The organism is Staphylococcus sp. SUC_1.2, assembly GCF_026222585.1.
This window is the reverse complement of record NZ_JANJPM010000009.1, coordinates 1-57,671: the sequence shown is the minus strand read 5'-3', so window position 1 is coordinate 57,671 and position 57,671 is coordinate 1. Positions and strand designations below refer to the sequence as shown.

Below are 57,671 nucleotides of genomic sequence, written 5' to 3'. Positions count from 1 at the left end.
ATAAATATGACTATTACCTTGATATCCTTTATAAAAACCAAAACGATGGCCATTTTTTAAAAGTGCATCCTTACCACATCTTAGTAATGTCGTATCATCTTCTAGTAATAAAGTTGTTGAGTCATAAATAATGAGTGCTTTCGAAATATAATATGTACCGCTAGGTATAAGTACAGTGTGTTCACCATATCTTGCTTTATTCAGTGCTCGTTGTATTGCTTTAGTGTCTTTGCGTTTATTACATCCTTTTAATCCATAATCTTGAGCATTTATTAACATAACGTATCCCCTATCTAAACTTTCAAACCTATTTTATTGCTATATACCATTTTAGAATGGGATTAGCTATAATATATATAATGATTAATGAGGTAATAATTTAATCGTTTCTATATAATTATACAATTTTTAAATAGCTCAAACATTTAATAGAGAGGAAGATTGATTATGACTAGAAAAGCACTAATAGTAGTAGATTATTCTTATGACTTCATTGCAGATGATGGTCGATTAACATGTGGTAAACCTGGGCAAGATATTGAATCTTTTATACTGAAACGTTTAGAGACATATCAGTCTGAAGGCCAAGATATTTTCTTTATGATGGATTTACATTATGAGAACGATATGTTCCATCCTGAGACAAAGTTATTCCCTCCTCACAATATTGAGGGCACAGCAGGACGTGAATTATATGGTAAGATTAAAGCCTTTTATAATAACATTAGTGGAAACAGTAATATTCATTATTTAAATAAGCGTCGTTATGATTCATTCTATGGTACACCTCTAGATAGTCTATTGAGAGAGAGAAATATAAAAGATATTGAAATTGTGGGTGTTTGTACAGATATTTGTATTTTACACACTGCTGTTTCAGCCTATAATTTGGGGTATAACATTACTATTCCGAAAGATGGTGTTGCTTCATTCAATGAGAGTGGTCATAAATGGGCTTTAGGACATTTTGTAAACTCATTAGGCGCAGAGGTAGATGTAGCTAAATGAAACATGATAAAATAAGATGAAAAATTAAATGATAAGGGTGGATAATAACAATGGCAAAAACTTATATTTTTGGACATCAAAATCCAGACACAGATGCAATAGCATCAGCTATCATCATGGCTGATTTTGAACAATTAACTGGTAACTCTGAAGCGACGCCATATCGTTTAGGAGATATTAATCCTGAAACTAAATTTGCTTTAGATCATTTTGAAGTTAAAGCACCAGAATTATTAAGTGATAATTTAGATGGTCAAGAAGTAATCTTAGTCGATCACAATGAGTTCCAACAAAGTGCTGAAACAATTTCTGACGCAGAGATTAAACACGTTGTGGATCATCATAGAATCGCTAATTTCGAAACTGCTTCACCGCTTTGGTACCGCGCAGAACCAGTTGGTTGTACTGCTACTATTCTTTACAAAATGTACAAAGAACGTGGCTTTGAAATTAAACCGCATATCGCAGGTTTGATGATTTCAGCAATTATTTCTGATAGCTTATTATTCAAATCTCCTACTTGTACTGATGAGGATATAAATGCTGCTAAAGATTTAAAAGATTTAGCAAATGTTGATTTAGATGAATATGGCTTAGAAATGTTAAAAGCTGGTGCATCAACTACTGATAAATCTGCAGAGGAATTATTAGACATGGATGCTAAATCATTTAATATGGGCGACTATGTTACACGCATTGCCCAAGTAAATACTGTCGACATTGATGAAGTATTAAATCGTAAAGAAGATCTTGAAAAAGCAATGTTAGAAACAAGTGCTAATGAAAAGTATGATTTATTTGTATTAGTAGTTACTGACATTATTAATAGTGATTCTAAAATCTTAGTAGTAGGTGCTGAAAAAGATAAAGTCGGCGAGGCATTTAAAGTTCAATTAGATGATGGCATGGCATTCTTATCAGGCGTTGTATCACGTAAAAAACAAGTGGTACCTCAAATCACAGATGCTCTAATTAAATAAAACATATTGGCAATTTAGTTATCGCCTTTATATACGCAGTTGAATGAATCTTTTCATTCAACTGTTTTTTATTGAAAAATATTTAGGGTATAGATATGATGAATTACATCATTTATTTTAATTTAATTCTTTAATATAGATTTTACTATTTAGGAGGTATCACACATTGCCAAGCATTGAGCAACAATTTGAAGAAAGTAAAGCTTTTTTCAAAACACATAAAACGAAAGATTTAAAATTTCGAAAACATCAATTAAAACTTCTAAGTAAAAGTATTAAAAATCATGAAAATGATTTACTAGATGCTCTAAAGACTGATTTGGGAAAAAGTCCTGTTGAAGCATATGCCACAGAAATTGGTATCACACTAAAAAGTATTAAAACTGCGAGAAAAGAACTTAAAAATTGGTCTAAAACAAAACAAGTTGATACACCTCTATTTATGTTTCCGGCAAAAAGTTATATCAAACAAGAACCATATGGCACAGTATTAATCATTGGTCCATTTAATTATCCTGTACAGTTACTATTTGAACCTTTAATTGGGGCTATTGCAGCTGGAAATACTGCTATTATAAAACCATCTGAATTAACACCTCACGTTGCCACGGTCATTCGTCAAATTATTGAAGACGTATTTACTACTGATTATATAGGTGTTATCGAGGGTGGTATAGAAGAAACACAAACATTAATTAATCTGCCATTTGACTACATATTCTTTACAGGTAGTGACAAGGTTGGTCAAATCGTGTATGAAGCAGCAAGCAAAAATTTAGTTCCTGTTACCCTTGAATTAGGCGGTAAATCTCCAGTTATTGTAGATGATACTGCTAATATTAAAGTTGCTAGTGATCGTATTAGTTTCGGTAAATTTACTAATGCAGGACAAACATGTGTGGCTCCGGATTATATATTAGTTAATAAGAAGGTCAAAAACGAATTGATTGAAGCACTTAAACAAAGTATTCAAGAATTTTATGGTACTAACATAGAGGAAAGTCCAGATTTTGGTCGCATAGTTAATGATAAACACTTTAATCGCTTAAATGAATTACTTAACGTGCACCAAAACCATGTTATTTTCGGTGGTAATGCAAATGCTACAACACGCTATATAGAACCAACTATTTTAGATAGTATTACGTCAAGTTCTAAAATCATGCAAGATGAAATCTTTGGACCTATATTACCTATTATTACTTATGATGATTTTAATGAGGCAGTAGATATTATTCAGAGTAAAGCTAAACCGTTAAGTTTATATTTATTTAGTGAAGATGAGAATACTACACACCGTGTATTAAACGAATTATCTTTCGGTGGCGGTGCAATTAATGATACTTTAATGCATCTTGCTAATCCTAATTTACCATTTGGTGGTGTCGGAATGTCTGGCATTGGACAATATCATGGTAAATATACTTTCCAAACCTTTAGCCATAGCAAGTCATACATCTTTAGGTCTACGCGATTAGATTCAAGTGTTATGTATCCGCCTTATAAAGGTAAATTTAAATATATTAGAACATTTTTTAAAAACTTATAAAAATTTGCAAAAAGCCACGACATTTTACACTGCCGTGGCTTAGTATTTTACTTAAATAAAACTAACATGTACACCTTCAGGTGCAATTTGTTGATTATCTGTTGGCGTTAATTTACCAGTATTTGTGTCTCTTTTAAAAACTGTAATTTCATAATTACCCTCTTGATGGGCACAAACTAGATAGTCATCTGATTCAGTAATATTAAAATCTCTTGGGAATTGGTCCCCACTTTTAACGATTTCTACAGGGTTTAGTCCCGCGCCATTCTCTGTAATCGTGAATACCGCAATACTATCATGACCACGGTTACTAATATATAAAGTTTGTTGATCATGCGATAAGCGAACAGCCGCTAATTTAGTGTCATCATTAAAATCTTCAGGAACAGTTAAATGACGTTCTAGTTCTTCAAATTGACCATCTTTATATTTAGCTACGCTAACATAATTAGATAATTCATGAACAATGTAGGCATATTCACCATTATTGTGAAATGCAATATGTCTTGGACCATCTTGATCTTTAAATTTAGAAACTTTGTATTCTTTAAGACCTTCATTACTGAATTCATAAGTTACAACTCTGTCTGTACCTAAATCAGTAGCTACAACATATTTGCAATCGGGTGTTTCATTTATATAGTGGACATGTGAATGCTCTTGACGTTCATGACTTCCAAGTGGATAGTCGTGATTTAATTCTTGAATTAACTTAATGATCTCACCTGTATCTTTATTCAATTGATATATTCTAGCGATACCAGCGCCGTACACTGCTTCAAATAAAAAATTGTGGTCAGATGATACCGATATATAGCAACCTGTACCCTCTACAGATTCTAAGCATTTATTAATTAATGTTAACGAACCAGAAGCTTCTTTTTTAAAAGCAGCTACCCCGCAGTGTTCACCTTCTTTAGTGATTGCGTATAAATAATCATCTGTTTGAGCAAGATAAGTAGATGCTTCAATCTCATAACCAGTATTAACAGAACTAATTTGTCCACTATCTTCATTTAATTCGAATAAGTAAATACCTTTACCTTCTTTTTTTGTGTATGAACCAATATAACCCTTCGTCGTCATCAGAATACCTCCTATTGTCTAATTACCTTTATTTTATTAAAAGATTGGTGTCTATGACAATTATTATTAATCATTGTTTGAATTTATTGAAATAAAAAACCAGTAACTTCAAAACTGAAGTCACTGGTTAAATTACTATTATTACGCGTTATTACTTTCGATATCTGAAACGATTTCTTTAGTTTTTCTTTCGATATCTTCAAAGTCTTTCTTGAAGATGTAAGCAAATGCTACAACACCTACACCAACTACTACTGATGTAATAACTACTAAGCTTAATAAGAATTTGAATAAACCTTTAATTAAATCCCACATGTATGTTTCACCTCTAAATAGATATAAGTATGTTTACAATATTATATATTATCATACTTACTGTTATGGTTAAATAGATACCTTTTTTCGTCTTATAATAATAACTATAAAATAAATTTCAAAATTCAAAAACTTCATAAATTTTCAATTGTAAATTAGTTTAATACAACCACCAAGCTTTTACTTTGTTATATACTTTTAAATAAGCGTCTTGAAACATAGTACCCCTCCTTGTTTTTTAAATTTTTCTTGCTATCATGTTCAGTATAATAATAATTATATTAGTTTTCAATTAATGCTATTTTACAATATTTAGAATTTTCAGGAGGCCTTCTCATGCAACAAGTGAAATCAGATATAATGACGTTTAGAGGATCGCATTATGATTTAGGGGTCATAACAGCGCTATGGCTAAAACAAACACCCTTATTGCAAAATCGTGAACGTGAATGGAAAAAACGTATGCCCCGATTTGATATAGATGTTAACGAAACGTATCAAGTATTTCAAACATACGCGCCAGAAATATGGGAAGAGTTAATGGGTATGCAAGAAGTACTGAACTTACCTACAAAACAAATGATATTAAATTTTGCACATTATCGTTTCACAGATTTAAAAGAAAGTGGATGTACTGTATTTCAAGGTAAGGATTTTATGGTGCGCAATTATGATTATCATCCTGCCACATACGATGGGAGATATTTATTATTCCAACCTAATGACGGAGGGCTAGCGCAAATTGGGCCTACGTCTAGAGTAACAGGTCGTATGGATGGTATGAATGAAGCTGGTTTGACGATGGGCTATAACTTTATGCATCGTAAACACCCTGCTAATGGCTTTGTATGTTATATGATTGGTCGTCTTGTTTTAGAATATTGTAAAGACGTTGATGAAGCCGTTAGATTCTTGAAAGAACTCCCTCATAGAAGCTCTTTCAGTTATATTTTAATGGATAGAAAGCTTAATCACGCAATCGTTGAGGTTACACCACGTTCTTTTGATGTCAGATATGATAAAGTATGTACAAATCATTTCGAAATCTTAACGCATGAAAACCGAAATTACACAAAAGAATCACGTGAACGTCTAGAACGTACTGTCTCACAAACTTCACAAAGCCTAGATAAACATACAGCTTTTAAATTATTTAATGATCCAAAATTCGAAATATATAGCAAATTATTTAAAAGTTGGTCAGGTACGATACACACTTCAATGTATGAACCGCAAAACTTAACCGCTTGGATGACACTAGGTGAAAATCAATCACCCACATCAATAAATTTTCAATCTTGGTTAGATGGAAATGAGTTAACTATCCAACAATTTAATGGTCTAATTGATACCGATTTAACATTCGCAAATTATTAAAAAATAGACGAACTTTAAAATCGTTCGTCGACTTATATAAGTGATTGCCTCTTATTGTGTAGGCAATCATTTTACTTTATTGTGATATCTTCTTTTACCGTGTAAAATTCAATTACATTATTACTATTTCCTACCTTACCTTTATTAAAAGCTTTATTTTCAACTTTTGCCTCTCCTGTACCTGGGTGTAATTTTAATAAAGTATTTTTAGGTTCATCTTTATAGTCCAAATGAATATAATCAAGCTTACTTGAGCCTTTTACATCTGTTTCACTATTCATGTTTGTGAAATTAAGATAACCAAGTTCACTTACAAATAACGATTTTTTTAACTTTGAATTATTTACTTCGACGTTACCTACCCCTGTCTTAAATTCACTATTAAAGATATCACTGTTTTTAATTTTTACTCCACCAGCATCGCTCTTGAAGGAAAGATTATCAAATTTTGAATTTTGAATTTTTAAATATTTATTGTCTTGATAAATCGAACCTTTCTTCGCGTTAATGCCATCAAGATTCACATTTCCAAATCCTGAATATACATCTAAATTATTAATGTTTTTATTTGGAAGTGTAACTTCAATTTTTGATTTACTTTGATTAAAAGGATTAATATTAACGCTATAACCCCTCTTATCAGATTTATGCTCTTTTATATATAATGTATCTTTTGTGCGATATACCTTAACATCATTATCACCATAATATTTAACACCACAATGTTCTCCTTGCTTAATTGTGAGTTCTGAATTATAGCTGTCAATATTTAAATTATTCATTTTCACATTACTGTATGCTCTATCATATTTTAGCTTTTTATATTCATCTTTATCATGCACAAACCAGACTAAAGTTGCTGCTAAGAAAAATCCTACAAATATTACTATGCCTGTTATCATTGCCTTCTTCATTGTTTAATTCTTCCTTTAACCGTTTGGATATACCAAGTTAAATATTTTAATACAAGTCGATATAAATTTTGTGTAATTTTCATGGTAACTACAAATAAGACGATACCTAATCCGGCATATGAAATGCTAAATAAGAAATTGCTAAACGAATCAACAATCCCTTTAATGATACTCATTGATATTATTATTAATGGAAGAGAAATTAAAAAAACAGAGAATATAAACACTACAATCAATAATGCTATAAATATTACAATAGGGATGATGATGAAGAAAAAAGAAAGCACGCCAAGACTTAATGAAGCCATTATAGCCCTAATAATATTACGTAGGTTAGGTGTTACTTTAGCATAGGATATTGCTTCTTTGGCTTTAACTTCTTTACCTATATCATGTGGTTCTCTTAAATCCGATATAATATCTTTTTCTGATTTCCCTTTCGATTCTTGTTCATAGAAATGATTTTCATAATCATCCATGAGTTTATCTTTTTCTTTTCTTGGTAATTCATCAAGTTCTAATTCAAGTTCATTTAAAAAGGTAATCTTATCCATTATTTCACTTACTTTCTTAATTGAATTATCTCTATCTTATCGAAAAGTAGCTTATTTTGAAGTGCATTGTAAAAGTATCACTTTTTAACGACTAAAAAATTCTATTCGTTTAACCACATTATCCTTATATAAAATGGATAGCTTCATATGGTGCTCTTTATCAACATAAATTAACGCATCATATCCCTTACCTACTTTATCTTTACGATAATTATCACCTAAATAATTGATTGCATGATCCACTCTATCTCCAATTTTAACACCAAAGTTTGTTGTTACATCATGATCATTAATCAATACGATCCCTTTTACTGTTTGGTGTTTATTTTTTACTTTTACAGTTAAATCTTTATGTTTTTTATCATTATAGAATTTGTATCTATCCAACTTTATGTGATGATTTATCTCATAATCATTTTCATTAAATGGTTCATTTAATTGAATATCATTTATCTTCACTTCAGTAAGATTAATTGTTTTTTCATTTTTATAGATTGTAAGACACGTAACCACTATAAAAGCTATTATTGTAAAAATACTAAAGATTATCCATCGATTTTGAATGCGCAACCGTACCACCACTTCTATTCTTATTAACTTAAATATATCATAACCACTTACTGAGAAACATCTAAACCACTACAATCATTTCTTACAGAATTGTAACGTTGTTTTAACGTTCTTATTAATTGTGATAAAACTAATATATTTTAAGTTTTATAATTATTCATTCTTAGTAAAAATTGTTATAATGATATAAATTTAACGGGGAGGTTTTATTTATGGCTAATTTAGAAACATATTTTAATAATAGTCAGCCACTTGATGAATATATCGATAGCATGACTGTGAATAAAGATAATGTACTAACAATTTACAATGCATTCACACTACCTTCGTCTGACGATAGAATCAATCAACTTAAAGATAGTTCTTATTCTAAAGTCTTGGTTATAAGTGAAGATTGGTGCGGCGACGCTATGATGAACTTACCTATATTAAAGCGTATAAGTGAATCACTACAGCTAGAAGTACGCGTATTCCATAGAGATGAAGACACAAATCTCATTGATCAATATTTAACAAATGGTACAGCACGCTCGATTCCAATCTTTATCTTTATGAATGATCAATTTGAACAGGTGAGTGTTTGGGGCCCTAGAGCTCGTGAAGCCCAAGAATTTGTTACTCAACTTAGAGCTGAAAAACTACCACCTAAAGATGCACACAATTATGAGGATAAAGAAAAAGAAGTACATCATGAAATCACTTCTAAATATAAATCAGATACTGACTTATGGAATCAAGTTTATGACTCTATAATCAGTAAGTTAATGCTATAAAAGTATATATAGTAAGAGGGTAATAAAACAAAATTTGTTTTACTACCCTCTTTTTTGGATATCAATTTCTTGGCATATATTATATATCCCTTTTAGCTGCATAAGCAATATTCGCAATGAATAAAATAACAATTGATGCTAAAGAAATAAACCATTGCCAATTTGAAAATTTAATACTATCCGTTTGAGATTTCTCAGTTAAATAACTAAACGGAATATACTTTAATGATTTTTGAATTTTTTCTCCCCAGTCAGGAATCAAACCAATAAAAGGTTGAATAAATGGAACTATAAATACTAAGAATATACCTAGTGTAAAGATTACTGCCGGTTTTTGAACAATTAATGTAACTAAGAATAAGAGTAAACCAAAGAACAGTAAGAAGATAAGATAGAACCAAATGTTCGTTAAGAACTTATCTCCGTCTAAATTTTTTCCTTCTGTAAATGCTTGTACTAACATTAATGTGATATATGTGATGAATGCAAAAATGAATGAAAATAAAATAATTGAAATTGTTTTAGCAATAATATACCCAATTCTATTTTTCACTTTATTCATATAAAGTTGAATCGTACCTTGTGAATAATCGCGTGTAATTGTCTTAATCACTACTAACAAGCCAAAGAATAAGAACATCCAATTTGCCATAGATAAAATAGATGAATAATTTACTTGATCATTATTTCGTGCCATTAAGAACGTTATTAATCCTAATACTAACCAGATTAAAATTAGTGCTATATATGTTAAATAGCTTTTACAAAAACTCAATATATCATATTTAACTAATTGTAAACTTCTCATTTATTTGTCACCTCTTTGATTAATATTAAAGTACGTATCACGAAGCGAACTTTTTCTTGTTTCAATATACTTAGGATATAAATCTTTTTGTGCTAAAGATTTGAGTAATTGTTTATAATCTTTTTGTGCTTTAATCATTATTTCTCCACTATCTTTGTGTGATTGAAGCACGTTAAAATGTTCTGTTAAATAATCTAGTGCTGTATTAAATTCACTAACTTCAAATTTAATCGATGTATGATCTTGCGCACTACCATCTTTCATATTGACATCTTGTACAAAGTTTCCATCACGTAGAAAGACAGCTCTATCACAAATCAATTCAATATCTTCCAATTTATGACTTGAAATTAGAATTTTCATTTCTAAATCATTCACTAATGATTGAATTGTCTCTAATACATCAATTGAGCCATCTGGATCCATACCGTTTGTCGGTTCATCAAGAATTAGATATTTGGGTTTGTTCATTAATGAAACTGCAATCGCAAGTTTTTGTTTCATACCCATTGAATACTTTTTCACTTTTTTCTTAATGTAAGGTCTCATGCCAAATGCGTCTATGATTTTATCTGTATATTCCTTGTCGAAACCTTTGCCTAGAACTTGAGCAAATAATTTCAAGTTATTTAATCCTGTTTTATTATCATATAATTTCGGATGTTCAATAAGATAGCCAACGTTCTCGTTATCATTTAATTGAACTTTTCCTTTAAAATTAATAATATTGCCATTCATGACTTTCATTAATGTTGTTTTACCAACACCATTTTTACCAATTAAACCTACAATTTTGCTATTTCCAAAATCAAAATTGATATTATCTAAAACATTGTTATCTCCATATGTTTTTGTAATATTTTCTAATTTCATATAGGCCCTCCTTTATTTTCACGCTGAATTATACGTTTTAATTGAATCAAATAATTTAAAATCATCCAAACAATACTTAAGCTTAATAAACCATAATTGTAATATATGCCAAAGATATTATAAGAAATATGATGATGAAAAACGAATGCATTAATTAGTGTAAAAACTATTGTAATAGCAAATGGAATAACTAACATCATTATCAAGATATAAGGTGCATATGATATCCCTTCGCGTTTCTTTTCAGTATTCCTACTAAATGCAATTGGAATACTTAAAAAATTTACAAATATAAAAGCAATCGCAGTTGAGTATCTTAAATCCCCAAAATCAATATTAGAAGATTGAAAATTGTACAAAGCGATAATAAAACCACCAAAAAGTGTTAATACGATGCAGGTAATGTAATTCGCATTAAGCATGTCTTTTTTAGAGACAGGTAAACTTTCGTAAAACAAATATGAACTTTTACCTCCTAATCTTCTATGTAGTCTAAACAAGTGTCCAGAGTCTAATATGCTAACCGCCATTAATGTGATTGCAATCGGTGCATAGAATAAAAAATAAAGTTCTGTTTTAGAAAATACGAAAGCATATAACGGATTTAATAGAAGTAATAAGATATAAATGGCAATCGTTATACTCCTACATTTAAAATTTCTAATTAGTAATTGCTTCATTTTATCAACCTACTTTGCTGAAAATCTATTTGATTGTCATTACTTTTAGACTTTTCGATGTAGATCATAAGTTCTTCAATCGTAGGTTGTTTAATATTAACTTTTTTTCCGAACAATTCTTTAAACACTTGGGCCTGTTTAGTAAAACCAACAAAACCTGTCGACTTCACTTCTTTATAAAGGAACAAGCGATTTAATTCCTCGTCTAAATCTTGATTATCACCTTGTACAATTGAGTATTGTTCTTGAAGTTGATGACGAAAACCTTGCATAATAACTTCTCCATCTTTTATATGTACAAGATAGTCAGCAATTTTCTCTAAATCCGAAATAATATGGGTTGAAATAAATAAAGTCTTATGTTCGTCGAGTAATTCACTTTGTAAGATTTCTAACACTTCATTACGTACAATAGGGTCTAACCCCGCAGTCGGTTCGTCTAATATAAACAATTCAGCATGGTGACTCAAAGCTAGTGCTAAAGACAATTTCATTTTCATACCAGTAGAAAAATTTTTTATTTTTTCATCGAAAGGTAAATTGAATTTTTCTAAATAATTTTTAAATGCTTGTGAGTCCCAATCGGTATAAAATGGTGAAACCATTTTTTCAAGTTTTTTTGCAGTCCATTGTTGGTTAAAATAAACTTCTGAATAAACAAAACCTATTTTATTTTTTATCCATTTCGGTTTGTTTGCTATTGGTTCACCAAATATTGATATATGACCATGATTAGGTTCTATAATATCCATTATCATACGAATTATCGTTGTTTTCCCTGCCCCATTAGCCCCAATGAATCCAGTTACAAATCCTTGAGGAATACTGAATGAAAGATTGTTTATTGAAAATGCACTACTTTGAAACGACATATCTTTTACTTCAATGACATTCATTCTTCTTCCTCCTCATAAATTAAAGCTAGTATTTCTTTTAATTCCTTGAGAGGCATATCTATTGTTTTAGCTTCTTTAATCATTAATCGAGCAAGATTTTCAATTACAAAGAATTGCTTTTCTTTTAATATGGAACTATCTTGTTCTTTAACAAATGTACCTTTTCCTCGGACAGTTGTTACGAATCCCTCTTTCTCAAGATCTTCATAAGCTCTTTTAGTTGTAATTAAACTCACCTGTAAATCTTTTGCAAGCTCACGCATCGAAGGTAAGTGGCTACCAGCTTCAACATACCCCTTTAAAATATTCTCTTTTATTTGTTGTTTGATTTGTTCATAAATGGGTTGTTCACTGGTGTTCTTCAATATAATTTTCATTGATGTCCCCCTTTAATAACTGTATATAAATAGTATACACACTATATATACTTTTGTAAAGGTAATTTTGCAAATACTTGTATTTGATGGTATTAAAGCTACAAACTGTATATACATTATAGATACAATTCTATTTAAAAAATAAAACTCTATATCTAACGTCAAACGCTAATATAGAGTCTAAAATGTTATTTTCTGTTTTTCTTTCTATCATTATTACGATTAATAAAAGCACATATGATAAACATAATTGCTGCTAATAATAATTTAACACCTTGATTCTCGTGTCCTGTAGCCTGTAAATAATATCCAATAACAAATAAGATAATTGCCAAACTAACGAAAATCTTAGTTAAATGTTTCATCATAATCAACACCTCAATACATGTATTATAACAAATTAAAATTATAAATTTGCTTACTAAATACATTTAAAATTGAAAATATTAATCCATGTGTTACAATTTAATTGTATCCACGAATTACATTACACAACCCCTAACTTGTGACGGCAAGTTAGGGGTTTTTGTGTATGGTCATCTATTTATCTTTCCACTTAGATTCTAACCAAACACGAAATATAACGAGTATACCACCCGAAATTAATGTCACCATACCATCTAATAGCCACGACATTACACTACACCTCCAAATGAAAAGTGTCATATCTTATGATGACCTGACATTATTCTAACATAAAAAAACGAACAAATGTTCGCTTTTTATAAACCTAATTAGCAATTCTTTGTAATCATTATAGGAACACTTTATCTTTAAGGCATTTAAAGATAATATATTATTAAACACTAAAATAAAGTGAGGTTAAATAAATGAACCCATTAGCACAAAATTTAAATAATCAACTTGTTGATCATTGTCCAGAAATATTAAGTATGTTATCAAATCTAGGTCAATCAATGTATTATCCAAAAGGCATTTTATCTCAATCTGCTGATGCTAAAAAAACTAAATATAACGCTACAATTGGAATGGCTACTAATAAAAACGGGAAAATGTATGCTGATACTTTATTTGATGTCTATAATCATTTATCTCCAGATGAAGTCTTTCCATACGCCCCACCTCAAGGATTAGAAGCTTTAAGGGATTTATGGCAAGACAAAATGCTAAAAGAAAACCCTGATTTATCGAAAGAGACAATTACTAGACCTATTGTCACTAATGCGTTAACTCACGGGTTATCTTTAATAGCTGATTTATTTGTAGAGAGTGGAGATACTGTTTTAGTACCAACACATAATTGGGGTAACTACAAACTAATTTATGAAACACGTCATTCTGCAAATATTGAGACATATTCAATCTTTAACCAAGAAGGACATTACACAACAAATGATTTAGTTACTACTTTAGAAAATTTCAATCAAGACAAAGTCATTTTAATTTTAAATTATCCAAACAATCCTACCGGCTATACACCGAACAACGATGAAGTTACAACTATAGTTTCAGCGGTTCGTTCACTAGCTGAAAAAGGAACAAAAGTTATAGCTGTAGTAGACGATGCATATTATGGTTTATTCTATGAAGATGTTTATCGTCAGTCTATTTTTACTGCACTAAATCAAATTGAATCAAGCAATATTTTACCAATTCGTTTAGATGGTGCTACTAAAGAATTCTTTGCGTGGGGGCTACGTGTTGGTTTTCTTACATTTGGATTAAATAATAATGTTGCTAAAGAAGTGTTAGAAGCGAAAGTTAAAGGTTTAATAAGAAGTAATATTTCAAGTGGACCAATGCCTTCTCAAAGTGCTATTAAATACGTTTTAGTAAATCATGATGAATTTGATAAAGAAATTCAACAAAATATAGATACATTACAAGAAAGATATGAAGTTACAAAATCTGTTGTTTATGACGATAAATATAAAAATCATTGGCAAGCCTATGATTTTAATTCTGGTTATTTCATGGCAGTCAAAGTCAATGGCGTAAATCCTGAAGAACTACGTACCCATTTAATTAACGAATATTCAATCGGTATTATAGCGTTAAATGACTCAGATATCCGTATTGCTTTTAGTTGCATTGAAAAAGATGACATTCCACATGTTTTTGAATCAATCGCAAAAGCAATCGATGATTTAAAGTAAGCGATTGATATAAATAAAAAGAGTAATTAGGATGACATTGAAGAAGTATTTATATTCGATTTATTCATTCTATCGAAATTAAAAATAACTCGAAAGCTGTGATCTAAATGGTAATTATTTTTTCAATATTGCTTATTATTACATTAATCTCCACTTCGTATTATTTGTATCTTTACGCTTTTACTTCGAAAGGACATGTATCCAAAAATTTATATTTGTTCATAGGATTACTCATTCTATTTATCTTATTTGGAGCATGGTTATTAGATTTATTATAAATTTTCGGATTATAGTTCTTAATTAAAAGACGAGTCTTGGATATAATTCCTAGACTCGTTTTTATTTTTAGATAATATGGTTTTTCATATTGTTATAATCTTTCGAAAGTTAAGTTATCTTTATATTTCTGTTTTCTTCCATTTTCTAATTTTAGTTCTAAATGACTTAAATGGTGCTACGGTGTTAATGTGAATCCATTTCCAAACTGGCCATTTGGAAGGCGTTGATGAAGCCCATTGCCTTTTTCCACTCTCAAATAATGTTTCATTATCTAAACTTTTAATTAACTCAATAATGCTATCTACTTCCTTATTGAACTGATTAATAAGTTGTTCTAATGTGTAGTTTGAGTAAGTTTTATAAAATTCTTGATATAATCCTCCTAAATTATTCCACTTATAGTCAGTACTGGGAGTTACAACTGGTATATTATTTTTATTATCATTCTCCCACGATTGAATTAAATTTAACCATCCAAGCTGGTATGCGATCATCTGTGCAGGTGTTCTATTGACACCAATTTTATATACATCCTTATCTGATTCTGATACATCACTAAATTCATTAATAAAAAGTTCAGCCCTCTTACTAATTTCAAATATTAAATCATCTTTATTTGAATAAGTCTGCATGTTATCACCGCCTAGCATTTATATATTTATTATATATTGTAATGCACATTTACTCAGTTTAAATAAACATTTATATTAAGATTTCCCATTAAAAAAGACGCTTTTCGAATGTGATTATTTTTCGAAAAGCGTCTAAATTAATTAATTTAGTTAAGTTTGTATGACTTACATCATGCCTGGCATTAAGTACACCTAAAAATACTATAAAATAACTCTTAACAATCCCTATTTAAAGCCGTTTCCGTAATTTTATTATACCATATTTTTTAGTTTTTCCAATCCGTTATGTCATAATTATGTCATGACATAAACTCTAAGTAAAAGATGTCGCTGCCCTTAACTACCACAGTTGTTTTACCAACAAATACATAATTTGCACCGTCAGAAACTATTAAATCATATGTATGTTATCTACTTTAACATTTGTTACTCTTTCAGAATGTGGATATGCATATTTAACTTCTTTAGTATCAATATATCCTTTTTAAGGTGTACCGATCAATGAAAGATTGTTATGTATATTTTGTCTTGGACTAACTGACTTATATCTGATGTTAGTTAAAAGTTTTCATCATTCTTTAAATTGTAAATATTTATCTATATTTGAATAATTTAGTTATATGCATTCACTATACTAAACCTTTTGTGATTAAGTTATCCGTCTTTGCATTTCTCAATGCAACACAGAGCTTCTATCAGCGTCTTAAAATAATTAATAACTTAATATTTTATATACGTTATACATTTTAAATTAGTAAAATGATAGAATTATTTATATATTCGATATGGCAAATACGTTATTCAGTTTGAGCCATTGAGAGTTTTTAAATTGCATAGAGTGGATTAGTGTTATGGTAATTGTTTAATTAAAATATTTAATCAGAAAGGATTTGATTCTATGTTTGAAAACATTCTTGCTTCTATTGGAATAAACTCTGTGAAGGTTGAAACTTTAGTAAAAAACAAAAGTATTCATAGTAATGATACTTTGGAAGGAATTGTAAGAATAGAGGGTGGTAGTTCTGCTCAAACTATTAACAAAATTTCATTAACTTTAGTAGAAAGATATGAAAATCCTGATAAAAATAGTCAATTTCCTGTTTTAGAAAATGAATTACAAACATTTACATTACACACAAATGTTGAATTAAAAGAACACCAAACAATAACAGAAGAATTCAAATTTAATATTTATGAATATGAATTTAAAAGCGAACCAAAACATTTAATATTAAAAACACATGCATATGTAGGTTATTCAGTTGATGCTTATGATGAAGATAAAATTGTTTTCAAATAAGAAATTGATGTTTTTATAAAATCTTATTATTAAAAACAAACCAAAGGGGATATATATTATGAAAAAATTCTTAGCATTAATTTTCGCAAGCACATTAATTTTAGGAGCATGTGGCACTAAAGATGTAGAAGAGAGCGCAAAGAAAAGGAAAGATCCTAAAACTGAAGTAGATGATAAAGGTAGAGTTAAGGGAGAAAAGATTGAAAAAGAGCTAAAATAACATTTACACAAATTAATTATTTTACTATACCAATGGTGGGATAAAAGAGAAATGAAAATTCAGAAGTAGAAACAGAACCAGAAGCAACAAATGCTTCTAATCAACATAGTCAACACACTAGTAATATAAGTTTGAACTATAACGATTTAAATGACGTTCCAAAGAAGAAGCTCAAAAATATGATTATTCCACTCGGTATGGTAAATATGTTATTCAGTTTGAACCGTTACGAGTGTTTGAATATAAAAATATTAAATAAAGGGAGAAATTTAGAATGAAAAGGGTTTTGTTTTTAATTTTCTCAAGTTTATTAATATTAGACGCATGTGGACAAGTCGGGGATAACTCGATTAAAAATGATAATAAGAAGTCAAACGCTCCGAAGAGAAATAAGGACTCAGATGCTAAATCAGAAAATCAATCTAGTAAAAAACAAAGCCGTACGTATACCGCTCAACAATATAACGCGTTAGTAGATGATTATAATACTATGATAAACAAACCAGAAAGTAAATCAAAAGTATCAAATAGTGTTTCTCAGTCTAAATATAACACTTTGCTTAAAGAATATAACGCACTTGTTGATGAAGCGTATGAAGAAAACGGATATTAATATTTCATTGCGAGTATTTAGGTTATATAAGGTGTATTAAATTTATCTATTTTAAGGAGACAATGGATGATAATTTTAAATTGCAAAATAAAATTAAATGAAATTGTTTACGAAGTTAAAACGAATAAAAATAATTGCTTCACCTATTCTTTACCTAAAGATATCACATCTTATAAAGTAAGAAAGGTGCTTAAAATTATTGAGAGCAAAGTAGATGAAGACGAAGATTAATATTCCAGGGTAGCAGGTTTACCCTTATTCATTACGGTAATACGCTATTACGTTTGAGTCTTTACGAGTGTTTGAATATAAAGATATATGAATATTACATATTTAAAGGCGGTGGTGCTATAAACAAATGGACAATGCACCTTAGAATACAAATGAATATAAAGACTTAATCTACATATAGGAGAAAAATCATGGAAGAAAAATTTAATAACGAACAAGAAGAAAGACAATTTAGACAATTTCAAGAATACCAAAAACAACAAGAAGAAGAGAAAAAGAAAAAACGTAAAAAAAGTTGGCTATTCGGCTGCGGTGGTTGTTTAGTTTTATTAATATTAATTATTATTGGCGTAACTGCGTGTACTGGATCCTTCGTGAATGAGGTCGATAAAGAAATAAATGAAGAAGGTAAGCTTGACAAAGATAAGGATACAAAAATTAAATCTGTAGGTGAAACTACTGAAATAGATGGAGTGTCATTCACATTAGACAGTGCTTCTTATACAGATGAAAGAAATGAATTTGCAGAAGTTCAAGCTGATAAAGTCTTAAAAGTAGACATGACTATTAAAAACAACTCTAAAGAAGAAATTCCAGTGGGCGGAGATGTAAAAGTTTATGTAGATGGAAAACAAGCTAAATCTTACCCTATCACTGACGGATTGATGGATTCATTATCACCTAATAGAGAAATTAGCGGTTCTGAAGGTTTTGCAATCAATGGCAACCCAGAAAAAATCGAGTTAGAGTTCCAACCTTTAACGTCATTTTCTAACAAACGTTATATTTATGATGTTAAACCAGAATAATTGAGGGCATTCACTTGCCCTATTTTTCCCTCCAATCTGGGACGATTTGGTATAAAAAAACGCCTACATAAGTAGACGTTAAAATTTACCATTTTTAATTGCATTTGCCCATAAAGATGATTGCTGTTTATTCTTGTTATCTAATTTTCTTTGGTTGTTGAGGTCTTTCATTCTTTTATCATTTTCTTCACTGAATTTACGATAACAATAATCGACTTCATTTGAAAATTGTTTGAATTCAATATCGTCTTTAATTTTCATTTTTTTTAAAGTTTTAAACATACAATCACCACCTAAGGAGGAATCTTATTGAAACATTATCTATATACCGACAAAGAATTTATATATTCTTATTTAAGTCAACACGGAAAAGGTTTAAATCTATCTTACAGTCAAATGAACAAAAACACAAGTACAGAGAGCGAAAGTAAAAGCACTGCTAACACAAAATCAAAAGATAAAATTGATGGAAATTCAACAGGAGAGTTTGGTTTAGAAATAAGTGCGGGTATTGCAAAAGGCTCATTTTCAGATGGTACTAATTATAAACTAAAAATCAATAAAAATTCTTTGAGAGAAACTTTAAATTTTATTGATTCGAAAAGTGAAGCTCAATCAGAATTGTATAAAATTGAATTGCACGATTATCTTTATGAAATATTTGAAAATACCGCTATGGGTAAAGGTGATAAAATTTCTTTATATCCAGACAAAAAATTAACAATTGCTGAATTGGATGGCAATCATTTCAAGTTTTTAGAACAATTAATGGATATTTATATAAAATCTGAAACATCAAGTTTTATTGGTATCGATAAAAACACCCGAGAAGAATTCACAGGTATGAAAAAAGATTTGAAACCCTTAGAAAAAATGAGCGCGATTATAGATAAATTGGTTCCTGGAGATTATAAAATAATACTCGATCACGACAAACAATCTTTAATCGGTTCACTTTACAAAGAAAATTTAAACGTGCCATTTAAAGAGCTAAAATACTTTTATGCTCAAAGTAAATTAAACGTTGTCGGAATAAAAGCTAGCAAAATCGAATTCAATAAATTTGAATATGAAAATGTGTTTGAAGTTATACAATTAGACGTTTCATTACAAGGACCATTATTAAATGAATTGTTACCGAATGAATCAATATATTATTTCAAACCTATTTTAATTTACAGTAACATTTAATGAATTTCGGGGTAGTCCGCCTACCCTTATTATTTTTTACCTTTCTAATTATCAAAAAAACGCCACTTTAAAAGTGACGTTTGAAATGAGATATTTAACTTGCTTGCATGCTAACTATAAATTACTAAAATGTAATTAAGTTATTAATATATTTATCATAAACTATTTTCTTTATTATCGAGTAATGGAGAAAAATAATACAATTTAATAAATAAACAGAAATTAAGAACATATAATACATTAAGAAAAATTGTTTGAAAACAAAGGAAATAATAAAAAATACTAGATTAAAAATAAATTAATTTTTTAAATTTTAGTTTTATATAGAATTTAAGATACTTTCTAAATAAAAAAGACCCTTAAAGGGCCTTTTGTGCACTGATTATCGGGCTCATTACACAAAGCCTTTGTGTATCCCAAACCATAAGTAAAGGACGTATTTCAAATATATATTATCATTACAGACAACTAATGACAAGTAAAATATTTATTAGGTTGGATCATATATCAAAGGATTACTTCTTATTTTACCTATTACAGCAGAATCATTTATTACAAATGCTGTTAAAAATTCTGCCTTATCTTCACCAGTCATACGTATCACCACGACATATCCATCTGGTGTTAATAAAGAAACTCTTCTACTCTTATCGCTTTTTTTGGTTTTACTATTATGTCCCTGATAAATTGGTATATTATTATCTTGTAAAACTTGTTTTATCCATAATATTCTTTGTGCTCTATTTGAGTCAAATACATCTTTCTTATTACTTCTTCTATTACTTCTACTAAAAAAGCATGGTCAAAATGTCTAGCATAGAATTTAACGACAATATTATGACAAGTTATAATTTCTTTTTGACAATATTCTCTTTCAAATAAATTTCGATATTTTTCTTCGTTTTTTAAGTAAGTAAGTTCGCTATACATTTTCATTCAACCTTATTTGAAATACATTAAACTTTTTTTCACTCGAAGGACTAGATTTAATACTCTCACCAATATGTTCCTCTAATCTTTTTTTAAATTCATATTTCGTATTATCTTTTACATCATTATTATTAAAATGAAAGCTAACAACACCACTTAACAAATCTGCTAATTGAATAAAAACTGATTCTTCTGAACGGATTGGTAAAACATCTATTATTTCTCCTTCAGACACATAATTCAAAATTTCTTTTAACTTTGGTAGTCTATTATTATCTTTATTACTTTTATAATCTAAGTAAATATAATAATTGTCATTACTCATACACCATTTATCCAGTAAATTGAAATAAAATTTATAAAAACCTAATTCATTATCAGAATTATGATATTTCTCTGTGTTAACTTTTTTTGTATTTACTACAATACATCTAAATCTAATCTTCCTATTGCCAAAAAAGTAGTCTAAGATTTCAAAATAGAATTGCTTTCTGGAATATGAAACTTTATTCCATTTAAATTCTCCACCTATTGAATGTTTTCGCTTTAAATGGTCAATTTCTTTTTTTACTATCTTATGATCTTTTTTATCTAACCATATACCACCAATTACTATATATCCACTTTTATTATCTTTAAATAAATTTTCTAAACTGCTTTCATCACAATAAACTTCAAGATTCCTACTAACCATAATTTTCACCACTTTAATATAAATCTTTTAAATATTATATCAAGTATAATAAAAATAATAAATATAACTAAACCTTATTTAGCAATTTCTATCATTTTCTTACTCACTTTAATCATATTTTTTAAACTTTTATTTAAATAATTGTTGTAAATATGTATTGTCAAATAAAAGATGTTTTAATTTTGATATAACCATTATGTTATTTTGTTAACTCCTTTTCATTTATTTAGTACTATTTCATATAAATTTGATGAGTTTTAGAACCTTATTTATGAGTTCTTCCTACTATGTTATATCGTTCTTTACTTTTAACCTAAATATTTAATAACGTAAATAATATGAGTTGTTCGTTAATAAATGTAGTCCCAGTTCAGAGCTACATCTTTTTTTGTGAATATCGAAGCGGTTGCTATATTCATTTACCTAACGTCGCAAGTTGCGACATATGAGGAAAGTTTCATTTACATATCTGTGGGGTATTCTTTTTGTTTTTATCAAACTACTTCCCTATTTTAAGGTACTGCTTACAAGAGTACTTTTAAGTCCGTTTGTAACTTTATGAAATATAAAGTTTTGACAAGTTATAAATTAAAAAAACTGCACCCAAAGGATACAGTCAATTTATTAAAGGATACTCATTTTGAATAGTAAATTTTAGTAGCTATATAAATTATCTTATAAATGGCTCCAAATGCAAATAGCAAACGCTTACTTTTTATAAGTAAAAATTTTTCACGTCATACTTACATTATTTTTCAACTTTGCATTATTTCTATATAGTATCAAGATAAGAAGAAACTCGTTTCAAATTCGCTTAAATATTATGTCCTAACTGAATCACATACGCATAATGGTAACTATTATGATTTTTCAGTTAATGATTTGAAATATCATCTTGAAGATGAAAAAAACACAACCTATTATGGTCGTGTCCCTCTAGATGCTGAAGATAGTCAACGAATTAAACTATTGATATATAACTATCTAAATACAAAATATGATATTTTAAAGTCGCAATTAAACGCTTTATATAATAGTGAAACTATAAGTGAAGACAAGTACAATAAGATACTTGATGAGATAGAAACTATTAAGCGATATATTAAGTAGGTGTTCCTATGGCAAGTTACGATCAGATATCTAAAAACAATTGGCGTTATCGTATTTCACTTGGTAAAAATGCAGAAACTGGCAAATATGAATACATCTCTAAGACTGGCTTTAAACGTAAATCAGACGCTAAACATCAAGCTGAGATGATAGGGCGTCAATTAAGAAATGGTGACTATATTGCCCCTTCTTCTAGCACGTTTAAACAAGTAGCTGATGATTGGCTTAAACAGTATGCTAATGATGTAAAAGTAAGTAGTGTGAGAGCACGTGAGAAAGCCATACAACACGCCATAGAGCGTTTTAATACTAAACCAATACAAACTATCAAGAAACATGATTATCAACGCTTTGTAGACGATATAAGCGCACAGTATAGCAAGAATTATGTTGATAGTATTGTGGCTTCTACAAATATGATATTTAAGTATGCGTATGATACGAGATTAATAAAAGCTATGCCTAGTGAGGGTATTAAACGACCTAAAAAGAAAGTAAGCGTGGAAGAATTAGAAGATATTGAGATACACAAAAAGTTTCTTGAAAAAGATGAGTTATTTCAATTCCTGAAGGTTGCTAAGTATCACCATTCACCACAAAATAGCTTTGAAGTATTTACCACATTGGCATATACAGGCATGAGAGCAGGCGAATTATTAGCGTTAAAATGGTCTGATATAGACTTTGAGAACAACACGATTAGCATTACTAAGACTTATTACAATCCGAATAATAATAAAAAGCATTATCAGATACTTACACGGAAAACTGAAAGCTCAATCGGTAAAATCACAGTCGATCCCCACGTGATTCAATTACTCAAAGATTATAAGGTAAACGTCCAGGACACATGGAAAAATGAGCTTTATGTAGATAATAATTTTGTGTTTACTGATGTGAATGGTTATCCACTTGTGATTAAAAAACTGCAATTATGGATAAAAGCTATACTTAAAAAGACTGACATAACCAACAAACAAATAAGTACGCATTCATTCCGTCATACACATTGCGCCCTACTTATAGAGGCAGGCGTACATATTAAGGAAATACAAGAAAGACTACGCCACAAAGATATAAATACCACAATGAACATCTACGCTAAAATTACCAACTCATACAAAAAAGACGCTTCCCACAAGTTTAGTAAACTCATGGAAAACGTCAGCAAAGAATTATTTTAAGATTTTTATGTCATTATTATGTCATTCAGATTGACTAAACGCCTTTAAACCAACGTTTATTGGCGTTTTTACATCATGCCTGGCATGCCACCCATACCTGGATTATCATTATTATCTGGTTCAGGGATAGTTGCAACTACTGCTTCTGTAGTTAAGAACATCGCAGCAACACTTGCCGCATGTTGTAAAGCTGAACGTGTAACTTTAGTTGGGTCTACAATACCTTCTTCAAGCATGTTTACCCATTCATTTGTCGCAGCGTTAAATCCAACACCTGCATCTGCATGTTTTAATCTTTCAACAATAACTGAACCTTCTAGCCCAGCATTTTCAGCGATTTGACGTACAGGAGCAGATAAAGCTTTTAGTACGATGTTAACACCTGTTGCAACGTCACCTTCAGCTTCGATTTCATCTACTTTATTATAAATATTTACTAATGCAGTACCACCGCCAGCAACTATACCTTCTTCAACTGCAGCACGTGTAGAGTTTAAGGCATCTTCAATACGTAATTTACGTTCTTTCAATTCAGTTTCAGATGCAGCACCTACTTTAATGACTGCAACGCCACCAGCTAATTTAGCTAAACGTTCTTGTAATTTCTCTCTGTCAAAATCAGAATCAGTTTCTTCAATTTGAGCTTTAATTTGACTCACACGTGCATCAATACTATTGTCATCTCCATCACCATCGACAACTGTAGTATTATCTTTTGTTACTTCAACTTTATTAGCACTACCTAACATATCAATTGAAGCATCTTTTAATTCTAAACCTAAATCATCTGTAATAACTGTAGCTCCAGTTAAAATAGCTAAGTCTTCTAACATTGCTTTACGTCTATCACCGAATCCAGGTGCTTTTACTGCAACTGCAGTAAATGTTCCACGCATACGGTTTAATACGATATTTGTTAAAGCGTCTCCTTCAACTTCGTCTGCTACAATTAAGATTGGACGACTAGATTGAACAACTTGTTCTAATAAAGGTAAGATATCTTGGAATGAAGAGATTTTTTTATCTGTTACTAAAATATATGGTCTTTCTAACTCAGCAATCATTTTATCTGAATCTGTAACCATGTATGGTGATTGATACCCTCTATCAAATTGCATACCTTCAACAACTTCTAATTCTGTATCTAGTCCATTTGATTCTTCAATGGTAATAACACCATCATTACCAACTTTATCCATTGCTTCAGAAATGTATTTACCAATTTCTTCATCTGCTGCAGAAATTGCACCTACTTGTGCGATTTCATTTTTATTTTCAACTTTTTGAGAAATATCGTGTAGAGCTTGTACAGCTACTCTTACTGCTTTATCAATACCCTCACGTAATCCTACTGGGTTAGCACCACTTGTTACGTTCTTCAATCCTTCTTGAATCATTGCTTGTGCTAATACAGTTGCAGTTGTTGTACCATCACCAGCAATTTCGTTTGTTTTATTAGCAACTTCTTGAACTAATTTAGCTCCCATATTTTCATAGGGATCTTCTAATTCAATCTCTTTAGCAATTGTGACACCATCATTTGTAATTAATGGTGCTACATATTCTTTATCTAATACAACGTTACGTCCTTTAGGTCCGATTGTAACTTTAACGGCGTTAGCTAATTTATCGACACCACGTAACATAGCTTGTCTTGCATCTTCAGAAAACTTAAGGTCTTTAGCCATTGATTATACCTCCATTGTTTAAAATAGTTTATTATTACTTATTAATTATTATTTATAAATTTTAGTCTTCAATTATAGCAAGTAAATCTTCAACATTTAAAATTAAGTATGTTTCATCTCCACGTTTAACTTCTGAGCCAGCGTATTCCTGGAATACAACTCGATCTCCTTCTTTAACCTCTGGAGCAACCTTTTCACCATTGTCTAAAACTCGTCCAGTTCCAACAGCTACTACTATACCTTCGTTAGACTTTTCTTTTGCACTGTCAGTAAGTACAATACCACTTTTAGTTGTTTGTTCTTGTTCTTTGCGTTCAATAATCACACGATTTCCTAATGGTTTAAGCATGATCGTTCCTCCTTAACAGGTTCCTTTTTAGCACTTAAATATAATGAGTGCTAATCTATATTTTATATTAATCAAATTTGGTCAATTTTTCAAGCGAAAAGGTTATCTATATTTTGTATAACATACAAATTTACGATAAACTAACTAATGTTGATTATTATTTTTGGAGGAATAGAATGAAGAGAATTTGGGTAGCATTTCTTACCATTGTTATTTATGCATTAGCACAGTTCTTACCCTTACTTGCACAGCAATTACCTTTCTTTAAAGATTTAAAAGGGATGGAACTTGCAAAAGCTGGCGTATACACTCAGGTTATTTTATTTGTAATAGCAGCATTATTAATAATTTGGTTAAATAGTATTATAAAAAATCCAACAGCACTGGAGCGAGGTTATAAAGAACCTAAACGCTACATTTTACCTTGGGCTTTATTAGGATTTGTTGTCGTGATGATTTATCAAATGGTAGCTAGTCTAATCACTATGTGGTTAGTTGGACAACCACAACAAAGTCCAAATACTGAAAGAATTATGGCAATTGCAAAACAGCTTCCAGTTTTCATATTATTAATCTCAATAGTTGGCCCAATTCTAGAGGAATACATATTTAGAAAAGTTATATTTGGTGAAATCTATAATAAAATTAAAGGAAATCGAATTGTTGCGTTCTTAATCGCTTCAATAGTAAGTTCAATTTTATTTGCGATAGCACATAACGATATTAAATTTTTCTTCATATATTTTGGTATGGGTATGTTATTCTCTCTTGCCTATGTTTTAACTAGACGTATTGCGGTTCCAATTATCATTCATATGTTACAAAATGGTTTTGTAGTGGCAGTCCAATTTTTCTTTGGTGACACAGTTAAACATTTACAAGAACAAAGTAATTTTATAATTCATTTTCTATTTTAATAAATGAACGCATCTATTAATCTCATCATTTCAAATGACAATAATAGATGCGTTTTCTATTTTAGTTTTTAATTTTCCTATAAATAAACCTACCTGTAACACCTACGAAAATCATAATTATAGATGTAATTAAAGCAATATTTATGTTTTTATATTTGGCTTTATTTTCCGCTTCTTTACTTTTTTCATTGGTATCTATAATTTTATCATCATCATGGCTCTGAAAATCTGCATCCTCTTTTTTTTCTCTATCACTTGGCTTTTTCAATTCAGGCATAGATCCGATTTCTCCAGTTATAAGTGCCAATACTTGCTCATCTAAATTTTTATAATACTTTTTCGAATTTAAAGGGTTAAAATATTCAAATCTGAAATAGTTAGAGCCTTTTTGTAAATAATCTAAGTATTCATTATTAAATGATTGTTTTCGGAAAAGCCTGTAAAAATCTTGATTCGAGATATACTCATTATTATTTCCCAACCGGTTTACCTGATTTATAATATATGGATTGTATTTATATGAACCAGTTGCTAAACTATTTAGTCTATTTAATAGCATTGACTTGCTATAAAACGGAACTTCACTTCGCATATTGTCATTATTTGAATAAGTTTCAATATGACTTTGTCGATGATTTTGTTGTAAGTTATCGCCATAGTGCCATTGATTAGTATTAGACCCACTCATAATTGATTGATTTTGATTTCTGTTAGAATGAGATGTCGAGTTGCCATTATTTTTATGTGGGTAAATTTGATGAATTATAGAATCAGATACACTGTTGTTGTGGTGATTAGAACCAGTTGAATGGTTTCCGTTTGTTGAACCATTATTATTATTAAAAACGGGTTTATTAGGTTTTACTGTATCATTGGTACTTGAGTGTCCTGAATGATTGCCAGGATAATTACTATTATTATTTGAATTGCTATTGGAATTATTTTGCGAACCATTATTTGATCCATTTGATCCAGAATTTGAATGATGATCACCTTGATTCGAACGAGAATTCCCATCATGTTTAGGTGGTTGTTGATGATTACCACTGTCTCCTAGTTTATTTCCTCCATCATCTTGCTCGCCTGAGTCATTATTCCCTGGATTGTTTCCATTGTCGGGTTTGCCTGAATCATTATCTCCAGGTTGTTCTCCGCCATCTGGATTGCTTGATGAATCATTGTCTCCTGGTTGTTCTCCGTCATCCGGTTTTCCTGAATCATTATCTCCTGGTTGCTCTCCGTCATCTGGATTGCTTGATGAATCATTATCTCCTGGCTGTTCTCCATCATCTGGGTTGCCTGAATCATTGTCTCCTGGTTGTTCTCCATCATCAGGATTACTTGATGAATCATTATCTCCTGGTTGTTCTCCGTTATCCGGATTGCTTGTATCGTTGTCTCCAGAATTATTTGTGTCATCACCATTATTTAAATCAGTATTACTGCCTGAGTTACTATTATCAGATGAGTCACTTTGATCCACAGTATTATCACTATTTTCATTAGCATCATTCTCATTATTTGATGATGAATTGCTTTCACCGCTATTTTGATTATTATTATTTTTTCCTAATTCAGTTGAATCTTGGGTATCAGATTGATGATTTTCATTGATGTTATTACTACTATTTTGACGTTCTTGGGTATCCGTATCAGAACTAACATTACTACTATCAACTTCATTCGTAGCTTGTTGATTACTTTCTGCAGCTTTTACGATGCTCTCATGCCCTAGCATAGATGTGCCTATAGCTAAAATGAGACCTGTATGAGCTATTTTCTTTTTCATCAATCTTCCACCTCCTTGTTTTATAACACTTACAGTATAAAGAATATTTACATATAATGCATTGAAATAAGGTTAATGATAAAAAATATTAATATATTTGACATTTTTTGTTAAAAAACATTTTACATATTTAAGTATAATATTTATACTAGAGATATAACTTATATAAACAAAGGAGATTTAATATGGGCTTATTTAGCAAATCAAAAACAAAACCATTTTTACAAGAAATCGAAGATAGACGTACTATCTATAGCACTGAAACAACAATTTCAATTAGTGATAAAGAACTAGAAGATATGATAGAACATATTATTAAATACACACCTTCAGCTTTTAATTCTCAATCTACTAGAATCGTATTGTTATTAAATGACCAACATCACAAATTCTGGGACAATACTAAAACAGTATTAAAAGATGTTATGGTACCTGACCGTGATTTCACTCCAACTGAACAACGTATCGACGGATTTAAACATGCATATGGCACAATTCTTTATTTCGAAGACGAAGATGTTATTAAAGGTTTACAAGAACAAATGCCAAATTATGCTGATAACTTTGCTAATTGGTCAGTTCAAACAAACGCAATGCATCAATTTGCAATTTGGACTGCATTAAGTTCAAAAGGAATTGGCGCTTCATTACAACATTACAATCCTTTAGTAGATCAAATCACTACACAAGAATTTGACATCCCTGCTTCATGGAAACTTGTTGCTCAAATGCCATTTGGTGACATCCGTGAAAAAGCTGGTGAAAAAGAAATACAACCAACTAACAATAGATTAATAGTTAAAAAATAATCTACATTAATTGATATCGATTAGATCAACAATTCAAGACTCAGTTTCTATAGGATTCATTTCTATGTTGAAATTGGGTCCTTTTTATATTTATTTTCAAAAATAAAGCATTTTAATCATGACTTTCAAATTTTGATTTTCTTATTCTATTTTAGTAAATTAGAGATAATCATGGGATGAGGAGATTTTTAAATGAAAATACAATTATTTCAATTTTATGTATCATACGGCAATGTAGAAAAAAATGAAAATAAAATAAAAAATTGGTTCGAAAATAAGTTGGAGGAAGATACAGAGGTTGTTGTTCTTCCTGAAATGTGGAATAACGGATATGCATTAGATGAATTAAATGAGAAAGCAGATAGAGAACTTAGTAGAAGCTTTCCCTTTATTCAATCCTTAGCTAAACAATATAACGTCGATATTGTAGCTGGATCTGTATCAAATATTAGAAATAGCAAAGTTTATAATACTGCATTTACCGTTTCTAAAAACGGACATAGAATAAATAAGTACGATAAAGTTCACTTAGTCCCTATGCTAGATGAGCCGACATATTTAGAAGATGGCAAAGCGGTACCAGAACCATTTCCTCTATCTTCAGGTACTCAAGCTACACAAATTATTTGTTATGATTTAAGATTTCCAGAGTTATTAAGATATCCCGCGCGTAATGGTGCGCAGATAGCTTTTTTTGTAGCTCAATGGCCAACACCTAGATTGAATCACTGGAGAGTCTTACTTCAAGCACGTGCAATTGAAAATGACATGTTTGTTATTGCTTGTAACGGTACTGGAAATGACGGTAATACTGATTACGCTGGTCATTCAATGATTATCAATCCAAATGGTGATATATTAGCTGAATTAGGCCAGGATGAGGACACAATCGCATTAAATATTGATTTAAATGAAGTTGATGTTCAACGTGAAAATATTCCTGTATTCAAAAATTTAAAACCAAATCTATATAAATAGTTACTAATCTGTATCCAATTTTATGGATACAGTTTTTTTACAAAAAAAGTCACGAGCTTGGGAGGAACTCGCGACTTTCATATTAAGGGAATGTTTTTACAGTTATTTCAATCTTTTGGGGATGTTATTAATTATGAAAATTTTACGATAGCTTACATCCTGAAAATATTTAACTTCTATATCTTACAATAGCTAAGTTAAACACTTTCCACTGAGTTTAAACTTCAGTAACTTTACTTTGTTAATTAATAAGTTGGGATGGCTTATTAATTAACTCGTTTAACTACACGAAGAAAACAAAGTAAGAAACTTCATATAAACAAGAAGTCACTTTAGTAATAATAACCAATGGGACATTACTACTATTGCAATGGTTTCATAACCATTAATAACACTTACAACATATGGTAAAGGTGTCAATAATTTCGCAACTACAAACAAAATTATTTAACTCAATTACCAAACAATAACTATTAAATTTAAAGACTAAGATTATTAAGTTTTTATCACTTGTAAGTGATATGAGTCTATTTAAACACAACCTATTAATAAATAATTAATTATTTCTTAAATCGCATTTTTTTATACATAACTGTAATATTTTATATGTTAAAATATTACTTGTAATTTCAATATAACAGTTAAGTATTTATTTTGAACAGTTAAGCATAAGTACCCAGACCAATTGCACTAAATTGTATAATTGATATAAGGAGAGTGGCACACCATTGAAAGCAATTGATAATAAGATTGAGCAATTCGCATTATATTTACAACGCAAAAATAATCTTGATCATATTCAATTTTTGAAAGTAAGATTGGGATTACAAGTTGTTGTAAGCAATCTAGCAAAAACAATTGTGACATATGGTGTTGCACTTATCTTCCATACATTTCTATACACTTTATTTACACATGTTAGTTATTTTTTAGTTAGACGTTATGCACACGGTGCACATGCAAAATCATCATTGCTATGTCATGTTCAAAATTTAGCTTTATTTGTAGCGTTACCCTGGTTGCTAGTATATTTTCAAGTGAATCTGGGTATTATGTATTCTGTAGTTGCAATTGGGACGGTTTTAATTATTTACTATGCTCCTTCAGCAACTAAGAAACAACCAATTCCTAGTCACTTAAAAATGAAAAAGAAGTTATTATCAATCATCATAACAATGGTTTTATTAATAATTTCATTTTTAGCACCAGAACCGTTTAAGCAATTAATTTTATTAGGAATTACACTTGAGAGCATTACATTATTACCAATCTTTTTTCCTAGGGAGGATAATTAATTATGACAGTATTAGTAGATTTAATCATTAAATTATTTACATTTCTTTTACAATCAATTGGTACAATAGCTTCATTCACTCCTTGTACTACTTATTTTGATGAACCAGAAGTACCTGAGGAGCTAACAAACGCTAAATAATGATAAAAAAGTGTAGAAAGTGTGTATAAGTATGGATTTTTTATCAAATGTGCCATTAGCAGTTTTCCAAGGAATACTACTATTTATAGTTTCAAATATAATTTTAAATTTAAAATACTCATTAAGGGATTATTTACTAATTGCAGGAATAATAATCCCTTCTTCTATTCTATATTATTTTTTTGATAGCTTTGCATTGATTATTTTATTAGTAGGATGTGCCATTTTTTTATATTCAAAAGTTCAATTTTATTCTATTTTGACTGTACTAAGTTGTGCTATCATAATGTTTTTTAGTAATTTTGTAACAGTTATTACATTTGTGCTTTTTGAAAATTACTTAAACACTAAATTTTTAATATTTATTGTATACATAACAATATTTAGCAGCTTTTCAATTCTGTTTGGTGTTTTTTTCCGCTTTTTATTAAATAAATTAAAACAATCATATTTATCTATCAACAAAACGTATCTTACAATTATTTCGCTTGTCTTGATTTTATCTTTTATAATATTATACGTTTACTCTCAAACACCGAAGCTAGATACTTCGTCTTTAAAAATGTACGGTTTAATTTTTATTGGAATTATTCTTTTCTTTACTGTTCTAATTATTTTCATATCTAACTACATGATTAAAGAACTTCGTTATAAACGCAATATGGAAGAGATTGAAACGTACTATGAATATACGTTACAAATTGAATCAATTAACAATGAAATGCGTAAGTTTAGACATGATTATGTGAACATCTTAACGACAATGTCTGAATATATTCGAGAAGATGATATGCCAGGATTAAGACAATATTTTAATGAAAATATCGTACCTATGAAAGATAACCTTCAAATGAAGTCTATTAAAATTAATGGAACTGAGAATTTAAAAGTACGTGCGATTAAAGGCTTGGTTACCACTAAAATTTTACAAGCTCAAGAGAAAAATATTCCGATTAGTATAGAAGTTCCTGAGTTAGTAGAACATATTGAAATGAACACGATTGACCTTAGTCGTATTATTGGAATTATCACTGATAATGCAATTGAAGCATCTGAAGCACTTGAAGATGCGTTAATACGTATCGCTTTTATTAATACAGACTCGTCCGTCATGTTTATTGTTATGAATAAATGTAAAGAAGATATGCCACGTATTCATGAGTTATTTCAAGAGCGCTTTTCAACTAAAGGTGAAAATAGAGGTTTAGGATTAAGTACTTTAAAGGAGATTACTGATTCTACCGAAAATGTATTACTAGATACTACAATAGAAAATGGCTACTTTATACAAAAAGTAGAAATCATTAACAAATAGTCATAAGGATGTGTAATCATGAAAATATTCATTTGTGAAGATGATGTAAAACAACGCGAAAATATGGTTTCAATTATTAATAATTACATTATGATTGAAGAAAAACCTATGGAGATTGCGCTTGCAACAGACGATCCTTATGAAGTCATTGAAAAATCTAAAGAGATGAATGATGTCGGATGTTACTTTCTAGATATTCAATTAGAGGCTGATATCAACGGTATTAAATTAGGTAGTGAAATTCGTAAGTATGACCCAATTGGGAATATCATATTCGTTACAAGTCATAGTGAGTTAACGTACCTAACCTTTGTTTACAAAGTGTCAGCGATGGATTTTATCTTTAAAGATGATCCAAGCCAATTACAGTCCAGAATTATTGATTGCTTAGAAACTGCACATACCCGCTTAAAATTATTATCTAAAGAAAGTACTGTTGAGACGATTGAATTGAAACGAGGAAGTAATTCAATTTATGTTCAATATGATGACGTAATGTTTTTCGAATCATCTACAAAATCACATCGGTTAATCGCACATTTAGATAATCGTCAAATTGAGTTCTATGGCAATTTAAAAGAACTTGCACAACTTGATGAGCGGTTCTTTAGATGTCACAACAGCTTCGTTGTTAATAGACATAATATTGAATCCATAGATTCAAAAGAACGTATTGTCAATTTTAAAAACGGTGAGCACTGTTTTGCTTCCGTTCGTAATGTAAAAAAAATATAGTTATGTCTATCAAACTATTTAATTATAACTTCATCAGAGAAGCAAAAATAATTGAGAATATCAGGCATAAAAAAGCCAGTAAATGAATTACTAAAATCATTTGCTGGCAATTTTTATCATTTATTTAATTCAGTTGTAACATCTTCAATTGTAGGAATACTCTCTATTGCACCATATTTAGTTGTAACCTGTGCGGCAACCATGTTGCTAAATCTGAGAATGTCCTGTCCTTCTTCTTTAAGCAACTTAGTAATATTTAATTCGTCACTCAATAGCATTCTACTTATTGCAGCTCCTATAAAGGCATCCCCTGCGCCAGTTGTATCAATTGCTTTTACTTTAAATCCTTTATGATGTATCTTAGTCCCATCTTTTAAAACGATACTTGCACCTGCAGCACCTTGAGTATATATAACTGCTTCTACAGAACCCTCAAATAATGATTGAATAGCTTTATCTTCATCCGCTTCACCAGTTATAAATTCTAGCTCTTCATCTGAAATTTTAATCACATTAGCTTTCGGTAAAAATTCATGTATTGCTTCTTTACATGCTTCAGCATTTTGCCAAAGAGGTAAACGAACATTAGGATCAAAAACAATGGTTGCATTTGCTGACTTAAATTTATTTACCATAGCTTTGTGAGCTTCTTTCATATTACTTTCAACTAAATCAACAGAACAGAAATGTAATACATCGTTTGGATTGATTGTAATTTCATTTAGATATTCAGCTTTATAAAGCATATCAGCTGAGGGTTTACGATAAAATGAAAAATCTCTTTGCCCATCTTCTTTTAAACTCACAAATGCTAGTGCAGTATTAGCTTCATCTGTTCGCTTTATAAATTGAGTACCTACACCAATATTTTTTAAAGTTTCTACGATAATGTCTCCAAATGCATCATTACCTAATTGAGTGACCATTTCAGTGGAGGCACCCATTTTACGAGCTACACTCACAACATTAGCTGGTGCACCTCCAACCTGCCTACTAAACTGTTCAACATCTTTAAGTTCAGAGTTCTTAACATTTGGAATAAAATCTATTAATGCTTCACCTATCCCATATAACTTTCTCATTTTTTACTCATCCTTAAGTTCATATTTAGTGAATTTTAAATATACTTGTCCAGTCTCTGTTGAAGTTTCTATACCTGTAGCATTTTCATTTGGAAATATTCTTGATGTTAAAACACGTTCCCCATCATTACAGAATATTTCAATACTAGATGTATCAACAAATATTTGCAAACGTGTAAGAGGAGAATCCAATACGGTACTTCTCGTTAAATCTTGAACATTTTCAGGCAATAATCCACTTTCTGAGCGATCTAATGTAATTTTTTGATCCCCTGTATTATATATAATTTTGGTGTTATTTTGCTTTGAGGTACGTAATTCAAAATAAATTTTTGAAGCATCATTTTCAATAACGTCAATAATTAGTTCATATTGTTTGCCTTCATATGGATGTAATTTTCGGTTAAATTTATTTGCATAACCTAATGCCGTTTCTTTATTTTTACGTAATCGTTCAAGACCTTTAAACGGGCGTTGTCGTAATTGATCATTCTCTATTGATAGTACTCTAGGTATCGTTAAACAATGTGCCCATCCTTCTTCATCAGTAGGATAATTTATTTCTGGTAAGCCCATCCAACCTATTAAAACTCGATTGCCATTTTCATCTAAAAAAGTTTGGGGTGCGTAAAAATCAAAACCATTATCCAGTTCTACAAATTCACTATGATCAAAGGATAATGAATCAAAATTTAAATCCCCAATTAAATAGCCTGATTGATATATATTTCTAAACTGATCCCCTTGTGGTTTTATTCCTTGAGGGCTGAAAAGTAAGATATCCTTAGAATCTAATTTAAAATAATCGGGACATTCCCACATATAACCAAAGTTTTTTAATTTAGTATCAATTTCTCCACAATATGACCATTGATTTAGTTGCTTATCATTCGTTTTATAAATTAGGCAACAACCAAGTTCCTCGTTTGTTTGAGCACCTATAATCGCATAATATTCATTATTTAATTCAAATACTTTAGGATCTCTAAAATGACTTGTGTACCCTTCAGGTTGTGAAGGAATTACGGGTGCATCAAATTTAGTAATCGCTCCGTTATTTTGAACTTTAGCGATCATCTGACTAGCATATCGATTCCATTGTTCATCACGATGATTGCCTGTATACATGTAATATAAATCTCCATTATGCTCAAAAGCACTACCACTGTAAACACCATGGCTATCATAATATGTATCGGGTTTAATTAAGGTATCTTGTGGTTCAAACGTCACTAAATCATCACTAGTATAATTAAACCAATATTTCAATCCATGCACTGCTCCTAATGGGAACCATTGATGTGAAATATAATATTTGCCATTATGATAAATTAATCCATTAGGATCATTTAGCAAACCAGTTTCAGGTTGAATATGAAATGTTTGACGAAATCTTGACGCTTTAACTTGTTGCTTGAGATTTTCTAAGTACTTTTTATCAACGTCTTCAATACAACGATAACGTTCTTCTCTTGACCATTCAGCCATATTATTCCTCCAAAATAATTTAAATCTAAATTTAATATAATTTTATCATTGATTATGGTATCGGTTCCATAGTTTTAAATATTTTTAAAAATTCTCTATTTCAACAGGAATGACAGTTTTAGATACTGCATTTTTAGAAAAAATTAATTCATTCAATTGGTTCATAGCATACGTGCCAGCTTTAAAATAATTGAATTTAACTGTCGTAATAGCGGGTGTAACAAGTTGTGTCATTGGGTTTCCCCCAAATCCAAAAATTTGATAATTTCCAGTAGCATTGTTTTGTTGAGAATAAAATTTATGAATTGCTAATGCAATAGGATCTGTTGCTCCAATTAACGCATCGATACCACTAGCATTTTTTAACTTCTCAGAAACATCATTTTTTGCCTCTTCATATTTAAAAGAAGTTAAATAAATTTCAGGATAAACATCGTATTTTTTTAAACCATCAATAATACCTTGTTTACGTTTGACGCCTACAGCAACGTCCTCCTCACTTACACCAAAGAATACAACGTTTTTATGCTTTTTACTCCCTATCTGTTCCCCTACTATAAAACCTGCTTGATAATCATCATGAATTATACTATGTAAATTGGGATAGGATTGTCCAACTAGAATTACCGGTACATTTAATTTTTCAATTACTTCCAAGTGTTCATCAGTCAAAGTAGTAGCCATTAATATGATGCCATCCACTTTACTTCTTGAAAATGTCTCCAAGGCCTCTATTTCAGCACGTATATCTAAACCAGTATAGTTAAGTAATAATTGATATTGATGTTGATGGCATACAGATACAATTCCTTTCACAGTTTCATCAACCGCATGTGAATTCATCCTTGGAATGATAGCACCAATTAGATTCGTATGCTTAGCTCTTAAACTTTGAGCAAACTGATTTGGCTGATAATCATGTTCTTCAATAATTCGACTTAATTTTTCTTTAGTTTGGGGGCTTACTGAGCCACCATTTAAAAAGCGGGAGACCGTGCTTTTAGATACTCCCGCTAAATTTGCGATATCTGATATATTTTTCATTAGATTAATCACCTAAATTAGTTTTCATTTAAGAATTATTTTATCACAGAAATAATCTCTCAAAGTAACTTTTTAATATGTATTAGACTAATAATATTATCAATATCTCTTATTTAATTTGTTTAGTTCTCCATAAAAATAGGCTTTCTCACCATGAACAAGTTGATCTAAACCTGCTTTATCTTCTTCTTCCGTAGTAGCGATAGGCATTATTTTCTGTAAAATTTTTCCTATAATCCATGTTAAAACAATGGTATAACACAATACCACGATAACAGCTAGTATTTGAATTAAGACAGAGTGTACATCTCCTGTATAAATTAAACCATTTGATACATCATTATTAACATGTTGTGATTGAAAAACACCGGTAAGAATAGCACCAACAATGCCTCCAGCGCCATGGATACCAAATGCATCAAGTGTATCGTTATATTTATACTTCACTTTGATTACATTAATAACAAGATAACAAACGATTCCACCTGCAAATGAAATAATAAAAGCACTGAAATAACTAACGTAGCCTGCTGCCGGTGTAATAGCGACTAACCCTGCTAACACGCCTGATAACAACCCAAGTAAACTTAATTTCTTAGTAATACAGTACTCAACTACTAACCAGCTAAAAGCGCCACCACTTGCAGCAATAATCGTATTTACAAATGATATTAATGCGACATCATTTAAAGTATAAGCACTACCTGTGTTAAAGCCATACCAACCTATCCATACTAAAATACCGCCAATTAAAGTGATTAAAAGATTATGTGGCTGTATTTTTTCAATTTTTTTACCATTACCTATCATGATAGCTAAAATAAGTCCTGAGAGTCCAGATGTGATATGTACAACTGTACCACCTGCATAATCAAGGGCACCAAATTGTTGAATCCAACCTCCGCCCCACACCCAATGTGCAACTGGACTATATATTAAAATCACCCATAAAAAGATAAAGATAATAAATGGAAAGAATTTCATACGTTCAGCGATTGAACCTGAAAGTATTGAAACTGCAATTGTACAAAACATCATTTGGAATAGCATAAATAATGCAAATGGAATATGTGGACTTAATTGGTCATTAACTGCAAATCCGACATGCTGTAGTCCAATTAAATCGAAATTTCCTATCAAAGCATTTCCCGTTCCAAAACTTAATGAAAATCCTAATGCAACCCATGTGAAAGTCACGATAACCATTGCTGCCATACTTTGCATTACTGTATTCAAAACATTCTTTGATTGAACTAGACCACCATAAAACAAGCTAAGACCTGGTGTCATAATCCATACAAGTAAAGTGCAAAGAAATAAAAAAATTGTGTCATCCATCTTCATAATTACCACTTCCTTTAAAAATATCATAATGATACTAAATTGAAATAGCAAAAATGCGTAAGATAAAATGACACAATATGTTACATAATATAACAAAGACATTTTGCATGCCTATTTTGTTTTAAGCTTTCTGAATTGTAATTGTCCATGAAGCATCGTCTAATTGTTCATAATTCGTAACTGGATAACCTTGCTCAGCTGCCCAATTAGGAATAGCTTCTGTTGCTTGTGTGCAATCAAAATCAATTTTAAGTTCATCACCATTATCTAGTGTTTGCATTTTCTTTTGCGCTTCTATCAATGGGAATGGACAAACCATACCTACAGTACCTAATTCATATAACATTGTATTACCTCCAAATTAATTAAGTTGTTTGTACTTGTTTTGTCGCTGTTGTTGCTTGAGACTTAGATGTTTGTTTTTCTAATTTTTTCATTGGTCTTATAAATATAAAGTAACTCATAAACCATACACCTAAAATCATAGAACCAAGTGCTATCCATCCTTTCCAAGACATGATAGCAGTTTCTACTAAACCATTTCCAATTGAACATCCTCCAGCTACTGAAGCACCAAATCCCATACAAATACCACCAATAGCACTATTGCGAATGGTCTTTTTATCAGGTAATCGCCATTTAAATTCACGTGATCCTTTAGCAGCAATATAAGAACCTAAGAATATACCTAAAATTAATAAAACTCCCCAATCAATTAGCTTAGTATCACCTGTAATTAAAAAAGTAATTAAATTTGCTGAAGGTGTGGTAATGCCTAAGCCGTAATCTCTTCCAGTAGAAATACTCATTGGCCAAGCTATCAAAGCAATTAATCCTACTGCAATACCAGCTACAAATGGATGGTATCGTTTTTCAAATAAATAGTGTCTCAAGCCACTATATTTTTGTTTAAGCTTTGGAACTGCAAATTTGGGTTTTGGTTTACGTAATGTTTTAGTTACAAAAATGATAGTTATAATTGTTAATACTAACGTAAACACCCACATAGGAATACCGGTAGTCTGAGACATATTTGCATTAATGTTTGTAGGTTTATTAATCCATGACATTACTGGAAGTAATATACCAGTTTTAGTAATAGCAGCAGTTACAGCATATAGTACGAGCGCTACCCAACTGCCAATCAAACCTTCACCAGCTCGATACCATGTACCTGTAGCACATCCTCCTGCTAATACAATACCGATTCCAAATATAAAAGCACCAATAATTGTACCTATAATTGGAAATGTACTATCTGGGATAGATATAACATTTAATCCAGTTAAAATAAGTAGTCCAATACTTTGGACAGTAATAGCAACTAATAAGGCATAAAACATTTTATTATTTTTTTGAACGTACATATCTCTGAAGCCACCAGCTAAACAGAAGCGTGTACGTTGCATCACAAACCCTAATAATATACCTACTATAAGACCACTAATAATCATCCATATCACTATCAATTCATCCTTTCCCGATTATTTTACTAAGGTATCATAATCAATTGTACTAAATTTGGCAACATCTTAAAATTAAACGCTTTTGATTTTTAATAATATGATGTTTTAAAAACTAAATGAAATTAATGAATGTTAAACGCAAATTAAAAACACCCCTCTTATAAAGAAGGATGCAAGAATATAAATATAAAAATTAATTAGAATAGTTTTTCATAAAGAATAGCAATGATTGCAATTCTATGCCCAAGTCAATATGATGCACTTGTACGGTATTAGGTACTTCTATTCTAGCTGGTGTGAAATTTAGTATACCCTGAATATCAGCTTCAACCAACTGATTTGCAACGCGTTGTGCTGCTTCCTCTGGTGTAGTTAATATTACAACATTGATATTTTGAGCATTGAGTACTTTCTTCAAATCGTTCATATGATGCACAGATACATCACCAATCTCTGTTCCGACAATCTGTTCATCTATATCAAAAGCCTCAGTTATTGTCATTTCATCATGAATTGAAAAGTTATATGTCAAAAGTGCTCGACCTAAATTACCAACACCTACTAAAGCTATGTGTATATTATCACTATCACTTAATGCTGTTTTAAAGAATTCTAATAGACTATCTATATTGTAACCGTAGCCTTTTTTGCCTAATTCTCCAAAATAAGAGAAATCTCTTCGGATGGTTGCTGATTCAATATTGAGTGCCTCACTAATAGCCTTAGAATTAACCCTATCAATGCCTTTTGACTTGAGTGTGTTAACGAATCTGTAATATAAAGGTAATCGCTTCAAAGTTGCCCGTGGAATTTTAGATTTATTATGAGCCATTTAAAATGCCCCCCTTTATGTTTGAATTTTATAATCTATGTATCCAAACTATTTTGAGTGCTATACGTTTTAAATTTAAAAATGTCGTTATGTCCTATTATGAATACTGGAATATTATACCCTAACATATTTTAAAAATAAATAACTTAGTTTCAAGAAACTAAGTAATACGGTAAAATATAGAGTAATATACAATCTAATTTCGAGTAATAAACTTATAAATAGAAAGGTGAAACCTGAATGATACTCTTGCAATTAAACGATATTTCGAAATCATTTGATGGCGAAGATATTTTCACGCGTGTGAATTTCGAAGTAAAAACAGGCGAACGAATTGGTGTCGTAGGCAGAAACGGTGCTGGTAAATCGACTTTAATGAAAATCATTGCCGGTGTTGAAGACTATGATAGCGGTCATATATCAAAAATCAAAAATTTACGTATGGGTTATTTAACACAGCAAATGACACTTAATTCATCTGCTTCAGTCTTCGAAGAAATGTCAAAACCGTTTGAACATTTAAAAAAAATGGAACTTCTAATTAGAGAAGAAACGAATTGGCTAGCTGATCATGCATCTAACTACTATTCCGAAGAATATCAACAACATATGGAACGCTATGAATCTTTAACTAATCAATTCGAACAACTTGATGGTTATCAGTATGAAAGTAAAATCAAAACTGTTCTACATGGTTTAAATTTCAATGAAGATGATTTCGATAAACCTATCAATGATTTCAGTGGTGGTCAAAAAACGCGATTATCCTTAGCCCAAATGCTATTGAATGAGCCAGATTTATTACTACTAGACGAACCTACAAACCATTTAGATTTAGAAACGACGAAGTGGTTAGAAGATTATTTAAAATATTTCAAAGGTGCCATTGTTATTATCAGTCACGATAGATATTTCCTAGATAAAATAGTCACTCAAATATATGATGTTGCACTTGGCGATGTTAAACGTTACGTCGGAAATTATGAACAATTTATTGAGCAACGTGATAAATATTACGAAAGCAGAATGCAAGAATATGAACGTCAGCAAGATGAAATTAAAATATTAGAAACATTTGTAGAGAAAAATATAACACGTGCTTCAACTAGTGGAATGGCAAAAAGTCGTCGAAAAACACTAGAAAAAATGGAACGTATTGACAAACCTATGTTGGACGCAAGAAGTGCTAACATTCAATTTGGCTTTAATCGTAATACAGGTAATGACGTTATGAATATACGTAATCTGAAAATTGGTTATGACTCGCCTATTACATCTCCTATTAATATTGAAGTAAGTAAGGGGGATCATATTGCCATTATTGGCCCAAATGGCGTAGGTAAAACTACTCTAATCAAGACCATCGCTCAACGTCAAAATCAATTAGAAGGTGAAATTACCTTTGGTGCAAATCTTCAAATTGGTTATTACGATCAAAAGCAAGCTGAATTTAAATCTAATAAAACAATTATCGACTATGTTTGGGATCAATATCCAACAATGAATGAAAAAGATATTCGCGCTATACTCGGACGTTTCTTATTCGTGCAAGATGATGTAAAGAAAGTAATCAATGATTTATCTGGTGGAGAAAAAGCTCGTTTGCAATTAGCGCTACTTATGCTTCAAAGAGATAATGTATTAATTCTTGATGAACCAACAAACCATCTTGATATAGATTCTAAAGAGATGTTAGAACAAGCGCTAAAAGATTTTGAAGGAACCATTCTTTTTGTATCACACGATCGTTACTTTATTAATCAATTGGCAAATAAAGTATTCGACTTAAATTATGACGGTGGCCAAATGTATTTGGGAGATTATCAATATTACATCGAGAAAACAGAAGAAGCAGCGGCACTTGAAGCTTTTAAAAATGAGCGCAATGATTTTAGTAAAGAGGATACTTCAAATCAAAATGAAGCTAATGAAAATGTAAATACCTATGATTCTCAAAAGCAACAACGTCGTGAGCAAAGAAAATTAGAACGTCTCATTGAGAACTGTGAAGCCAAAATTGAAGCATTTGAGAATGAAATAGCACGCATTGATGAACAACTCACTCAGCCTGACGTATTCAATAATCCTGAAAAAGCCTCATCATTAGCGAATCAGAAACTTGAAACCGAACAAATGTTAGAACAGGTTATGTCGGAATGGGAAAATTTACAAGAAAATATCTAAAGACTCATTATTTTACCATTAGCTAGAAAGTATTAATTAACTTTCTAGCTAATTTTTTTATACAAATTTCAACAAAAGTTATAAACAGCTAAAATACGATATTATCAGCTATCCACATAGTTATCCCACTTATCCACAACTTATTTTAAATTCATTTACAAGATTTTTACACAAAATTAAATTCATATCCACATTGTTAAGAACGGTTTATCCACAACTTATACACTTAATGTTGATAAGTACAAACGTTCCCTATTGACCTTTTGAATTATTTTAATCTCAATAAAAAACCTCTTGTTAACAGTGGATCTTAATCCTTACGTTAAAAGAGGTTCCTTTTGATTATTGAAATAATTAATTCGATTAAATAAATAATATAAATTTAAACTTCTATAGTAGCTTCTTCTATATCCATATTATTTTCACCATTCAAATCTAACTTAGCTGTAATTCCTGACTGATAATAGTAATATGCTGCAGCACCAATCATTGCTGCATTATCAGTACATAATTTAGGACTTGGAATGGATAAATGAATATTATTATCTTCACATAATTGTTGTAATCGGTATCGCAATCCTTTATTACTTGCAACACCTCCAGCAACAATAAGTCTGTTAACTTTATAGGCTTTACATGCATTAATCGCTTTAGTACTTAACACGTCTACAACACTATTTTGAAAACTAGTTGCTACATCTTCTTTTACAACTTCTTCATTCTTTTGTCGCAAATTATGCAGTTTATTTATAACAGAACTTTTCAATCCACTAAAACTAAAATCATAACTTTCCTTTTCTAACCACACTCTTGGAAAATCATAAGTATCTTTACCATATTGAGCTAATTTATCAATTTGTGGCCCTCCTGGGTATGGTAAATCAATTGTTCGAGCGACTTTATCATACGCCTCTCCCACTGCATCATCTCTTGTCTCACCAATAACTTCGAAATGCATATGAGATTTCATATATACTAATTCAGTATGCCCCCCTGACACAATTAGCGTAATTAATGGAAATGTTAATGGTTCTTCTAAATGATTGGCATAAATGTGACCTGCAATATGGTGCACAGGAATAAGTGGTTTGTCATAAGCAAAAGCTAGTGCTTTCGCTGCATTAATACCGATAAGTAATGCGCCAATTAATCCTGGTCCTTGAGTCACTGCTATTGCATCAATATCATTCATTGATATATTTGCAGTTGTTAATGCTTCTTCAATCGTTGTCGTAATCCCTTCAACGTGATGTCGACTTGCAACTTCAGGTACAACACCACCGAAACGCTTATGACTCTCAATTTGACTTAATACAATATTAGATAAAATTGAATTTCCATTTTTAATGACACTTACACTTGTTTCATCACAACTCGTTTCTATTGCTAATATTAATGTTTCTTTATTCATTTAAGTTCACCCACATTACCATTGCATCCTCGCCTTCTCCATAATAATTTTTACGTTTACCTCCAAATTGAAAACCCAAATTAGTATAAACATGTTGCGCAATTACATTATCTATCCTAACTTCCAAACTCATCACTTCACATGAATGGCTTGCATAATCCATTACATACTTTAATAATAATTGTCCCAGTCCATAACCTCTAAAGTCTTTACGAATTGCTATCGTTGTAATTTGAGCTTGATCAATAACCATCCATAGTCCTAGATATCCGATAATTTCATTTTCAAAAACAATTACAAAATATTTAGCAAAGTTATTTTCATTCAATTCATGATAAAATGCATCAATTGTCCACGAACTATCATTGAAACTATCTCGTTCTATATCGAATACACTGGGGACATCATCTACTTGCATTGCTCTAATTGTTAATTCTGCTTCTGTTGGTTTAGCCAATTTCTTTCAGCCTCTGATAATTTAATATAATTAGGAACAAATGTATGAATCGGTTCACTTTTAGTTATGAGTTGTTTCATAGTTGGAGCATGAGGTAAATTATTTTTTATTTCTCCACCTAGGTGTTCGGATAACTTATCAGCATCTCTACCAACATAAAGAAATGGTTGGTTCATTTCAGTTAATTGCTTTTTTAATTCTTCAATAGGTAAATATTGATCTTTTATAATAGTTGTTATATTTCCATCAACGTTTTGATAAACACCAGTGTATACCGCTTCACGACGCGCATCAATGATTGGAACTAATAATTTTTGTTTATCATTCTTCACTGTTGCAGCTAATGCTGCTAAAGATGATACACCATATAATTTAGTATTTAATGCATAGGCCAACGTTTTAGCGGTGGTTACGCCAATTCTAACTCCAGTATAGGAACCTGGACCCTTAGCAACTACAATCCCATCAATATCATTTTTTTCAATTTTTGCTTCTTCAAATAAGTGCTGAATACCAGGCATAAGTTGACTCGAATGATCTCTTTTATCTTCCGACGTAGTTTCTGCCAAGACGGTATCATCTTGCATGATTGCGATTGACATCGGTTGATTAGATGTATCAATCATTAATAAATTCACTTTCAACTTCCTCCTTTACTTTTAAATAATGGGTTCCTTGGGCTTCTAATTTTATAGTTCTTTTTGTTTCACTTAAAGTTTCTATATTGATTATTAAATGTTCCTTAGGTAATAAATCTTGAATAAATTGACTCCATTCAATAATGGTAATGCCCTCATCTTGAAAATATTCATCAAATCCTAGATCTTCATCTGAATCTTCCAAACGATAACAGTCCATATGATGTAATTTTAAATTACTCCCTTTATATGATTTTATAATATTAAAGGTAGGAGAATTAATATTACGCTTAACTCCTAAATGTTTACCTATAAATTGTGTTAGTGTAGTTTTACCTGCCCCTAGGTCGCCATTTAAAAGGATTAAATCACTAGGCTCTAAGTGTCGAACTAACACGTTTGCAAAATGATTTAATTCATCCAAATTATTAATACTTATCATTAGTCCCACTCTTTCAAATTTTTTTAAATCAAATGATTATTCATGACCATTTCAGAACTTATGGTAACTTATTTTATTCTCTCAAACTAAATTAAGTCATAAAAATTTTAACTTACTAATTATAACAAATTCCTTAAACAATTTCCCTATACTCAACAAAAGAATGATGAGATGAAGTTGTTAGAAAATTCTTAAAAAGGCTATTGACTTAATAAAAATGATATAGTAAATTAAGTTTATCGAATTTTTAAACAATTCTAACTATTCTAATATAACCATTCAAGGAAGGAGTATATTAAAATGACAAATCAAACATATAACCCAACTGACAATTTAATTATTTTATTATACTCGCAAGGGCTGGAACTTTAGTAATTATCTGTTACTAAATGTTTAAGTCCTATTTCTCATTGAATGGGACTTATAGACGTCCCAATCATAAATTGGGGCGTCTTTTTATGTTTTAAACTTATTGTGTTTTATGGGGGAATTATTTATGAGAAGTGACATGATAAAAAAAGGTGATCATCAAGCACCTGCTCGAAGTCTTTTACACGCCACGGGCGCACTTAAAAATCCTACAGATATGAACAAACCTTTTGTAGCAATTTGTAACTCTTATATCGATATTGTACCTGGACATGTGCATTTAAGAGAATTGGCTGACATTGCTAAAGAAGCTATTCGTGAGGCAGGCGCTATACCTTTCGAGTTTAATACTATTGGCGTTGATGATGGTATAGCTATGGGACACATTGGAATGCGTTACTCACTACCCTCTCGAGAAATCATTGCTGATGCTGCAGAGACCGTCATTAATGCGCACTGGTTCGATGGCGTATTTTACATTCCTAATTGCGACAAAATAACACCCGGTATGTTATTAGCTGCCGTTAGAACCAATGTACCAGCTATATTCTGTTCTGGTGGGCCTATGAAAGCTGGTTTATCAGCGCAAGGTAAAGCTTTGACATTATCATCAATGTTTGAAGCGGTTGGCGCATTTAAAGAAGGTAAACTCTCCAAAGAAGCATTTTTAGATATGGAACAAAACGCCTGCCCTACTTGTGGTTCTTGCGCGGGAATGTTTACAGCAAACTCAATGAATTGTTTAATGGAAGTCTTAGGCTTAGCACTACCATATAACGGTACAGCTTTAGCAGTAAGCGAACAAAGAAGAGAAATGATTCGTGAAGCTGCATTTAAATTAGTAGATAATATCAAAAAAGATATCAAACCACTTGATATCGTAACTCGAGAAGCTATCGATGATGCATTTGCACTTGATATGGCGATGGGTGGTTCAACTAACACAGTATTACATACGCTAGCCATTGCAAACGAAGCTGGAATTGATTACGATTTGGAACGCATCAATGAAATCGCTAAAAAGACGCCTTATTTATCTAAGATTGCGCCAAGTTCTTCATATTCTATGCATGATGTCCACGAAGCAGGTGGTTGTCCAGCTATCATCAATGAATTGATGAAAAAAGAAGGAACATTACATCCAGATAGACTCACAGTTACTGGAAAAACACTTCGTGAAAATAATGAAGGTAAAGAAATTAAGAATTTTGATGTCATTCATTCACTAGATGATCCTTATGATAAGCAAGGTGGTCTCTCAATATTATTTGGAAATATAGCGCCTAAAGGGGCTGTTATTAAAGTTGGTGGCGTTGATCCTTCTATTAAGATATTTACTGGTAAAGCAATTTGTTTCAATTCACACGATGAAGCTGTTGAAGCAATTGATAATAAAATCGTACGCGAAGGTCATGTCGTTGTTATTCGATATGAAGGTCCTAAAGGTGGACCAGGAATGCCTGAAATGTTAGCCCCTACTTCTTCAATTGTAGGTAGAGGTTTAGGTAAAGATGTCGCATTAATAACTGATGGTAGATTCTCTGGTGCAACGAGAGGTATCGCTGTCGGCCACATTTCACCAGAAGCAGCTTCAGGTGGACCTATTGGACTCATTAAAGACGGCGATGAAGTTACTATTGATTTAATCAATCGAACTTTAAATGTTAATCAAACTAAAGAAGAACTTAATCATCGTAAAGAAGCATTACAACCTTTTAAGGCAAAAGTGAAATCAGGTTATCTGGCAAGATATACTGCTTTGGTCACTAGTGCGAATACTGGTGGTATTATGCAAGTTCCCGAAAATCTAATATAACTAGAGGAGTTGTTCAACATGACAAGTAAAAAGGAAAGTAGCGTAGTAAGTCCTGATGCTATGGACTATTCAAAACAGACTAGTCTAAAAGAAGATAGTGATTTAGACGCAAATAATAATTTCAGATCCGGTTCAGAACTTTTAGTAGAGGCATTATTACATGAAGATGTTGATTTCATATTCGGTTATCCTGGTGGCGCAGTTTTACCATTATATGACACTTTCTATGATGGTAAAATTAAACACATCTTAGCAAGACATGAACAAGGTGCTACTCACGCTGCAGAAGGTTATGCAAGAGTATCTGGCAAAACTGGTGTAGTGGTTGTAACAAGTGGTCCTGGCGCTACAAATGCGATTACCGGTATAACAGATGCGTACTGTGATTCCCTCCCCTTAGTAGTATTCACTGGACAAGTAGCAACACCAGGAATTGGTAAAGACGCTTTTCAAGAAGCAGATTTACTTTCTATGACTACACCAATTACAAAAGCTAATTTCCAAGTTAAAAATGTAAATGATATTCCAAGAATCGTTCATGAAGCATTTTACTTAGCAAATTCTGGACGCAAAGGCCCTGTAGTTATAGATTTTCCTAAAGATATGGGTGTACTTAAAACATCTGCACCACTTGTAAATGAAGTGGACTTACCGGCATATGATGTCACTGTAAATCCTAAAGATAAAGATATTAGTCAATTAATTCAATATTTAGAGAATGCAAAGCAACCACTTATCTTAGCAGGCGCTGGCATTAATCATTCACAATCTAATGAATTATTAACTCAATTTGTAACTAAACATCAAATTCCAGTAGCTACTACACTTTTAGGTCTGGGAGCTATTCCTTATGACAATCCACTATTTCTAGGTATGGGAGGTATGCATGGCTCCTATGCAAGTAATATGGCTTTAACCGAATGTGATTTATTAATTAATTTAGGTAGTCGGTTTGATGATAGATTAGCAAGTAATCCTAATGAATTTGCTCCTCATGCAACCGTAGTTCATGTGGATATTGATGAATCAGAAATTAACAAGGTGATTTCGACTGACTTAGGGATAGTTGCTGACTGTAAAAAAGTACTCGAAGCTTTATCTCAAAGATTTACAAATAAAACTTCCCATGAACACTGGGTTAACCATTGTATTGAAAATAAGCACAAACATCCTTTTAAATATAAAAAAACTGATGACACATTTTGCAAACCTCAAGAAGCTATTGAATATATCGGAAAAATTACAAACGGTGAAGCTATAGTTACTACTGATGTTGGTCAACATCAAATGTGGGCAGCTCAATTTTATCCATTCAAACATCATGGTCAATGGGTTACTAGCGGTGGTTTAGGTACTATGGGATTTGGTATTCCATCAGCTATCGGTGCTCAATTAGCTGAACCTGATAAAACAGTTATTTGCTTTGTTGGTGATGGTGGTTTTCAAATGACAAATCAGGAAATAGCGTTACTGCCTGAATACGGACTCAACGTAAAAATCGTTCTAATCAATAATGGCACATTAGGTATGGTTAAACAGTGGCAAGACAAATTCTTTAACCACCGATTCTCTCATTCAGTATTTAATGATCAACCTGACTTCATGAAGATGGCAGAAGCATATGGTGTTAAAGGTTTCTTAATTGATCATCCAAATAAACTAACTAAAACACTTGATTCAGCATTTAATTATAGTGGACCTGCGCTAATCGAAGTTAGAATCTCACCTACTGAACCAGTTAATCCTATGATCCCAAGTGGCAAAGCGAACCATGAAATGGAGGGGTTAGAATGAAACGAATTTTACATTTAAAAGTAACCGATCAAGTGAGCACATTAAACAGAATTACAAGTGCATTCGTTAGACTACAATATAATATTAATGAATTAACAGTTAAACCATCTCAAGAAAAAGGTATCTCTGATATGCAAATTACTGCAGATATTGAAGATGAAGCTATATTTAAAATTTTAATTGCGAAGTTAAAAAAACAAGTCAGTGTACTCGAAGTTCAAGATATTAGTCAGAACTGAGATAAGCTGTATATTGATGCGCTAGTATAATTAAATAAATAACCACTAACATCACATAATTTAGATAATTTCTTTATCTAAATTTTAAGAATATTCTAAATATTAAGTTATTTAAATTTTTGGAGGAATGTATTATGACTAAAGTTTATTACGATCAATCAGTTGAGAAAGATGCATTACAAGGTAAAAAAATTGCAATTATCGGTTACGGTTCACAAGGACACGCGCATGCACAAAACCTTAAAGACAACGGTTATGACGTTATTGTTGGTATTCGCCCTGGTCATTCTTTTGATAAAGCTAAAGAAGATGGCTTCGATGTTTATCCAGTTGCAGAAGCTGTTAAACAAGCAGATGTCATCATGGTGTTATTGCCAGATGAAATCCAAGGAAATGTCTATAAAAATGAAATTGAACCTAACTTAGAAGCTGGAAATGCCCTAGCATTTGCGCATGGTTTTAATATCCACTTTGAAGTTATCAAACCACCTAAAGATGTGGATGTCTTCTTAGTAGCTCCTAAAGGACCTGGTCATTTAGTAAGACGTACCTTTGTTGAAGGAACTGCCGTACCAGCACTATTTGGTGTACAACAAGATGCTACTGGTCAAGCACGCGATATTTCATTAAGTTATGCGAAAGGTATCGGAGCTACGCGTGCAGGTGTAATTGAAACAACATTTAAAGAAGAAACTGAAACAGATTTATTCGGTGAGCAAGCAGTACTTTGTGGTGGTATTCATAAATTAATCCAAAGTGGCTTTGAAACTTTAGTTGAAGCGGGCTATCAAAAAGAATTAGCATACTTCGAAGTATTACATGAAATGAAGTTAATTGTTGATTTAATGTATGAAGGCGGTATGGAGAACGTTCGTTACTCAATTTCTAACACAGCAGAGTATGGTGACTATGTTTCAGGACCTAGAGTCATCACTCCTGATGTTAAAGACAATATGAAAGCAGTATTAAAAGATATTCAAAATGGTAATTTTGCAAATAGCTTTGTTAAAGACAATGAAAATGGCTTTAAAGAATTCTATAAATTACGTGAACAACAACACGGTCATGAAATCGAAGCAGTTGGTCGCGAATTAAGAAAAATGATGCCATTCATTAAATCTAAAAGTATTCAAAAATAAATGCTAAGGGGTTGTTAAAGATGGAAAGCCATATTCAAATTTTTGATACAACATTAAGAGACGGTGAACAAACACCTGGAGTTAACTTTTCTTTTGACGAGCGATTAAAGATTGCCAAACAGTTAGAAACATGGGGTGTAGATATACTTGAAGCAGGTTTTCCCGCTTCAAGTGCAGGTAGCTTTAAGTCTGTTCAAGCTATATCAAATACTTTAACTAAAACAGCTGTATGTGGGTTAGCACGCTGTAAAAAATCAGATATCGATGCTGTTTATGAAGCTACAAAAGATGCTGTAAAACCAGTTATTCACGTTTTTATAGCAACTTCACCCATTCACTTAACTCATAAACTCAAAATGACTCAACAACAGGTCTTGGAATCAATTAAAGAGCACGTCAGTTATGCCAAACAATACTTTGATGTCGTTCAATTTTCACCTGAGGATGCCACAAGAACTGATACAGATTTCTTAATAAAATGTGTACAGATGGCAGTAGACTGTGGTGCTACAATCATTAACATCCCAGATACAGTCGGTTATAGTTATCCAAATGAAATGGTCGAATTTTTAAAACCTTGATTGAGAACATTAACTCTAAACAAGACATTACTTATAGTGCACATTGTCATGATGATTTAGGAATGGCAGTTGCTAATAGTCTGGCTGCTATTGAAAATGGTGCCAAACGAATCGAAGGAACAGTAAATGGCATCGGTGAACGAGCGGGCAATACTGCCATAGAAGAATTAGCTTTAGCACTATATGTCCGTAAAGATCACTATGGTAATGAAACACGATTGAAACTATCAGAAACAAAAAATACTTCTGATATTATATCTCGCTATGCTGGTATACGCGTTCCTAGAAATAAAGCCATTGTTGGTCAAAATGCTTTTAGTCATGAGTCTGGCATTCACCAAGATGGTGTTTTAAAAAATCCAGAAACTTATGAAATCATGACGCCACAACTTGTTGGTATTAGTAAAAATGATTTACCTCTTGGTAAACTATCAGGTAAACACGCTTTTGCTGAAAAATTAAAATCTTTAGGATACGATATTGAACCACAAAATCAAGCTGAATTATTTAAACAATTCAAAGCCATTGCTGATAAAAAGAAAAGTGTAACTGATCGAGATATACATGCGATTATCCAAGGTACTGAACATGAGCAAAATGCAATTTATCAAGTTGATACACTTCAATTGCAGTTTGTTTCCAATGGTTTACAAAGTGCTGTTGTCGTTATAAAAGATAAAAATGGTAATATTTATCAAGATTCAAGTATAGGAACTGGGTCAATTGTGGCTATATATAATGCAGTTGATCGCATTTTTAAACATAAAAGTGAACTCATTGATTACCGTATTGATTCTGTCACTGAAGGTACCGACGCTCAAGCAGAAGTACATGTTTCATTAACTATTGAAGGTCAACCTGTTAATGGTATTGGTATTGATCATGATGTGTTATATGCCTCTTGCAAAGCATATGTAGAAGCACATGCTAAATACGCTAGTGAAATTAACAAAAAGGAAGGTAATCACTAATGACTTATAATATTGTAGCTTTGCCTGGTGATGGAATAGGACCAGAAATCTTAAGTGGTACGTTAGAATTATTAGAACTAATCAGTAAAAAATATAAATTTGATTATCAATTAACGTCTTATGATTTTGGAGGTGCAGCCATAGATTCGCATGGTGTTCCCCTTCCTGATGATACTTTAAATGCTTGTAAAAATGCTGACGCAATTTTGTTGGGTGCTGTAGGTGGTCCTCAATGGACTGATCCTAATAATAGACCTGAGCAAGGATTATTAGCATTACGTAAATCTCTAGGTTTGTTCGCCAATATACGACCTACTAAAGTTACTGAGGGTACAAGTCATTTTTCTCCAATTAAAGAATCACGTGTCAAAGGAACGGATTTTATCATAGTGAGAGAATTAACTAGTGGCTTATATTTTGGTGAACCACGGCATATTGATAATCAAAGTGCACTAGACTCACTAACTTATACTAAAAAGGAAATTGAACGTATTGCAATGGTAGCTTTTGAATTAGCATCTCAAAGAAAGAAAAAATTAACGTCAGTTGATAAAGAAAATGTGTTAGCTACAAGTAAACTTTGGCGTAAAACTATTAATGAGATTAGTCATGAGTTTCCTGATGTTAAAGTGAATCATTTATTAGTTGATGCTTGTAGCATGCAGTTAATTTCCCAACCTACTAATTTTGATGTCATTGTTACTGAAAATCTATTTGGAGATATATTAAGTGATGAAGCTTCTACCATTCCAGGTTCATTAGGTTTATCACCTTCTGCAAGTTTTAGTTTAGAAGGACCAAGACTTTATGAACCTATTCATGGTTCAGCACCCGACATTGCAAATCAAAATCTAGCTAACCCATTTGGTATGATACTCTCGTTAGCCATGTGCTTACGTGAAAGTTTTAACTTTGAAGATGCGGCGTCTGAACTAGAACAGGCTGTATATCAACTTATTAAAGATGGTAAAACAACTAAAGATTTAAATGGGCACTATACTACATCAGATATATTCAATGAATTAAAAAAGAATTATTAATAAGGGGGAATGCTTTTATGGGACAAACGTTATTCGATAAAGTTTGGAATAAACATGTTTTAACCGGGAATGAAGGTGAACCTCAATTATTATATATTGATTTACACTTAATTCATGAAGTGACTTCTCCACAAGCTTTCGAAGGTTTAAGACTTCAAAATCGTAAATTGAGACGCCCTGATTTAACATTTGCAACTTTAGATCATAATGTTCCTACAATAGATATTTTTAATATTAAAGATGAAATTGCGAACAAACAAATTACTACACTTCAAAAGAATGCAAAGGAATTTGGTGTTCAATTATTTGATATGGGTTCTGTTGAACAAGGTATTGTTCACATGGTAGGTCCAGAAACAGGTCTCACTCAACCTGGAAAAACAATCGTTTGTGGTGATTCACATACTGCCACGCATGGGGCCTTTGGTGCAATCGCATTTGGTATAGGGACAAGTGAAGTTGAACATGTATTTGCTACTCAAACACTTTGGCAAACTAAACCTAAAAATTTAAAGATAGACGTTACAGGTCAGTTACCAAAAGGCGTCTATGCGAAAGATATTATCTTGTATCTTATTAGTCAATATGGTGTTGATTTTGGTACTGGTTACGCTATTGAATTTACAGGTGAAACGATTAGATCTCTGTCTATGGAAGCTAGAATGACTATCTGCAACATGGCCATTGAAGCTGGTGCTAAATATGGATTGATGCAACCAGATGAAATGACATTTGCTTATGTCAAAGACAGAAAATATGCTCGAAATTTTGACCGTTCTATCAATGATTGGCGTCAATTATATACTGATGCCGATGCTAAATTTGATAAAGTTATCAAACTTGATGTTACAAATTTAGAACCTCAAGTTACATGGGGAACAAATCCTGAAATGGGTGTTAGTTTTAATACACCTTTTCCAAAAATTAAAAATATTAATGATGAACGCGCTTATCAATATATGGGCTTAAAACCAGGCCAAAAAGCTGAAGATATCGATTTAGGTTATGTGTTCTTAGGTTCTTGTACCAATGCAAGATTATCAGACTTAGTAGAAGCTAGTCGAATCGTTAAGGGTAAACAAGTCCATCCAAAAATCACTGCAATCGTTGTACCTGGCTCTCGCTCAGTTAAAAAAGAAGCTGAAGCATTGGGTTTGGACAAAATATTTAAAGATGCAGGATTTCAATGGAGAGAACCAGGTTGTTCAATGTGTTTAGGTATGAATCCTGATCAAGTACCCGAAGGCATACACTGTGCCTCTACGAGCAATCGTAACTTTGAAGGAAGACAAGGTAAAGGCGCTAGAACGCATCTAGTGTCCCCTGCTATGGCTGCTGCAGCGGCTATTGAAGGAAGATTCGTAGATGTTAGAAAGGTGGTTGTTTAGTAATGGATATCCAACCTATTACAACCTATACAGGAAAAGTTGTACCATTGTTTAATGACAATATTGATACTGACCAAATTATTCCCAAAGTACATCTTAAACGAATAACTAAAAGTGGTTTCGGTCCATTTGCATTTGACGAATGGAGATACCTTCCTGATGGTACAAATAATCCAGATTTTAATCCTAATAAACCTGAATTCTCTGGTGCTACTATTTTGATTACTGGTGACAATTTTGGTTGTGGTTCAAGTCGTGAACATGCTGCGTGGGCTTTAAAAGATTATGGATTCAATATTATTATAGCTGGTAGCTTTAGTGACATATTCTTTATGAATTGTACAAAAAATGGCATGTTACCTATTACTTTAGGTGAAAACGAAAGAAAATATTTAGCTTCTCAAAAAGAAATTACCATTGATTTACCAAATCAAACTGTTTCAGCTAATGATAAATCATTTAACTTTCAAATTGATGAAACATGGAAACATAAATTAGTTAATGGTTTAGATGATATAGCCATAACATTAGAATATGAAGATTTAATTGAACAATATGAAAATAAGAATAAAGGTTGAGATAAAATGACTGTGAAGACAACTTTAAATGCTAAAGATGTAGATAATGCATACTTAAGAATAAAAGATGTTGTTAAAGAGACACCTTTACAATTCGATCTCTATCTTTCTCAAAAATATGACTGTAATGTGTATTTAAAAAGAGAAGACTTACAATGGGTTCGCTCTTTCAAACTTAGAGGTGCATATAATGCAATTTCTGTTCTAACAAGTGAAGCTAAAGAAAAAGGTATTACATGCGCAAGTGCTGGAAATCATGCTCAAGGTGTTGCTTATACTGCTAAAGCATTAAATTTAAAAGCTGTGATTTTCATGCCTGTTACCACACCTCTTCAAAAGGTTAATCAAGTTAAATTTTTTGGTTCTAAAAACGTTAAAATCATATTAACTGGAGATACTTTTGATGATTGCTTAAAAGAAGCTTTAATTTATACTGAACAAAATCACATGACTTTTATCGACCCTTTTAATAATGTAGATACAATAGCTGGACAAGGAACATTAGCAAAAGAAATTTTGAATCAATCAAGTAATGATTCAATTACGTTCGATTATCTATTTGCTGCTATTGGTGGTGGAGGTTTGATTTCAGGAATTAGCACTTATATGAATCAATATAGTCCACAAACTAAAATTATTGGTGTCGAACCCTCTGGCGCTAGTAGCATGTACGAATCAGTTGTTGTCCAAAACAAAATAGTGACACTTGATCATATTGACAAATTTGTAGATGGTGCTTCTGTGGCACGAGTTGGTGATATCACTTATGATATAGCTAAGAAATTTGTAGACGATTATATTCAAGTAGATGAAGGTGCTGTTTGTTCAACTATTTTAGATATGTACTCTAAACAAGCCATTGTTGCTGAACCAGCAGGTGCATTAAGTGTTTCAGCATTAGAGCAATATAAAGAAAAAATTAAAGGTAAGACAGTAGTATGTGTAGTTAGTGGTGGTAATAACGATATTAATCGAATGAAAGAAATTGAAGAACGTTCATTACTTTACGAGGAGATGAAACATTACTTTATTCTTAACTTTCCTCAACGTCCTGGTGCATTAAAGGAATTTGTTAACGATGTATTAGGACCTCAGGATGATATAACTAAGTTTGAATATTTAAAGAAAACTTCTCAAAACACTGGTACTGTCATTATCGGTATTCAACTTAAGAATCATGATGATCTTAACCAACTAAAAATTAATGTTCATGATTTTGATCCATCAAATATTTATATTAATGAGAATAAAATGTTATACTCACTTTTAATTTGAATATTAAA

The 57,671-nt window shown here is 31.2% G+C and carries 61 protein-coding genes and 1 pseudogene (1 of these 62 running past the window's edge); 31 read left to right on the top strand and 31 right to left on the bottom strand.

Going from position 1 to position 57,671, the window contains the following annotated elements:
- On the bottom strand, window positions 1-279 hold the beginning of the coding sequence (locus tag NR218_RS04745) for a glycosyl hydrolase family 28-related protein (RefSeq protein ID WP_011275342.1). Its footprint begins 804 nt before the window's first position; only the first 279 of its 1,083 coding nucleotides appear in the window; the start codon lies at window positions 277-279; its stop codon lies off the left edge, out of view.
- Between the two features lie 168 nt (window positions 280-447).
- Here NR218_RS04745 and NR218_RS04740 point away from each other — a divergent pair, with 168 nt between their 5' ends.
- The 3 genes from NR218_RS04740 (at window position 448) to NR218_RS04730 (ending at window position 3,537) form a co-directional block, all read left to right on the top strand.
- On the top strand, window positions 448-1,008 hold the full coding sequence (locus NR218_RS04740) for a cysteine hydrolase family protein (RefSeq protein WP_011275341.1): 561 nt from the start codon (window positions 448-450) through the stop codon (window positions 1,006-1,008).
- A gap of 50 nt (window positions 1,009-1,058) precedes the next feature.
- Window positions 1,059-1,988, top strand: a complete 930-nt coding sequence (locus NR218_RS04735; protein ID WP_046309172.1) for a manganese-dependent inorganic pyrophosphatase — start codon at window positions 1,059-1,061, stop codon at window positions 1,986-1,988.
- Window positions 1,989-2,154: 166 nt separating this feature from the next.
- Window positions 2,155-3,537 carry an aldehyde dehydrogenase gene (locus NR218_RS04730; protein ID WP_011275339.1) on the top strand — a complete coding sequence of 461 codons (1,383 nt, stop codon included), beginning with the start codon at window positions 2,155-2,157 and terminating at the stop codon, window positions 3,535-3,537.
- 51 nt (window positions 3,538-3,588) lie between these two features.
- On the opposite strand, the gene NR218_RS04725 is transcribed toward NR218_RS04730, so the two are convergent.
- Together NR218_RS04725 and NR218_RS04720 are read right to left on the bottom strand one after the other, a co-directional pair.
- On the bottom strand, window positions 3,589-4,623 hold the full coding sequence (locus NR218_RS04725; RefSeq protein ID WP_011275338.1) for a lactonase family protein: 1,035 nt from the start codon (window positions 4,621-4,623) through the stop codon (window positions 3,589-3,591).
- Between the two features lie 141 nt (window positions 4,624-4,764).
- Complete coding sequence (locus NR218_RS04720) at window positions 4,765-4,938, bottom strand: hypothetical protein (protein ID WP_011275337.1); 174 nt, start codon at window positions 4,936-4,938, stop codon at window positions 4,765-4,767.
- 336 nt (window positions 4,939-5,274) lie between these two features.
- Between NR218_RS04720 and NR218_RS04715 the strand changes: the two genes are divergently transcribed.
- Complete coding sequence (locus tag NR218_RS04715; RefSeq protein ID WP_011275336.1) at window positions 5,275-6,315, top strand: C45 family autoproteolytic acyltransferase/hydolase; 1,041 nt, start codon at window positions 5,275-5,277, stop codon at window positions 6,313-6,315.
- A gap of 71 nt (window positions 6,316-6,386) precedes the next feature.
- Here the strand turns inward: NR218_RS04715 and NR218_RS04710 are convergent, their stop codons facing one another.
- The 3 genes from NR218_RS04710 to NR218_RS04700 all read right to left on the bottom strand — a co-directional run bounded on the left by NR218_RS04710 (window position 6,387) and on the right by NR218_RS04700 (window position 8,353).
- Complete coding sequence (locus NR218_RS04710; protein WP_011275335.1) at window positions 6,387-7,229, bottom strand: DUF4097 family beta strand repeat-containing protein; 843 nt, start codon at window positions 7,227-7,229, stop codon at window positions 6,387-6,389.
- Window positions 7,226-7,783 (bottom strand): HAAS signaling domain-containing protein, encoded by a 558-nt coding sequence (locus NR218_RS04705; protein ID WP_046464813.1) that lies wholly within the window; start codon window positions 7,781-7,783, stop codon window positions 7,226-7,228. The genes NR218_RS04710 and NR218_RS04705 overlap by 4 nt, the downstream gene beginning before the upstream one ends.
- An 84-nt stretch (window positions 7,784-7,867) precedes the next feature.
- On the bottom strand, window positions 7,868-8,353 hold the full coding sequence (locus NR218_RS04700; protein WP_011275333.1) for a hypothetical protein: 486 nt from the start codon (window positions 8,351-8,353) through the stop codon (window positions 7,868-7,870).
- A gap of 212 nt (window positions 8,354-8,565) precedes the next feature.
- Here NR218_RS04700 and NR218_RS04695 point away from each other — a divergent pair, with 212 nt between their 5' ends.
- Window positions 8,566-9,126, top strand: a complete 561-nt coding sequence (locus NR218_RS04695) for a thioredoxin family protein (RefSeq protein WP_011275332.1) — start codon at window positions 8,566-8,568, stop codon at window positions 9,124-9,126.
- Window positions 9,127-9,205: 79 nt separating this feature from the next.
- On the opposite strand, the gene pmtD is transcribed toward NR218_RS04695, so the two are convergent.
- The 7 genes from pmtD to NR218_RS04660 form a co-directional block, all read right to left on the bottom strand.
- Window positions 9,206-9,934 (bottom strand): phenol-soluble modulin export ABC transporter permease subunit PmtD, encoded by a 729-nt coding sequence (gene pmtD / locus NR218_RS04690; protein WP_011275331.1) that lies wholly within the window; start codon window positions 9,932-9,934, stop codon window positions 9,206-9,208.
- Window positions 9,935-10,807 (bottom strand): phenol-soluble modulin export ABC transporter ATP-binding protein PmtC, encoded by an 873-nt coding sequence (gene pmtC, locus NR218_RS04685; protein WP_011275330.1) that lies wholly within the window; start codon window positions 10,805-10,807, stop codon window positions 9,935-9,937. It abuts the gene before it with no gap.
- The gene (gene pmtB, locus NR218_RS04680; RefSeq protein WP_011275329.1) at window positions 10,804-11,487 is read right to left on the bottom strand and encodes a phenol-soluble modulin export ABC transporter permease subunit PmtB; all 684 of its coding nucleotides are present in this window, start codon (window positions 11,485-11,487) and stop codon (window positions 10,804-10,806) included. The genes pmtC and pmtB overlap by 4 nt, the downstream gene beginning before the upstream one ends.
- Window positions 11,484-12,383 (bottom strand): phenol-soluble modulin export ABC transporter ATP-binding protein PmtA, encoded by a 900-nt coding sequence (gene pmtA, locus NR218_RS04675; protein ID WP_053023245.1) that lies wholly within the window; start codon window positions 12,381-12,383, stop codon window positions 11,484-11,486. The genes pmtB and pmtA overlap by 4 nt, the downstream gene beginning before the upstream one ends.
- Window positions 12,380-12,760 (bottom strand): PSM export ABC transporter transcriptional regulator PmtR, encoded by a 381-nt coding sequence (gene pmtR, locus NR218_RS04670; protein WP_011275327.1) that lies wholly within the window; start codon window positions 12,758-12,760, stop codon window positions 12,380-12,382. The genes pmtA and pmtR overlap by 4 nt, the downstream gene beginning before the upstream one ends.
- Before the next feature lie 188 nt (window positions 12,761-12,948).
- Window positions 12,949-13,125, bottom strand: coding sequence for an SE1626 family protein (locus NR218_RS04665; RefSeq protein ID WP_029376652.1), 177 nt, complete (start codon window positions 13,123-13,125; stop codon window positions 12,949-12,951).
- A gap of 175 nt (window positions 13,126-13,300) precedes the next feature.
- On the bottom strand, window positions 13,301-13,396 hold the full coding sequence (locus tag NR218_RS04660; RefSeq protein WP_011275325.1) for a Trp-rich small protein: 96 nt from the start codon (window positions 13,394-13,396) through the stop codon (window positions 13,301-13,303).
- Window positions 13,397-13,590: 194 nt separating this feature from the next.
- On the opposite strand from NR218_RS04660, the gene NR218_RS04655 reads away from it, so the two are divergent.
- On the top strand, window positions 13,591-14,877 hold the full coding sequence (locus NR218_RS04655) for an aminotransferase class I/II-fold pyridoxal phosphate-dependent enzyme (RefSeq protein WP_053023246.1): 1,287 nt from the start codon (window positions 13,591-13,593) through the stop codon (window positions 14,875-14,877).
- 398 nt (window positions 14,878-15,275) lie between these two features.
- On the opposite strand, the gene NR218_RS04650 is transcribed toward NR218_RS04655, so the two are convergent.
- Complete coding sequence (locus NR218_RS04650; RefSeq protein ID WP_046464920.1) at window positions 15,276-15,788, bottom strand: ClbS/DfsB family four-helix bundle protein; 513 nt, start codon at window positions 15,786-15,788, stop codon at window positions 15,276-15,278.
- Between the two features lie 898 nt (window positions 15,789-16,686).
- On the opposite strand from NR218_RS04650, the gene NR218_RS04645 reads away from it, so the two are divergent.
- From NR218_RS04645 to NR218_RS04625, 5 genes are all read left to right on the top strand, one after another.
- Entirely contained in the window at window positions 16,687-17,088 is a 402-nt protein-coding gene (locus NR218_RS04645; protein WP_011275322.1) for a sporulation protein, read from the top strand.
- A gap of 58 nt (window positions 17,089-17,146) precedes the next feature.
- On the top strand, window positions 17,147-17,308 hold the full coding sequence (locus NR218_RS04640) for a hypothetical protein (RefSeq protein WP_011275321.1): 162 nt from the start codon (window positions 17,147-17,149) through the stop codon (window positions 17,306-17,308).
- A gap of 274 nt (window positions 17,309-17,582) precedes the next feature.
- A complete protein-coding gene (locus NR218_RS04635) occupies window positions 17,583-17,921 on the top strand; it encodes a hypothetical protein (protein WP_049395736.1) in 339 nt (112 codons plus the stop codon).
- 66 nt (window positions 17,922-17,987) lie between these two features.
- Entirely contained in the window at window positions 17,988-18,152 is a 165-nt protein-coding gene (locus NR218_RS04630; RefSeq protein WP_011275318.1) for a hypothetical protein, read from the top strand.
- Window positions 18,153-18,343: 191 nt separating this feature from the next.
- Window positions 18,344-18,961, top strand: a complete 618-nt coding sequence (locus tag NR218_RS04625; protein ID WP_011275317.1) for a DUF4352 domain-containing protein — start codon at window positions 18,344-18,346, stop codon at window positions 18,959-18,961.
- Window positions 18,962-19,039: 78 nt separating this feature from the next.
- Here the strand turns inward: NR218_RS04625 and NR218_RS04620 are convergent, their stop codons facing one another.
- Complete coding sequence (locus tag NR218_RS04620; RefSeq protein WP_011275316.1) at window positions 19,040-19,243, bottom strand: hypothetical protein; 204 nt, start codon at window positions 19,241-19,243, stop codon at window positions 19,040-19,042.
- Window positions 19,244-19,270: 27 nt separating this feature from the next.
- On the opposite strand from NR218_RS04620, the gene NR218_RS04615 reads away from it, so the two are divergent.
- Window positions 19,271-20,152 (top strand): hypothetical protein, encoded by an 882-nt coding sequence (locus NR218_RS04615; RefSeq protein ID WP_011275315.1) that lies wholly within the window; start codon window positions 19,271-19,273, stop codon window positions 20,150-20,152.
- 717 nt (window positions 20,153-20,869) lie between these two features.
- Here NR218_RS04615 and NR218_RS04610 read toward each other — a convergent pair.
- Window positions 20,870-21,082, bottom strand: a complete 213-nt coding sequence (locus NR218_RS04610) for a hypothetical protein (protein WP_219589940.1) — start codon at window positions 21,080-21,082, stop codon at window positions 20,870-20,872.
- Window positions 21,075-21,776, bottom strand: coding sequence for a DUF3800 domain-containing protein (locus NR218_RS04605; protein ID WP_011275313.1), 702 nt, complete (start codon window positions 21,774-21,776; stop codon window positions 21,075-21,077). Before NR218_RS04605 ends, NR218_RS04610 begins: the two co-directional genes overlap by 8 nt.
- Before the next feature lie 882 nt (window positions 21,777-22,658).
- On the opposite strand from NR218_RS04605, the gene NR218_RS04600 reads away from it, so the two are divergent.
- Together NR218_RS04600 and NR218_RS04595 are read left to right on the top strand one after the other, a co-directional pair.
- Window positions 22,659-22,886: a hypothetical protein gene (locus tag NR218_RS04600; RefSeq protein ID WP_011275312.1), complete on the top strand. Its 228-nt coding sequence runs from the start codon at window positions 22,659-22,661 to the stop codon at window positions 22,884-22,886.
- 8 nt (window positions 22,887-22,894) lie between these two features.
- On the top strand, window positions 22,895-24,070 hold the full coding sequence (locus NR218_RS04595; protein ID WP_265848408.1) for a tyrosine-type recombinase/integrase: 1,176 nt from the start codon (window positions 22,895-22,897) through the stop codon (window positions 24,068-24,070).
- A 68-nt stretch (window positions 24,071-24,138) separates the two neighbouring features.
- On the opposite strand, the gene groL is transcribed toward NR218_RS04595, so the two are convergent.
- Together groL and groES are read right to left on the bottom strand one after the other, a co-directional pair.
- Window positions 24,139-25,758 carry a chaperonin GroEL gene (gene groL, locus NR218_RS04590; RefSeq protein WP_011275310.1) on the bottom strand — a complete coding sequence of 540 codons (1,620 nt, stop codon included), beginning with the start codon at window positions 25,756-25,758 and terminating at the stop codon, window positions 24,139-24,141.
- 61 nt (window positions 25,759-25,819) lie between these two features.
- Window positions 25,820-26,107: a co-chaperone GroES gene (gene groES / locus NR218_RS04585; protein ID WP_016931053.1), complete on the bottom strand. Its 288-nt coding sequence runs from the start codon at window positions 26,105-26,107 to the stop codon at window positions 25,820-25,822.
- A 176-nt stretch (window positions 26,108-26,283) separates the two neighbouring features.
- Here groES and mroQ point away from each other — a divergent pair, with 176 nt between their 5' ends.
- The gene (gene mroQ / locus NR218_RS04580) at window positions 26,284-27,024 is read left to right on the top strand and encodes an intramembrane glutamic endopeptidase MroQ (RefSeq protein ID WP_016931054.1); all 741 of its coding nucleotides are present in this window, start codon (window positions 26,284-26,286) and stop codon (window positions 27,022-27,024) included.
- Window positions 27,025-27,085: 61 nt separating this feature from the next.
- Here mroQ and NR218_RS04575 read toward each other — a convergent pair whose 3' ends face one another.
- Window positions 27,086-28,813 (bottom strand): SdrH family protein, encoded by a 1,728-nt coding sequence (locus tag NR218_RS04575; RefSeq protein WP_136720003.1) that lies wholly within the window; start codon window positions 28,811-28,813, stop codon window positions 27,086-27,088.
- Window positions 28,814-28,998: 185 nt separating this feature from the next.
- On the opposite strand from NR218_RS04575, the gene NR218_RS04570 reads away from it, so the two are divergent.
- The 6 genes from NR218_RS04570 (at window position 28,999) to agrA (ending at window position 34,085) form a co-directional block, all read left to right on the top strand.
- Window positions 28,999-29,622: a nitroreductase family protein gene (locus tag NR218_RS04570; RefSeq protein WP_016931056.1), complete on the top strand. Its 624-nt coding sequence runs from the start codon at window positions 28,999-29,001 to the stop codon at window positions 29,620-29,622.
- A gap of 192 nt (window positions 29,623-29,814) precedes the next feature.
- Entirely contained in the window at window positions 29,815-30,600 is a 786-nt protein-coding gene (locus tag NR218_RS04565; protein WP_016931057.1) for a carbon-nitrogen family hydrolase, read from the top strand.
- 728 nt (window positions 30,601-31,328) lie between these two features.
- Complete coding sequence (locus NR218_RS04560) at window positions 31,329-31,895, top strand: accessory gene regulator AgrB (RefSeq protein WP_011275304.1); 567 nt, start codon at window positions 31,329-31,331, stop codon at window positions 31,893-31,895.
- A 2-nt stretch (window positions 31,896-31,897) separates the two neighbouring features.
- Window positions 31,898-32,035 carry a cyclic lactone autoinducer peptide AgrD gene (gene agrD, locus NR218_RS04555; RefSeq protein WP_011275303.1) on the top strand — a complete coding sequence of 46 codons (138 nt, stop codon included), beginning with the start codon at window positions 31,898-31,900 and terminating at the stop codon, window positions 32,033-32,035.
- Window positions 32,036-32,066: 31 nt separating this feature from the next.
- Window positions 32,067-33,350, top strand: coding sequence for a quorum-sensing sensor histidine kinase AgrC (agrC, locus tag NR218_RS04550; RefSeq protein ID WP_029376653.1), 1,284 nt, complete (start codon window positions 32,067-32,069; stop codon window positions 33,348-33,350).
- Between the two features lie 18 nt (window positions 33,351-33,368).
- Window positions 33,369-34,085: a quorum-sensing response regulator AgrA gene (gene agrA / locus NR218_RS04545; RefSeq protein WP_011275301.1), complete on the top strand. Its 717-nt coding sequence runs from the start codon at window positions 33,369-33,371 to the stop codon at window positions 34,083-34,085.
- A gap of 116 nt (window positions 34,086-34,201) precedes the next feature.
- Here the strand turns inward: agrA and NR218_RS04540 are convergent, their stop codons facing one another.
- The 7 genes from NR218_RS04540 to NR218_RS04510 form a co-directional block, all read right to left on the bottom strand.
- Window positions 34,202-35,167 (bottom strand): carbohydrate kinase family protein, encoded by a 966-nt coding sequence (locus NR218_RS04540; RefSeq protein ID WP_016931059.1) that lies wholly within the window; start codon window positions 35,165-35,167, stop codon window positions 34,202-34,204.
- A 3-nt stretch (window positions 35,168-35,170) separates the two neighbouring features.
- Entirely contained in the window at window positions 35,171-36,655 is a 1,485-nt protein-coding gene (locus NR218_RS04535) for a glycoside hydrolase family 32 protein (RefSeq protein WP_033079906.1), read from the bottom strand.
- 84 nt (window positions 36,656-36,739) lie between these two features.
- Complete coding sequence (locus NR218_RS04530; protein ID WP_033079907.1) at window positions 36,740-37,699, bottom strand: LacI family DNA-binding transcriptional regulator; 960 nt, start codon at window positions 37,697-37,699, stop codon at window positions 36,740-36,742.
- A gap of 99 nt (window positions 37,700-37,798) precedes the next feature.
- Window positions 37,799-39,043 carry an ammonium transporter gene (locus NR218_RS04525; RefSeq protein WP_033079908.1) on the bottom strand — a complete coding sequence of 415 codons (1,245 nt, stop codon included), beginning with the start codon at window positions 39,041-39,043 and terminating at the stop codon, window positions 37,799-37,801.
- Between the two features lie 121 nt (window positions 39,044-39,164).
- Complete coding sequence (locus NR218_RS04520; protein ID WP_011275296.1) at window positions 39,165-39,389, bottom strand: sulfurtransferase TusA family protein; 225 nt, start codon at window positions 39,387-39,389, stop codon at window positions 39,165-39,167.
- Window positions 39,390-39,408: 19 nt separating this feature from the next.
- Window positions 39,409-40,506 carry a YeeE/YedE family protein gene (locus NR218_RS04515; RefSeq protein WP_011275295.1) on the bottom strand — a complete coding sequence of 366 codons (1,098 nt, stop codon included), beginning with the start codon at window positions 40,504-40,506 and terminating at the stop codon, window positions 39,409-39,411.
- A 196-nt stretch (window positions 40,507-40,702) separates the two neighbouring features.
- A complete protein-coding gene (locus NR218_RS04510; RefSeq protein ID WP_011275294.1) occupies window positions 40,703-41,341 on the bottom strand; it encodes a redox-sensing transcriptional repressor Rex in 639 nt (212 codons plus the stop codon).
- A gap of 240 nt (window positions 41,342-41,581) precedes the next feature.
- Between NR218_RS04510 and abc-f the strand changes: the two genes are divergently transcribed.
- Window positions 41,582-43,525, top strand: coding sequence for a ribosomal protection-like ABC-F family protein (abc-f, locus tag NR218_RS04505; protein WP_265848407.1), 1,944 nt, complete (start codon window positions 41,582-41,584; stop codon window positions 43,523-43,525).
- Between the two features lie 382 nt (window positions 43,526-43,907).
- On the opposite strand, the gene tsaD is transcribed toward abc-f, so the two are convergent.
- The 4 genes from tsaD to tsaE are packed head-to-tail and all read right to left on the bottom strand — an operon-like array spanning window position 43,908 to window position 46,473.
- On the bottom strand, window positions 43,908-44,936 hold the full coding sequence (gene tsaD / locus NR218_RS04500) for a tRNA (adenosine(37)-N6)-threonylcarbamoyltransferase complex transferase subunit TsaD (protein ID WP_011275292.1): 1,029 nt from the start codon (window positions 44,934-44,936) through the stop codon (window positions 43,908-43,910).
- Entirely contained in the window at window positions 44,929-45,393 is a 465-nt protein-coding gene (gene rimI / locus NR218_RS04495; RefSeq protein WP_011275291.1) for a ribosomal protein S18-alanine N-acetyltransferase, read from the bottom strand. Before rimI ends, tsaD begins: the two co-directional genes overlap by 8 nt.
- A complete protein-coding gene (gene tsaB, locus NR218_RS04490) occupies window positions 45,366-46,031 on the bottom strand; it encodes a tRNA (adenosine(37)-N6)-threonylcarbamoyltransferase complex dimerization subunit type 1 TsaB (RefSeq protein WP_011275290.1) in 666 nt (221 codons plus the stop codon). Before tsaB ends, rimI begins: the two co-directional genes overlap by 28 nt.
- A complete protein-coding gene (tsaE, locus tag NR218_RS04485; protein WP_011275289.1) occupies window positions 46,012-46,473 on the bottom strand; it encodes a tRNA (adenosine(37)-N6)-threonylcarbamoyltransferase complex ATPase subunit type 1 TsaE in 462 nt (153 codons plus the stop codon). Before tsaE ends, tsaB begins: the two co-directional genes overlap by 20 nt.
- Before the next feature lie 496 nt (window positions 46,474-46,969).
- On the opposite strand from tsaE, the gene ilvD reads away from it, so the two are divergent.
- The 9 genes and pseudogenes from ilvD to ilvA all read left to right on the top strand — a co-directional run bounded on the left by ilvD (window position 46,970) and on the right by ilvA (window position 57,663).
- A complete protein-coding gene (ilvD, locus tag NR218_RS04480; protein ID WP_011275288.1) occupies window positions 46,970-48,658 on the top strand; it encodes a dihydroxy-acid dehydratase in 1,689 nt (562 codons plus the stop codon).
- 60 nt (window positions 48,659-48,718) lie between these two features.
- On the top strand, window positions 48,719-50,452 hold the full coding sequence (ilvB, locus tag NR218_RS04475) for a biosynthetic-type acetolactate synthase large subunit (protein ID WP_224743126.1): 1,734 nt from the start codon (window positions 48,719-48,721) through the stop codon (window positions 50,450-50,452).
- Window positions 50,449-50,691, top strand: coding sequence for an ACT domain-containing protein (locus NR218_RS04470; RefSeq protein ID WP_011275286.1), 243 nt, complete (start codon window positions 50,449-50,451; stop codon window positions 50,689-50,691). Before ilvB ends, NR218_RS04470 begins: the two co-directional genes overlap by 4 nt.
- Window positions 50,692-50,825: 134 nt before the next feature.
- Window positions 50,826-51,830, top strand: coding sequence for a ketol-acid reductoisomerase (ilvC, locus tag NR218_RS04465; RefSeq protein WP_011275285.1), 1,005 nt, complete (start codon window positions 50,826-50,828; stop codon window positions 51,828-51,830).
- A gap of 20 nt (window positions 51,831-51,850) precedes the next feature.
- A pseudogene (locus NR218_RS04460) lies at window positions 51,851-53,382 on the top strand (2-isopropylmalate synthase).
- Window positions 53,382-54,422, top strand: a complete 1,041-nt coding sequence (gene leuB, locus NR218_RS04455; RefSeq protein WP_011275283.1) for a 3-isopropylmalate dehydrogenase — start codon at window positions 53,382-53,384, stop codon at window positions 54,420-54,422. The pseudogene NR218_RS04460 and the gene leuB overlap by 1 nt, the downstream one beginning before the upstream one ends.
- Before the next feature lie 17 nt (window positions 54,423-54,439).
- Window positions 54,440-55,810 carry a 3-isopropylmalate dehydratase large subunit gene (gene leuC, locus NR218_RS04450; protein WP_011275282.1) on the top strand — a complete coding sequence of 457 codons (1,371 nt, stop codon included), beginning with the start codon at window positions 54,440-54,442 and terminating at the stop codon, window positions 55,808-55,810.
- 2 nt (window positions 55,811-55,812) lie between these two features.
- Entirely contained in the window at window positions 55,813-56,388 is a 576-nt protein-coding gene (gene leuD / locus NR218_RS04445; RefSeq protein WP_011275281.1) for a 3-isopropylmalate dehydratase small subunit, read from the top strand.
- A 6-nt stretch (window positions 56,389-56,394) separates the two neighbouring features.
- The gene (gene ilvA / locus NR218_RS04440; RefSeq protein WP_011275280.1) at window positions 56,395-57,663 is read left to right on the top strand and encodes a threonine ammonia-lyase IlvA; all 1,269 of its coding nucleotides are present in this window, start codon (window positions 56,395-56,397) and stop codon (window positions 57,661-57,663) included.
- The last annotated feature ends 8 nt before the right edge of the window (window positions 57,664-57,671 follow it).

What these genes read in the sequence shown, in the direction of transcription:
- NR218_RS04740 (WP_011275341.1), top strand. Translation starts at nt 448, where the DNA reads ATGACTAGAAAAGCACTAATAGTAGTAGATTATTCTTATGACTTCATT.
- NR218_RS04735 (WP_046309172.1), top strand. Translation starts at nt 1,059, where the DNA reads ATGGCAAAAACTTATATTTTTGGACATCAAAATCCAGACACAGATGCA.
- NR218_RS04725 (WP_011275338.1), bottom strand. Translation starts at nt 4,623, where the DNA reads ATGACGACGAAGGGTTATATTGGTTCATACACAAAAAAAGAAGGTAAA.
- NR218_RS04720 (WP_011275337.1), bottom strand. Translation starts at nt 4,938, where the DNA reads ATGTGGGATTTAATTAAAGGTTTATTCAAATTCTTATTAAGCTTAGTA.
- NR218_RS04715 (WP_011275336.1), top strand. Translation starts at nt 5,275, where the DNA reads ATGCAACAAGTGAAATCAGATATAATGACGTTTAGAGGATCGCATTAT.
- NR218_RS04710 (WP_011275335.1), bottom strand. Translation starts at nt 7,229, where the DNA reads ATGAAGAAGGCAATGATAACAGGCATAGTAATATTTGTAGGATTTTTC.
- NR218_RS04705 (WP_046464813.1), bottom strand. Translation starts at nt 7,783, where the DNA reads ATGGATAAGATTACCTTTTTAAATGAACTTGAATTAGAACTTGATGAA.
- NR218_RS04695 (WP_011275332.1), top strand. Translation starts at nt 8,566, where the DNA reads ATGGCTAATTTAGAAACATATTTTAATAATAGTCAGCCACTTGATGAA.
- pmtD (WP_011275331.1), bottom strand. Translation starts at nt 9,934, where the DNA reads ATGAGAAGTTTACAATTAGTTAAATATGATATATTGAGTTTTTGTAAA.
- pmtC (WP_011275330.1), bottom strand. Translation starts at nt 10,807, where the DNA reads ATGAAATTAGAAAATATTACAAAAACATATGGAGATAACAATGTTTTA.
- pmtB (WP_011275329.1), bottom strand. Translation starts at nt 11,487, where the DNA reads ATGAAGCAATTACTAATTAGAAATTTTAAATGTAGGAGTATAACGATT.
- pmtA (WP_053023245.1), bottom strand. Translation starts at nt 12,383, where the DNA reads ATGAATGTCATTGAAGTAAAAGATATGTCGTTTCAAAGTAGTGCATTT.
- pmtR (WP_011275327.1), bottom strand. Translation starts at nt 12,760, where the DNA reads ATGAAAATTATATTGAAGAACACCAGTGAACAACCCATTTATGAACAA.
- NR218_RS04665 (WP_029376652.1), bottom strand. Translation starts at nt 13,125, where the DNA reads ATGAAACATTTAACTAAGATTTTCGTTAGTTTGGCAATTATCTTATTT.
- NR218_RS04660 (WP_011275325.1), bottom strand. Translation starts at nt 13,396, where the DNA reads ATGTCGTGGCTATTAGATGGTATGGTGACATTAATTTCGGGTGGTATA.
- NR218_RS04655 (WP_053023246.1), top strand. Translation starts at nt 13,591, where the DNA reads ATGAACCCATTAGCACAAAATTTAAATAATCAACTTGTTGATCATTGT.
- NR218_RS04650 (WP_046464920.1), bottom strand. Translation starts at nt 15,788, where the DNA reads ATGCAGACTTATTCAAATAAAGATGATTTAATATTTGAAATTAGTAAG.
- NR218_RS04645 (WP_011275322.1), top strand. Translation starts at nt 16,687, where the DNA reads ATGTTTGAAAACATTCTTGCTTCTATTGGAATAAACTCTGTGAAGGTT.
- NR218_RS04640 (WP_011275321.1), top strand. Translation starts at nt 17,147, where the DNA reads ATGAAAAAATTCTTAGCATTAATTTTCGCAAGCACATTAATTTTAGGA.
- NR218_RS04635 (WP_049395736.1), top strand. Translation starts at nt 17,583, where the DNA reads ATGAAAAGGGTTTTGTTTTTAATTTTCTCAAGTTTATTAATATTAGAC.
- NR218_RS04630 (WP_011275318.1), top strand. Translation starts at nt 17,988, where the DNA reads ATGATAATTTTAAATTGCAAAATAAAATTAAATGAAATTGTTTACGAA.
- NR218_RS04625 (WP_011275317.1), top strand. Translation starts at nt 18,344, where the DNA reads ATGGAAGAAAAATTTAATAACGAACAAGAAGAAAGACAATTTAGACAA.
- NR218_RS04620 (WP_011275316.1), bottom strand. Translation starts at nt 19,243, where the DNA reads ATGTTTAAAACTTTAAAAAAAATGAAAATTAAAGACGATATTGAATTC.
- NR218_RS04610 (WP_219589940.1), bottom strand. Translation starts at nt 21,082, where the DNA reads ATGTATAGCGAACTTACTTACTTAAAAAACGAAGAAAAATATCGAAAT.
- NR218_RS04605 (WP_011275313.1), bottom strand. Translation starts at nt 21,776, where the DNA reads ATGGTTAGTAGGAATCTTGAAGTTTATTGTGATGAAAGCAGTTTAGAA.
- NR218_RS04595 (WP_265848408.1), top strand. Translation starts at nt 22,895, where the DNA reads ATGGCAAGTTACGATCAGATATCTAAAAACAATTGGCGTTATCGTATT.
- groL (WP_011275310.1), bottom strand. Translation starts at nt 25,758, where the DNA reads ATGGCTAAAGACCTTAAGTTTTCTGAAGATGCAAGACAAGCTATGTTA.
- groES (WP_016931053.1), bottom strand. Translation starts at nt 26,107, where the DNA reads ATGCTTAAACCATTAGGAAATCGTGTGATTATTGAACGCAAAGAACAA.
- mroQ (WP_016931054.1), top strand. Translation starts at nt 26,284, where the DNA reads ATGAAGAGAATTTGGGTAGCATTTCTTACCATTGTTATTTATGCATTA.
- NR218_RS04575 (WP_136720003.1), bottom strand. Translation starts at nt 28,813, where the DNA reads ATGAAAAAGAAAATAGCTCATACAGGTCTCATTTTAGCTATAGGCACA.
- NR218_RS04570 (WP_016931056.1), top strand. Translation starts at nt 28,999, where the DNA reads ATGGGCTTATTTAGCAAATCAAAAACAAAACCATTTTTACAAGAAATC.
- NR218_RS04565 (WP_016931057.1), top strand. Translation starts at nt 29,815, where the DNA reads ATGAAAATACAATTATTTCAATTTTATGTATCATACGGCAATGTAGAA.
- agrD (WP_011275303.1), top strand. Translation starts at nt 31,898, where the DNA reads ATGACAGTATTAGTAGATTTAATCATTAAATTATTTACATTTCTTTTA.
- agrC (WP_029376653.1), top strand. Translation starts at nt 32,067, where the DNA reads ATGGATTTTTTATCAAATGTGCCATTAGCAGTTTTCCAAGGAATACTA.
- agrA (WP_011275301.1), top strand. Translation starts at nt 33,369, where the DNA reads ATGAAAATATTCATTTGTGAAGATGATGTAAAACAACGCGAAAATATG.
- NR218_RS04540 (WP_016931059.1), bottom strand. Translation starts at nt 35,167, where the DNA reads ATGAGAAAGTTATATGGGATAGGTGAAGCATTAATAGATTTTATTCCA.
- NR218_RS04535 (WP_033079906.1), bottom strand. Translation starts at nt 36,655, where the DNA reads ATGGCTGAATGGTCAAGAGAAGAACGTTATCGTTGTATTGAAGACGTT.
- NR218_RS04530 (WP_033079907.1), bottom strand. Translation starts at nt 37,699, where the DNA reads ATGAAAAATATATCAGATATCGCAAATTTAGCGGGAGTATCTAAAAGC.
- NR218_RS04525 (WP_033079908.1), bottom strand. Translation starts at nt 39,043, where the DNA reads ATGAAGATGGATGACACAATTTTTTTATTTCTTTGCACTTTACTTGTA.
- NR218_RS04520 (WP_011275296.1), bottom strand. Translation starts at nt 39,389, where the DNA reads ATGTTATATGAATTAGGTACTGTAGGTATGGTTTGTCCATTCCCATTG.
- NR218_RS04510 (WP_011275294.1), bottom strand. Translation starts at nt 41,341, where the DNA reads ATGGCTCATAATAAATCTAAAATTCCACGGGCAACTTTGAAGCGATTA.
- abc-f (WP_265848407.1), top strand. Translation starts at nt 41,582, where the DNA reads ATGATACTCTTGCAATTAAACGATATTTCGAAATCATTTGATGGCGAA.
- tsaD (WP_011275292.1), bottom strand. Translation starts at nt 44,936, where the DNA reads ATGAATAAAGAAACATTAATATTAGCAATAGAAACGAGTTGTGATGAA.
- tsaE (WP_011275289.1), bottom strand. Translation starts at nt 46,473, where the DNA reads ATGATAAGTATTAATAATTTGGATGAATTAAATCATTTTGCAAACGTG.
- ilvD (WP_011275288.1), top strand. Translation starts at nt 46,970, where the DNA reads ATGAGAAGTGACATGATAAAAAAAGGTGATCATCAAGCACCTGCTCGA.
- ilvB (WP_224743126.1), top strand. Translation starts at nt 48,719, where the DNA reads ATGGACTATTCAAAACAGACTAGTCTAAAAGAAGATAGTGATTTAGAC.
- NR218_RS04470 (WP_011275286.1), top strand. Translation starts at nt 50,449, where the DNA reads ATGAAACGAATTTTACATTTAAAAGTAACCGATCAAGTGAGCACATTA.
- ilvC (WP_011275285.1), top strand. Translation starts at nt 50,826, where the DNA reads ATGACTAAAGTTTATTACGATCAATCAGTTGAGAAAGATGCATTACAA.
- leuB (WP_011275283.1), top strand. Translation starts at nt 53,382, where the DNA reads ATGACTTATAATATTGTAGCTTTGCCTGGTGATGGAATAGGACCAGAA.
- leuC (WP_011275282.1), top strand. Translation starts at nt 54,440, where the DNA reads ATGGGACAAACGTTATTCGATAAAGTTTGGAATAAACATGTTTTAACC.
- leuD (WP_011275281.1), top strand. Translation starts at nt 55,813, where the DNA reads ATGGATATCCAACCTATTACAACCTATACAGGAAAAGTTGTACCATTG.
- ilvA (WP_011275280.1), top strand. Translation starts at nt 56,395, where the DNA reads ATGACTGTGAAGACAACTTTAAATGCTAAAGATGTAGATAATGCATAC.